Origin of the sequence: Azospirillum sp. TSH64, assembly GCF_003116035.1 — a bacterium.
Lineage (GTDB): Bacteria > Pseudomonadota > Alphaproteobacteria > Azospirillales > Azospirillaceae > Azospirillum.
On record NZ_LGQW01000015.1, the window covers coordinates 1,495,876 to 1,552,301 of the forward strand.

Annotated in this window: 51 protein-coding genes (1 of these 51 running past the window's edge); 15 read left to right on the top strand and 36 right to left on the bottom strand. The window is 68.7% G+C overall.

Annotated features, from left to right (window positions below):
- On the bottom strand, positions 1–2,313 hold a 2,313-nt coding region (locus TSH64_RS08360; RefSeq protein ID WP_109452412.1), incomplete at its 3' end, for a hybrid sensor histidine kinase/response regulator.
- Positions 2,314–2,573: 260 nt separating this feature from the next.
- On the opposite strand from TSH64_RS08360, the gene TSH64_RS08365 reads away from it, so the two are divergent.
- Positions 2,574–2,999 (top strand): TerB family tellurite resistance protein, encoded by a 426-nt coding sequence (locus TSH64_RS08365; protein WP_199237510.1) that lies wholly within the window; start codon positions 2,574–2,576, stop codon positions 2,997–2,999.
- Positions 3,000–3,055: 56 nt separating this feature from the next.
- Here the strand turns inward: TSH64_RS08365 and lysA are convergent, their stop codons facing one another.
- From lysA to argH, 3 genes are read right to left on the bottom strand one after another with little or no spacing between them, the layout of a single operon-like run.
- A complete protein-coding gene (gene lysA, locus TSH64_RS08370; protein ID WP_109452416.1) occupies positions 3,056–4,315 on the bottom strand; it encodes a diaminopimelate decarboxylase in 1,260 nt (419 codons plus the stop codon).
- Positions 4,316–4,347: 32 nt separating this feature from the next.
- Positions 4,348–4,554: a hypothetical protein gene (locus TSH64_RS08375; protein ID WP_109096351.1), complete on the bottom strand. Its 207-nt coding sequence runs from the start codon at positions 4,552–4,554 to the stop codon at positions 4,348–4,350.
- Positions 4,551–5,918, bottom strand: a complete 1,368-nt coding sequence (argH, locus tag TSH64_RS08380) for an argininosuccinate lyase (RefSeq protein WP_199237770.1) — start codon at positions 5,916–5,918, stop codon at positions 4,551–4,553. The genes TSH64_RS08375 and argH overlap by 4 nt, the downstream gene beginning before the upstream one ends.
- Before the next feature lie 170 nt (positions 5,919–6,088).
- Here argH and TSH64_RS08385 point away from each other — a divergent pair, with 170 nt between their 5' ends.
- The gene (locus TSH64_RS08385; RefSeq protein ID WP_247872819.1) at positions 6,089–6,709 is read left to right on the top strand and encodes a TlpA disulfide reductase family protein; all 621 of its coding nucleotides are present in this window, start codon (positions 6,089–6,091) and stop codon (positions 6,707–6,709) included.
- Positions 6,710–6,768: 59 nt separating this feature from the next.
- Positions 6,769–7,524: a cyclic nucleotide-binding domain-containing protein gene (locus tag TSH64_RS08390; protein ID WP_109096354.1), complete on the top strand. Its 756-nt coding sequence runs from the start codon at positions 6,769–6,771 to the stop codon at positions 7,522–7,524.
- A 147-nt stretch (positions 7,525–7,671) separates the two neighbouring features.
- On the opposite strand, the gene TSH64_RS08395 is transcribed toward TSH64_RS08390, so the two are convergent.
- Entirely contained in the window at positions 7,672–8,616 is a 945-nt protein-coding gene (locus TSH64_RS08395) for a LysR family transcriptional regulator (protein ID WP_109096355.1), read from the bottom strand.
- A gap of 121 nt (positions 8,617–8,737) precedes the next feature.
- Between TSH64_RS08395 and TSH64_RS08400 the strand changes: the two genes are divergently transcribed.
- Positions 8,738–9,289: a hypothetical protein gene (locus TSH64_RS08400; protein ID WP_109096356.1), complete on the top strand. Its 552-nt coding sequence runs from the start codon at positions 8,738–8,740 to the stop codon at positions 9,287–9,289.
- The gene (locus TSH64_RS08405) at positions 9,286–10,269 is read left to right on the top strand and encodes an NAD(P)H-quinone oxidoreductase (protein WP_109096357.1); all 984 of its coding nucleotides are present in this window, start codon (positions 9,286–9,288) and stop codon (positions 10,267–10,269) included. The genes TSH64_RS08400 and TSH64_RS08405 overlap by 4 nt, the downstream gene beginning before the upstream one ends.
- Before the next feature lie 64 nt (positions 10,270–10,333).
- Here TSH64_RS08405 and TSH64_RS08410 read toward each other — a convergent pair whose 3' ends face one another.
- From TSH64_RS08410 to hyi, 3 genes are all read right to left on the bottom strand, one after another.
- Complete coding sequence (locus TSH64_RS08410; protein ID WP_109096358.1) at positions 10,334–11,623, bottom strand: glycerate kinase; 1,290 nt, start codon at positions 11,621–11,623, stop codon at positions 10,334–10,336.
- Positions 11,624–11,728: 105 nt separating this feature from the next.
- Positions 11,729–12,613 carry a 2-hydroxy-3-oxopropionate reductase gene (gene glxR / locus TSH64_RS08415; protein WP_109096359.1) on the bottom strand — a complete coding sequence of 295 codons (885 nt, stop codon included), beginning with the start codon at positions 12,611–12,613 and terminating at the stop codon, positions 11,729–11,731.
- A gap of 36 nt (positions 12,614–12,649) precedes the next feature.
- Positions 12,650–13,444: a hydroxypyruvate isomerase gene (gene hyi / locus TSH64_RS08420; protein WP_109096360.1), complete on the bottom strand. Its 795-nt coding sequence runs from the start codon at positions 13,442–13,444 to the stop codon at positions 12,650–12,652.
- Between the two features lie 296 nt (positions 13,445–13,740).
- Here hyi and TSH64_RS08425 point away from each other — a divergent pair, with 296 nt between their 5' ends.
- Positions 13,741–15,786, top strand: coding sequence for an NADPH-dependent 2,4-dienoyl-CoA reductase (locus tag TSH64_RS08425; protein WP_109452418.1), 2,046 nt, complete (start codon positions 13,741–13,743; stop codon positions 15,784–15,786).
- Between the two features lie 27 nt (positions 15,787–15,813).
- Here TSH64_RS08425 and ogt read toward each other — a convergent pair whose 3' ends face one another.
- Positions 15,814–16,350 carry a methylated-DNA--[protein]-cysteine S-methyltransferase gene (gene ogt, locus TSH64_RS08430; RefSeq protein WP_109096361.1) on the bottom strand — a complete coding sequence of 179 codons (537 nt, stop codon included), beginning with the start codon at positions 16,348–16,350 and terminating at the stop codon, positions 15,814–15,816.
- A 360-nt stretch (positions 16,351–16,710) separates the two neighbouring features.
- Here ogt and TSH64_RS08435 point away from each other — a divergent pair, with 360 nt between their 5' ends.
- The 5 genes from TSH64_RS08435 to hydA all read left to right on the top strand — a co-directional run bounded on the left by TSH64_RS08435 (position 16,711) and on the right by hydA (position 22,944).
- A complete protein-coding gene (locus TSH64_RS08435) occupies positions 16,711–18,021 on the top strand; it encodes an NAD(P)-dependent oxidoreductase (protein ID WP_109096362.1) in 1,311 nt (436 codons plus the stop codon).
- A 17-nt stretch (positions 18,022–18,038) separates the two neighbouring features.
- Entirely contained in the window at positions 18,039–19,325 is a 1,287-nt protein-coding gene (gene preA / locus TSH64_RS08440; RefSeq protein WP_109096363.1) for an NAD-dependent dihydropyrimidine dehydrogenase subunit PreA, read from the top strand.
- Positions 19,326–19,364: 39 nt separating this feature from the next.
- Entirely contained in the window at positions 19,365–20,648 is a 1,284-nt protein-coding gene (locus TSH64_RS08445; protein ID WP_109096364.1) for a Zn-dependent hydrolase, read from the top strand.
- A gap of 143 nt (positions 20,649–20,791) precedes the next feature.
- A complete protein-coding gene (locus TSH64_RS08450) occupies positions 20,792–21,487 on the top strand; it encodes a TetR/AcrR family transcriptional regulator (protein WP_109096365.1) in 696 nt (231 codons plus the stop codon).
- A 14-nt stretch (positions 21,488–21,501) separates the two neighbouring features.
- Entirely contained in the window at positions 21,502–22,944 is a 1,443-nt protein-coding gene (hydA, locus tag TSH64_RS08455; RefSeq protein ID WP_109096366.1) for a dihydropyrimidinase, read from the top strand.
- A gap of 48 nt (positions 22,945–22,992) precedes the next feature.
- Here hydA and TSH64_RS08460 read toward each other — a convergent pair whose 3' ends face one another.
- The 8 genes from TSH64_RS08460 to bdcA form a co-directional block, all read right to left on the bottom strand.
- On the bottom strand, positions 22,993–25,566 hold the full coding sequence (locus TSH64_RS08460) for a DUF4347 domain-containing protein (protein ID WP_109096367.1): 2,574 nt from the start codon (positions 25,564–25,566) through the stop codon (positions 22,993–22,995).
- A gap of 389 nt (positions 25,567–25,955) precedes the next feature.
- Complete coding sequence (locus TSH64_RS08465) at positions 25,956–27,239, bottom strand: TRAP transporter large permease (RefSeq protein WP_109096368.1); 1,284 nt, start codon at positions 27,237–27,239, stop codon at positions 25,956–25,958.
- Complete coding sequence (locus TSH64_RS08470) at positions 27,230–27,769, bottom strand: TRAP transporter small permease (protein WP_109096369.1); 540 nt, start codon at positions 27,767–27,769, stop codon at positions 27,230–27,232. Before TSH64_RS08470 ends, TSH64_RS08465 begins: the two co-directional genes overlap by 10 nt.
- A gap of 98 nt (positions 27,770–27,867) precedes the next feature.
- Positions 27,868–28,872: a TRAP transporter substrate-binding protein gene (locus TSH64_RS08475; protein ID WP_098735923.1), complete on the bottom strand. Its 1,005-nt coding sequence runs from the start codon at positions 28,870–28,872 to the stop codon at positions 27,868–27,870.
- 530 nt (positions 28,873–29,402) lie between these two features.
- Positions 29,403–30,041 (bottom strand): TerC family protein, encoded by a 639-nt coding sequence (locus tag TSH64_RS08480; protein ID WP_109096370.1) that lies wholly within the window; start codon positions 30,039–30,041, stop codon positions 29,403–29,405.
- Positions 30,042–30,308: 267 nt separating this feature from the next.
- A complete protein-coding gene (locus TSH64_RS08485; protein WP_109096371.1) occupies positions 30,309–31,379 on the bottom strand; it encodes a Gfo/Idh/MocA family oxidoreductase in 1,071 nt (356 codons plus the stop codon).
- Positions 31,376–32,236 carry a GntR family transcriptional regulator gene (locus TSH64_RS08490; RefSeq protein ID WP_109096372.1) on the bottom strand — a complete coding sequence of 287 codons (861 nt, stop codon included), beginning with the start codon at positions 32,234–32,236 and terminating at the stop codon, positions 31,376–31,378. Before TSH64_RS08490 ends, TSH64_RS08485 begins: the two co-directional genes overlap by 4 nt.
- A gap of 265 nt (positions 32,237–32,501) precedes the next feature.
- Positions 32,502–33,215: an SDR family oxidoreductase gene (gene bdcA, locus TSH64_RS08495; RefSeq protein WP_109096373.1), complete on the bottom strand. Its 714-nt coding sequence runs from the start codon at positions 33,213–33,215 to the stop codon at positions 32,502–32,504.
- Between the two features lie 73 nt (positions 33,216–33,288).
- Here bdcA and TSH64_RS08500 point away from each other — a divergent pair, with 73 nt between their 5' ends.
- Complete coding sequence (locus TSH64_RS08500; RefSeq protein ID WP_109096374.1) at positions 33,289–33,891, top strand: TetR/AcrR family transcriptional regulator; 603 nt, start codon at positions 33,289–33,291, stop codon at positions 33,889–33,891.
- A 33-nt stretch (positions 33,892–33,924) separates the two neighbouring features.
- Here the strand turns inward: TSH64_RS08500 and TSH64_RS08505 are convergent, their stop codons facing one another.
- The 4 genes from TSH64_RS08505 to uxaC all read right to left on the bottom strand — a co-directional run bounded on the left by TSH64_RS08505 (position 33,925) and on the right by uxaC (position 39,013).
- Positions 33,925–34,845, bottom strand: coding sequence for a sugar kinase (locus TSH64_RS08505; RefSeq protein ID WP_109096375.1), 921 nt, complete (start codon positions 34,843–34,845; stop codon positions 33,925–33,927).
- Between the two features lie 43 nt (positions 34,846–34,888).
- The gene (locus tag TSH64_RS08510) at positions 34,889–35,884 is read right to left on the bottom strand and encodes a DMT family transporter (RefSeq protein WP_109096376.1); all 996 of its coding nucleotides are present in this window, start codon (positions 35,882–35,884) and stop codon (positions 34,889–34,891) included.
- A gap of 42 nt (positions 35,885–35,926) precedes the next feature.
- The gene (locus TSH64_RS08515; RefSeq protein ID WP_109096377.1) at positions 35,927–37,450 is read right to left on the bottom strand and encodes an altronate dehydratase family protein; all 1,524 of its coding nucleotides are present in this window, start codon (positions 37,448–37,450) and stop codon (positions 35,927–35,929) included.
- 162 nt (positions 37,451–37,612) lie between these two features.
- The gene (gene uxaC / locus TSH64_RS08520; protein ID WP_109096378.1) at positions 37,613–39,013 is read right to left on the bottom strand and encodes a glucuronate isomerase; all 1,401 of its coding nucleotides are present in this window, start codon (positions 39,011–39,013) and stop codon (positions 37,613–37,615) included.
- Positions 39,014–39,317: 304 nt separating this feature from the next.
- Here uxaC and TSH64_RS08525 point away from each other — a divergent pair, with 304 nt between their 5' ends.
- Positions 39,318–40,100, top strand: a complete 783-nt coding sequence (locus TSH64_RS08525; protein WP_109096379.1) for a GntR family transcriptional regulator — start codon at positions 39,318–39,320, stop codon at positions 40,098–40,100.
- 83 nt (positions 40,101–40,183) lie between these two features.
- Here the strand turns inward: TSH64_RS08525 and TSH64_RS08530 are convergent, their stop codons facing one another.
- From TSH64_RS08530 to kduI, 3 genes are all read right to left on the bottom strand, one after another.
- Positions 40,184–40,567 (bottom strand): cupin domain-containing protein, encoded by a 384-nt coding sequence (locus TSH64_RS08530; protein WP_109096380.1) that lies wholly within the window; start codon positions 40,565–40,567, stop codon positions 40,184–40,186.
- A gap of 70 nt (positions 40,568–40,637) precedes the next feature.
- Positions 40,638–41,396, bottom strand: coding sequence for a 2-dehydro-3-deoxy-D-gluconate 5-dehydrogenase KduD (gene kduD, locus TSH64_RS08535; protein ID WP_109096381.1), 759 nt, complete (start codon positions 41,394–41,396; stop codon positions 40,638–40,640).
- Positions 41,397–41,441: 45 nt separating this feature from the next.
- Complete coding sequence (gene kduI / locus TSH64_RS08540) at positions 41,442–42,278, bottom strand: 5-dehydro-4-deoxy-D-glucuronate isomerase (protein WP_109096382.1); 837 nt, start codon at positions 42,276–42,278, stop codon at positions 41,442–41,444.
- A gap of 236 nt (positions 42,279–42,514) precedes the next feature.
- On the opposite strand from kduI, the gene TSH64_RS08545 reads away from it, so the two are divergent.
- Positions 42,515–42,961 (top strand): methylglyoxal synthase, encoded by a 447-nt coding sequence (locus TSH64_RS08545; protein WP_109096383.1) that lies wholly within the window; start codon positions 42,515–42,517, stop codon positions 42,959–42,961.
- Positions 42,962–42,991: 30 nt separating this feature from the next.
- On the opposite strand, the gene TSH64_RS08550 is transcribed toward TSH64_RS08545, so the two are convergent.
- The 5 genes from TSH64_RS08550 to TSH64_RS08570 form a co-directional block, all read right to left on the bottom strand.
- Entirely contained in the window at positions 42,992–43,723 is a 732-nt protein-coding gene (locus tag TSH64_RS08550) for a GntR family transcriptional regulator (protein WP_247873358.1), read from the bottom strand.
- Positions 43,724–43,915: 192 nt separating this feature from the next.
- Positions 43,916–44,932, bottom strand: coding sequence for an ABC transporter substrate-binding protein (locus tag TSH64_RS08555; protein ID WP_109096384.1), 1,017 nt, complete (start codon positions 44,930–44,932; stop codon positions 43,916–43,918).
- 46 nt (positions 44,933–44,978) lie between these two features.
- Complete coding sequence (locus TSH64_RS08560; RefSeq protein ID WP_109096385.1) at positions 44,979–46,094, bottom strand: ABC transporter permease; 1,116 nt, start codon at positions 46,092–46,094, stop codon at positions 44,979–44,981.
- Positions 46,091–46,963 carry an ABC transporter permease gene (locus TSH64_RS08565; RefSeq protein WP_109096386.1) on the bottom strand — a complete coding sequence of 291 codons (873 nt, stop codon included), beginning with the start codon at positions 46,961–46,963 and terminating at the stop codon, positions 46,091–46,093. The genes TSH64_RS08560 and TSH64_RS08565 overlap by 4 nt, the downstream gene beginning before the upstream one ends.
- Entirely contained in the window at positions 46,953–47,795 is an 843-nt protein-coding gene (locus TSH64_RS08570) for an ABC transporter ATP-binding protein (protein WP_109096387.1), read from the bottom strand. The genes TSH64_RS08565 and TSH64_RS08570 overlap by 11 nt, the downstream gene beginning before the upstream one ends.
- A 356-nt stretch (positions 47,796–48,151) precedes the next feature.
- Between TSH64_RS08570 and TSH64_RS08575 the strand changes: the two genes are divergently transcribed.
- On the top strand, positions 48,152–48,814 hold the full coding sequence (locus TSH64_RS08575) for a MarC family protein (protein ID WP_109051587.1): 663 nt from the start codon (positions 48,152–48,154) through the stop codon (positions 48,812–48,814).
- Positions 48,815–48,817: 3 nt separating this feature from the next.
- On the opposite strand, the gene paaK is transcribed toward TSH64_RS08575, so the two are convergent.
- From paaK to paaE, 7 genes are all read right to left on the bottom strand, one after another.
- Positions 48,818–50,143, bottom strand: a complete 1,326-nt coding sequence (gene paaK, locus TSH64_RS08580; RefSeq protein WP_199237512.1) for a phenylacetate--CoA ligase PaaK — start codon at positions 50,141–50,143, stop codon at positions 48,818–48,820.
- Between the two features lie 61 nt (positions 50,144–50,204).
- A complete protein-coding gene (pcaF, locus tag TSH64_RS08585; protein WP_109096388.1) occupies positions 50,205–51,413 on the bottom strand; it encodes a 3-oxoadipyl-CoA thiolase in 1,209 nt (402 codons plus the stop codon).
- Positions 51,406–51,879: a hydroxyphenylacetyl-CoA thioesterase PaaI gene (gene paaI, locus TSH64_RS08590; RefSeq protein ID WP_109096389.1), complete on the bottom strand. Its 474-nt coding sequence runs from the start codon at positions 51,877–51,879 to the stop codon at positions 51,406–51,408. Before paaI ends, pcaF begins: the two co-directional genes overlap by 8 nt.
- Positions 51,872–53,389: a 3-hydroxyacyl-CoA dehydrogenase PaaH gene (gene paaH, locus TSH64_RS08595; protein ID WP_109096390.1), complete on the bottom strand. Its 1,518-nt coding sequence runs from the start codon at positions 53,387–53,389 to the stop codon at positions 51,872–51,874. The genes paaI and paaH overlap by 8 nt, the downstream gene beginning before the upstream one ends.
- On the bottom strand, positions 53,389–54,180 hold the full coding sequence (gene paaG, locus TSH64_RS08600) for a 2-(1,2-epoxy-1,2-dihydrophenyl)acetyl-CoA isomerase PaaG (RefSeq protein WP_109096391.1): 792 nt from the start codon (positions 54,178–54,180) through the stop codon (positions 53,389–53,391). Before paaG ends, paaH begins: the two co-directional genes overlap by 1 nt.
- Positions 54,177–55,856: a phenylacetic acid degradation protein PaaN gene (paaN, locus tag TSH64_RS08605; protein WP_109096392.1), complete on the bottom strand. Its 1,680-nt coding sequence runs from the start codon at positions 55,854–55,856 to the stop codon at positions 54,177–54,179. Before paaN ends, paaG begins: the two co-directional genes overlap by 4 nt.
- Positions 55,857–55,896: 40 nt before the next feature.
- Positions 55,897–56,426 carry the end of a 1,2-phenylacetyl-CoA epoxidase subunit PaaE gene (gene paaE, locus TSH64_RS08610; protein WP_109096393.1) on the bottom strand. The gene runs 550 nt beyond the window's last position, so the window shows 530 of its 1,080 coding nt (coding positions 551–1,080); its start codon lies off the right edge, out of view; it ends in the stop codon at positions 55,897–55,899.

A 56,426-nucleotide genomic window follows, 5' to 3' on the forward strand; every position in this document is an offset into this window, starting at 1 on the left:
TGCCTGAGCCTGGGCTGCCGTCTCCGCCCGCCGGCCGGCGACGCGGGCAAGCTGCCGGCGCAGGTCGTCGATGGAGAAGGGCTTGGCGATCATCGCCACGTCGGGGCCGAAGCCGGCAGGCGTGCCGACGGCATGGGCGGCAAAGCCGGAGGCCAGCAGAACCGGCAGGCCCGGGCGCATGCGGGCGGTGTGCCGGGCCAGTTCCGTCCCGTCCATGCCCGGCGGCATGACGACGTCGCTGAGCAGCAGATCGAGCTTCTCCGGCCCGTCCAGTACCACCAGCGCTTCGTTGGCGTTGGTCGCCGCGATCACCCGATGGCCCCAGCCGCGCAGCAGCCCGGAGACCATGTCGCGCACGGTCGGGTCGTCGTCCACCAGCAGGATCGACAGCGGTCCGGCCGGCGGCGGGGAAAGCGCAGGCGGCAAGGGCTGGGCCGCAGGCTGTGCGGGGACGGCGGGGGCGATGGCTGGGCGGGTGATGGCCGGGCTGCCGGCGGCGGCCGGCCGGGCCGGCGGTGCCGCTGTCCTGCCCGAAGCCTCCGCCGGCAACAGGCGGTTCGCCGGCAGCCGCACCGTCACCGTGGTGCCGACGCCCAGCGTGCTGCGCAGCGCCAGCGTGCCGCCATGCAGCTCGACCAGCCGCTTGGTCAGCGGCAGGCCCAGCCCGGCGCCCTCCACCCCGCGGTGGTCGGCGCTCTCGACACGGGCGAAGGGTTCCAGCACGCGATCCAGATCCTCGGCCGGGATGCCCAGCCCGGTGTCGGTGATGCGGATCACCGGCGTGCCGTCCTCCAGCAGGGCGGACAGGGTCACCGATCCGCCGGACGGCGTGTATTTCACCCCGTTGGCGATCAGGTTCAACAGGATCTGGCGGATGCGGCGGTCGTCTCCGCGCAAGGCACTCACCGCCGGCGCCACCACCGCCGACAGCAGCACGCCGGCGCGCTCCGCCCGCGGGGTCAACATGCGGACGGCGAAATCCGCCGCGTCCTCCAGGTCGCAGTGCCCCTCCTCGAGGGTCAGCGCCCCGGCTTCCGCCCGCGCATGGTCGAGGATCTCGTTGATCAGCTCCAGCACATGCTGGCCGCTGTCGCGGACATTGGCGGCATATTGCCGGTAGGATGGGGTGCCGACCGGCCCCTCCGCCTCGCGGGCGATCAGGTCGGCGAAGCCGATGACGGCGTTCAGCGGCGTGCGCAGCTCGTGGCTCAGCCCGGCCAGGAACTCGCCCTTGGCCCGGTTGGCGGCCTCGGCGGCCTGCCGGGCGCTCTCCGCCATGTCGCGGGCCTGGTTCAGCGCGGCGGCGAGCCGGGCGCTCTCGTCGCGTTCGGCGCTGGTCCGCTCCACCGCGTTCCGCGCCTCGGCCAAGGCGACCTGCGCCTTGCGCTCGCGGTCGAGATAGCGCATTCCCCAGGCCAGCATCCCGAGGACCGCCAGCAGGCCGACCAGGGTCTCCACCACCGTGTGCAGGGTGCGGGTGCGCCACACGGCCATCGCCTCGTCCCGGTCGATGCCGGCCAGCACCACCAAGCCATAGTCGCGCACGGTCCGGTAGGCGGCGATGCGCAGAACCCCGTCCAGCGGTGACAGCGACAGGTACTGCCCCTCCGGCGCCTCGCGCAGCCGGGACTGGAACAGCGGCGCTGCGGCGACCGTGCGTCCGGCCGAGGCTTCGGGCTCCGGGCGGCGGGCGACCACCTCGCCGTTCGGCCGGTAGACGGCGATCAGCGGATCGAACTCGAAACCCGGAATGCTGTAGAAGTCGGTCAGGTGGTTCACCCGGATCGATACGGATGCCACCCCGACGAAACGCCCCTCGTCATCATGCAGCGGGCGGGAAACCGGAAAGACCAGCGGATAGGCCCCGGTGCGGACCGGCTGCGCCGCGCCGATGTGCAGGCGCGTCCCGCCGCGCAGGGCCTCCAGACCGGTCCGGTCGGCAAAATCGGCGATGCGGTTGGGGAAGCTGGCCGATTCGAGCACGGCGCGGCCGTCGGCGTCGTAAATCCAGATGGCATCGGCGCCCTCGACCTGGGCGGCATATTCGCGCAGACGGGCCCAATGCTTCAGGTCGCGCAGCTTCTCCAGGCCGCGGGCCTCCGCCACCATGGCCGCCGCCTGGTCGAGCGCCACGTCCGCCGTCCGCACCGTGCGGCGGACATGGTCGTCGACCAGCCGGGCCATGTCCTGCACCAGGGCGAAGCGGCGCTGCTGGGTGTCCTGGTAATCGTAATAGACCCTGTGGGCCGCGTTGCCCGCCAATGCGGCCAGCACGACGACCACCACCAGCGCGCCCCGTAGGAAGCGTCCCACAAATCCCCCTTTTGTGTGCCGATGCGCGATGCGGCCCGCCCGAAACTTCACATCCAAACTATCACGAAACCGGGGGAGCGGCTGTGCTATTCGAGCGGGAGGGGGCTTGGGGTTTGCCCCGATGGCCGGACAGTTTCAGGGGGCTTGCGGGACCGGAAACGCCCGCCTCATTCAAAAAAAATCGCGCCGCCCCTCCTCTTGCGCGGCCTGTCCCATGGGCCCAAATGGGCGGGCGTCTGAACCATTGGGGAGGTCGAACGATGGGTCTGTTCGATATGTTCAAGGGCAACGCGCCGCTGGAGATGAATCCGCGCCGTGCGCTGGTGGTGTCGCTGGTCTACTGCATGGGGTCGGATGGCGAGATCGACCCGGAGGAGGTCGGCCATCTGGTTTCCGTCCTCGGCCGCCGCGCCTCGCGGGAGGAGCTGGACGGCTGCCTCAAATATGCGCGCAGCACCCCGCCGGACAGCTTCCTGGCCGAAGTCGCGCCGAAGCTGAACCAGCAGCAGCGGCTGTGCATCCTCTTGAACATGATCGACAGCGCCATGGCCGACGGCGAGGCGGAGCAGGGCGAGCGCGACCTGATCATCCGCTTCCAGCAGGCATTCGGCTTCGACGACGCCACGTTGCGCCCCTATTTCGAGGCACTGACCGCGAAGAACGCCCGGTTCGTGCTGGATGCCTGACGGGGACCGCCCCCTCTCCGATGTGGAGGGGGCGCCAGTCCTTTACAGCCAGTCCCTTACAGCCAATCGGGCACCCGCTCGGCCGCCAGCATCTCCTCCACCGTCGGGCGGGGGCGGATGACGGAGAAGCGGTCGCCGTTGACCAGAACCTCCGGCACCAGCGGCCGGGTGTTGTAGGTCGAGGCCATCACCGCGCCATAGGCGCCGGCCGACAGGAAGGCGACGAGGTCGTCGTCGGCCAGCGGCGGCAGCGGGCGCTGAACGGCGAAGGTGTCGCCGCTCTCGCACACCGGGCCGACCACGTCGTAGGGCTCGGCAGCTGCGTCGGCAGCGGGTTCCGCGACGGGCACGATGCCGTGATAAGCGTCGTACAGCGACGGGCGGATCAGGTCGTTCATCGCCGCGTCGACGATGGCGAAGCGGCGGTGCAGCCCCTGCTTCACATAGATGACGCGGCTGACCAGGATGCCGGCATTGCCGACCAGCGAGCGGCCCGGCTCCAGCGTGATCCGGCAGCCGAGATTGCCGGTGATCGAGCGCACCATCGCGGCATAGTCGGCCAGATCGGGCGGCGCCTCGTTCTTGTAGGTGATGCCGAGCCCGCCGCCGAGATCCAGGCGCTGGATGTCGTGGCCGTCCTCGCGCAGCTGGTGCAGCAGCGCCGCAACCCGCTCGTAGGCCGCCCGGAAGGGGGCGAGGTCGGTCAGCTGCGAGCCGATATGGACGGCGATGGCGACCGGCTTGATGCCCGGCAGGGCCGCCGCGCGGCGGTAGATCTCACGCGCGTGGTCGTAGTCGATGCCGAACTTGTTCTCTTTCTTGCCGGTGGCGATCTTGGCGTGGGTCTTGGCGTCGACGTCCGGGTTGACGCGGAAGGCGATGGGAGCCTCCACGCCCATGGACGAGGCGATCTGGCTCAGCGCCTCCAGCTCCGGCACCGATTCCACGTTGATCTGGTGGATGCCGGCCTCAAGGGCGGCGCGCAGGTCGTCGCGGGTCTTGCCGACGCCGGAGAAGACGATGCGCTCGGGCGGGATGCCGCCGGCCAGCGCGCGCTTCATCTCGCCGACCGACACCACGTCGCCGCCGGCCCCCAGCTTCGCCAGCGTGCGGATGACGGCGAGGTTGGAGTTGGCCTTCAGCGCATAGCAGACGCCGGCATCCTGGCCGGCGAAGGCGCCGGCATAGGCGTTGTAGTGCGACTCCAGCGCCGCGGTGGAATAGAGGTAGAAGGGTGTGCCCACCTCCCGCGCCACATCCTCCAGCGACACGGATTCGGCGTGCAGAACGCCGTTGCGGTAGGCGAAGACGCTCATGGGCGAGCCGTTCGGGGCACCGGTGCGGGCGGTCATGGGAACTGGACTCCGGAACCGGCCGGCTTACCGGGCTTCGGGTCCAGCGAGGGGTTGGGATAGGTGCGGGGGAAGGGATCGACCTGCCCTTCGGGAACCGGGCTGTCGACAGCCTTCGGCTTCTTGCCGCAGCCGGCCAGCGCCAGGGCGCCGGCCAGGGCGAGGACGGTCAGGGAGACGGAGCGGGGAAGACGGCTGTTCACAGGAAACGCTCCCGGGCGGCCTTCACCGCCTCCTGCACGCGGACGGGGGCCGGGCCGCCGAAGCTGGTGCGGCTGTTCAGCGACGCCTCGATGCTCAGCGCCGGATAGACGGCGTCGGTGATGCGCGGCTCGATGGCCTGGAGTTCGGCCAGCGTCAGGTCGGTCAGGCCGACGCGCCGGTCCTCCGCCGCCTTCACGGCGCGGCCGGTGACGTGGTGCGCCTCGCGGAAGGGCATGTCCAGCTCCCGCACCAGCCAGTCGGCGAGGTCGGTGGCGTTCAGGAAGCCGCGGTCGGCCGCCTCGCGCATCGCCGGCACGTTGGGCTGCATGTCGCGCACCATGCCTTCCATGGCGGCGATGCAGAGCGCCAGCGTGTCGTCGGCCTCGAACACCGGCTCCTTGTCTTCCTGCATGTCCTTGGAATAGGCCAGCGGCAGGCCCTTCATGGCGATCAGCAGGCTGTTCAAACTGCCGATGACGCGCCCGGCCTTGGCGCGCACCAGCTCCGCCGCGTCGGGGTTCTTCTTCTGCGGCATGATCGACGAGCCGGTGGTGAAGGCGTCCGACAGCTTGATGAAGCGGAACTGCGCCGAGCACCAGATCACGATCTCCTCGGCGAAGCGCGACAGGTGCATGCCGCAGATCGACGCCGCCGACAGATATTCCAGCGCGAAGTCGCGGTCGGACACCGCGTCCAGCGAATTGGCGGTCGGCCGGTTGAAGCCCAGCGCCTCCGCCGTCATGAAGCGGTCGATGGGGTAGGGCGTGCCGGCCAGCGCCGCCGAGCCGAGCGGGCATTCGTTCAGCCGGCAGCGGGCGTCGCGGAACCGGCTGCGGTCGCGCCCGAACATCTCGACATAGGCCAGCAGGTGATGGGCGAAGCTGATCGGCTGCGCCGCCTGGAGATGGGTGAAGCCCGGCATCACCGTGCCGGTGTGCTGCTCCGCCAGGTCGATCAGCGCGGTCTGCAGCGCGGTCAGGCCGGCGATGGTGCGGTCGATGGCGTCGCGCACCCACAGCTTGAAATCGGTCGCCACCTGGTCGTTGCGCGAGCGGCCGGTGTGCAGGCGCTTGGCCGGTTCGCCGATCAGTTCGGCCAGCCGGGCCTCCACATTCATGTGGATGTCCTCCAGCTCCACCTTGAAGGTGAAGCTGCCGGCGTCAATCTCTGCCTTTACGCGGTCGAGCCCGTCGATGATGGCGTCGGCGTCGGCCTGGGATATGATGCCCTGCTTGGCCAGCATCGCGGCATGGGCCTTCGACCCGGCGATGTCCTGGTCGGCGAGCCGCTTGTCGAAGCCGATGGAGGCGTTGATCTTCTCCATGATGGCGGCGGGACCGCGGGCGAATCGCCCGCCCCACATCTGGCTGGCGGCGGGTGCGGCAGAGCCGGTGGAGGCGCCGGTCGGGGCGGCGGAAGTCGGCGTGGTCTGATCGGCGCTCATGGGGACGGATACCGGGGCATTCGGGTGAAGGGGAGCGAGGAAGCGTGAGTATGCGGACTTTGACGGCGGTCGCAACGGTTTGTGTGTGCATGGCCGGGGCCGGCCTGTGGTGGAGCGCCGGTGCGGCGCCTGCTGCGCCGGAGGTGGTGCGGCTGGGCGCGTCCGACGCGGTCACGCCCGCCGCCTCCACCGGCGCCGACAAGCTGGAGAAGTTCAAGGGGGCGGAGCCCAAGCCGATGCCGCCCTTGTCCTTCGTCGATGCCGAGGGGCGGCGGGTCGATCTGGCCGATTTCAAGGACCGGGTGATCCTGCTGAACCTGTGGGCGACCTGGTGCGGGCCGTGCGTGAAGGAGATGCCGTCGCTCGACCGGCTCCAGGCCCAGCTGGGCGGCGACGCCTTCCAGGTGGTGGCGCTGTCGCTGGACCGCGGCGGGCGGACGGCGGTCGAGCCCTTCTACAAGAAGACGGGGGTGGAGCATCTGACGGTGTTCCTCGATCCGGGTTCGGAGTCGATGAAGGCGCTGTCGCTGCGCGGGCTGCCCACCACCATCCTGGTCGATCCCGAGGGCCGTGAGCTTGGCCGCGTCGAAGGGGCGGTGGAGTGGGATTCGCCGGAGGTCGTCGCCTTCCTGCGCCAGTTCCTGGGCCGTGGCGGCGGCACTGGCGGCGGGCCGGCCCGCGACCATGGCGTGATGAAGACCCGAGGCTGACGATGCGGCGGCCATGGGGTAGAGTGGGGAGATAACCTCCGCCTGTCCCGAGCCGCCCAATGACGCAGTCCGCCTCTTCCGGTCCCAAGCGCTACACCATCGAGCCCGGCATCGTGATGATGTTGCAGGGCGAGCGCGCCGACCGGGCATGGCTGATCGAATCCGGAGAGCTGGAGGTGCTGCTGACCGCCGCGGACGGCAGCGTCCGGCGGCTGGGGGTGGTCGGCAAGGGGGCGGTGGTCGGCGAGATGGCGCTGATCGACGATGGCGAGCGCAGCGCCACCGTGCGGGCGCTGACCGAGGTGACGTGCGTCGAGGTGACGCGGGAGGTGTTCCGCGGCCTGCTGAAGCGCAGCCCGCCGCTGGCGTCCTACCTGTTGCAGAGCCTGATCGCCGCCATCCGCCGCGACTATGGCCTGCCGCCGACCGAGCGGGTCGGCAATGCGGTGGATTTCCGCTCCACCAATTCGTTCCAGAAGGTGGCCGACCGCCGGATGATCCGCGAAGGGCACGTCTTCTTCAGCCCCAACGAGCCGCTGAACGCCGCCTATCTGATCCAGTCCGGCCGTGTCGCGTTCCGCCCCGGCCGGGGCACGCAGGACGAGGAGATCGCCAGCTTCGGGCCGGGCAGCCTGTTCGGCGAGATCTATCTGCTGACCGGCCGCAAGCCCGACGTCACCGCGGTGGCGGTGAGCGGCGGGGTTTGCGAGGTGATCGACAAGCGCAGCTTCGAGGATGCGGTGATGGCGATGCCGCCGATCCTGAAATCGCTGGCGCGGATTTACATCGCGCAGCTGACGAAGAAAGCGCAATAGCGGCAATTCCGTCGAGGACCGCTTTGCCGAGGTCCGGCACTGGACATCCGTCTCAGGTGGCGGACGTCGCCGGACACATGATGCCGACCTCCGTGGAGTCTTACGGTGGCGGCAAGGCCCGATTGTGCGATGCGTGCAAAACCGGGATCAGGAAGTCCAGACCGGTGGCGCACCGATCACCGTACGGATGGCGCTGCTCACCACCCGGAATTTCGCGGAGGGTTGCGCCAAGGCGCGCAGCAGGTGGATGCCCGTATCCGACATATTCCAAGATTCGGCTCCGGATTTGGCCCCGGATTCGGCGTCGAGAGTCAGGCGCAGGAGAGCGCCGGCACGAACGTCGGCCCCGACGACCCAATCCGGCAGAAAAGCAATGCCGATTCCGGAGAGAGCCGCGCCCCGCATCGCCTCGAAGTCGTCGCAGCGGAAGACCACGCCGGCATCCTGCCGATGCCCTGCCGGATGGCCGAGCACGTCCGTCCAGCCGAGCAGATCGGCGCCATGCAGCTTGTCGATCAGCCGGTGACCGGCGAGCGAGGGGCGGTCGGCCGGCGTCCCGTTGCGCGACAGGTAGTCCGGCGAGGCGACGAGGAGCCTTTTCTGTCCGGCGAGACGGGTGGCGATGAGCGTGCTGTCCGCCAGCTCTCCGATGCGGATCACCGCGTCGAGACGTTCGAGGACCGGGTCTGCCAGCCGTTCGGTCAGATCGAGTTCGACGGTCAGCCGGGGATGGTCCTGCATCGCCGCCTCCACCGCCGGGATCACATAGCGCTTGCCGAAGGTGGGAAAGCAGGCGAGGCGGAAGACGCCGGTCACCGTTCCGTCGAAGGCGGCGATCTCCGCGTGGGTGTCGGCCAAATCGTCCAGAAGCCGTTGCGCGCGTTCTAAAAGCCGCTCACCGGCATCGGTCATCGCCAGGGCGCGGGTCGAGCGCACAAAGAGCGGGACGCCGACGCTGTGTTCCAGCGCGTCGATCTGGCGGGCGATGGCGGACGGCGTGAGGCCGCGCCGCCGCGCCGCGTTGGAGAAGCTGCCGCCCCTGACCACATCGACGAAGACCGTCAGATGCTCTGCGAAGCGCGGATCGATCATCTTTGCGTTCCGAGCAAAAAGGTTTCGATGTCTGGCTGCATTCTCGCCCCTGCGGAGGCTGCGTAAGGTCCATTCCAACAGCCGGGCGCCGGAGCCCGACTGAGGTGAAATGGAGAGTACAATGAAAGTCCTGGATCGCATCCTGTCCCAATCCGCCTATTCGGCCGAAATCGACGTGCCGCTGGATCAGGTGGACATCGAGGAATGGCTGTTTTCACTGCCGGAGGCCGAATATCAGCGCTGCTGCGCACCCGACCATATCGCCGCCGGCATCACCACGACCGACGACGGTCGCCGGATGTCGATCAATGTCGAGATGATCGGGACTGGGCTGGTGGTCCAGCATTACGTCGCCGAGGAAGCCGGCCCGGCCTATGTGCGGATGAATTCGATCTCCGACGTCTTCACGGCGAATGGCCGCACGCAGGTCAATGTCGTCTGGGAATTGATGGCCGAAGCCATCGACAATGGCCGGACCCGCTACACCAACCGGGTGACCGCGCATCCCACGGATGTCTTCATGGAGTTTCTGGAGGCGCATCAACTGTCCTACGAAGCCGCCGCCGCCGCCCGTCAAGCCGCCGGTGGCGATCACAACCGGCGCGAGACGCCGCTTTTCGCGGCCAGCATTGCGCGGCGTGCAAAGGTGCGGGCGCTGGAGGGTGTGAAGTGAAGGCGGCGGTCTTCGAGGACTTCGGCCGGGCGGATGTTCTCTGCCTCGCCGAAGTGCCTGTCCCGGAGATCCGGCCGACGGATCTGCTGGTGCGGGTGCGTGCCGCCGGTGTGAACCGGGCCGATCTTCTGCAGCGGCAGGGGGTCTATGGGACGGAGACGTACGGCGACAGCCCGCTTCTCGGCCTCGAACTGGCCGGCGAGGTGGTGGAAGTCGGCGGGGCGGTGACGGGGTTCCGCCGCGGCGACCGGGTGATGGCGATCACCGGCGGCGGTGCCTATGCGGAGGTCGCGCGCGTCGATCAGGCGCTGGCTGTCCACATGCCCGATCATCTCGGCTTCATCGAGGCGGCGGCAGTGATGGAATCCTTCGTCACCGCCTATGAGGTCGTTGGACATCTGGCGGGTCTCGGCACCGGGCAGACCGTACTCGTCCACGCCGCGGCGGGTGGTGTCGGCTCCGCCATGGTGCAGGTCGCCCGCGCCTTGGGGGGCCGTGTCCTGGCGACGGCCGGTGCCGGTCGCCTCGGCGATGTCCTCTCGCTGGGGGCTGAGGCGGCGGTCGACTACCGGTCGGGGGATTTCGAGGCGGAGGCGCGGCGGTTCACGGCAGGCCGGGGGCTCGACGCGGTGGTCGATTTCATCGGCGGCGATACGCTTGCCGCCAACCTGCGCAGCCTGCGGCCGGGCGGGATCCTGGTGCAGGTCGGGCTGATGGGAGGCGGAGGCGATGCGTCAATTCCTCTCGGCCTGCTGCTTCACAACCATCTGCGGCTGGTGGGAACGGTGATGAAGTCACGGCAGCCGGATGAGAAGCGCGCGATGGTTCGGCGCTTTGCCGATCGCATGCTGCCGCTCGTCGCCTCCGGCACCCTGCACGCCGTGGTTTCGCAGGTGTTTCCCCTGGCGCACGTCGTGCAGGCGCACGAGGCGATGGAGCGCGGCGGCGGTTTCGGAAAGATCGTGCTTACAGTGCCTTGAGGTGACCTGCACAGGCGCACCTCTTTCCAGTGTTGGCCTCCGCCAGCCGCCTTTTTGCCGAACGTCAGGTCCGGTCGATGACGATCACCCGGAAATCGTTGACGTTGGTCCGCGTCGGGCCGGTGATGACCAGATCGCCGAGCGCCTTGAAGAAGCTGTAGCCGTCGTTGTTGGCGAGGAAGGCCTTGGCGTCCAGCCCCATCGCCTCGGCCCGTTTCAGCGTGTCGGGGCGCAGGACGGCGCCGGCATTGTCCTCCGTCCCGTCGATGCCGTCGGTGTCGAAGGCCGCCGCCCGGATGCCGGGATGGCCGTCGAGCGCCACCGCCAGCGCCAGCAGGAATTCGACGTTGCGGCCGCCGCGGCCCTGGCCGCGCACCGTCACCGTGGTCTCGCCGCCGGACAGGATCACGGCGGGCACCGGGGCCGGCTGGCCGTGGCGGGCGGCCTGCCGGGCGATGCCGGCATGGACCTTGGCGACCTCGCGCGATTCGCCCTCGATGGCGTCGCCGAGGATGACCGGGGTGTAGCCGCGGTCGCGGGCCAGCGCCGCCGCCGCCTCCAGCGCGTCCTGCGGGGTGGCGATGATGGTGGTCTCGGCGCCGGCAAGCCGCGGGTCGCCGGGCTTCGGCGTCTCGTCCTCGGCAGCCTCCAGGAAGGCGGCCACGGCGGGCGGCGGGGCGATGCCGTATTTCGCCAGGATGGCGCGGGCGTCGGCGAAGCTGGTCGGGTCGGGCACGGTCGGGCCGCTGGCGATCACCGACGGATCGTCGCCCGGCACGTCGGAGACCAGCAGCGAGACGACGCGCGCCGGGTGGGCCATGGCGGCGAGCCGGCCGCCCTTCACCGCCGACAGGTGCTTGCGCACGCAGTTCATCTCGCCGATGTCGGCGCCGCTTTTCAGCAGCGCCTTGGCGACGGCGCGCTTGTCCTCCAGCGTGATGCCGGGGGCCGGCAGCGCCAGCAGGGCGGAGCCGCCACCGGAGATCAGGCAGAGCACGAGGTCGTCGGCGGTCAGCCCCTGCACCATGTCGACGATGCGCCGTGCCGCCTCCTGCCCCGCGGCGTCGGGCACCGGGTGGCTGGCCTGCACCACCTCGATCCGCTCGGTCGGCAAATCGTGGTCGTAGCGGGTGACGACGAGGCCGGTCAGCGGCCCCGGCCAGTGGTCTTCCACCGTCTTCGCCATCGCCGCCGCCGCCTTGCCGGCACCGATGACCACCGTGCGGCCCTTCGGCGGCTGCGGCAGGGCAGCCGGCAGCCGGGTCTCGGCGGTCACCGCGGTGAGCGCCGCCTGGAACAGGTCGTGGAGCAGGGCGTCTGAAGCGGTGGCGGCAGCGGGGGCGGTGGCGGTCATGGTCGCTCGGGCGTCGTGGGTGGCTGGGCGCTTAGAATGCACGCGAATGGTTGGCAGGCCAATGGTTTGGGTGGGGCGCCATCATGTGACGGCGCCCCTGACCCCTCACTTCGACCCGACTTCGTGCCCGGCGAGCAGTTCCAGCGCGCGGAGCATGCCGGAATGGTCCCAGGCCGCCCCGCCCTGCGCGGCGCAGGCGTTGAACAGCTGCTGGCAGCTGGCGGTGTGCGGCAACGACAGGTTCAGCGCCTTGGCGCCGCTCAGCGCCAGGTTCAGATCCTTCTGGTGCAGCTCGATGCGGAAACCGGGGGTGAAGTTGCGGTTGATCATCCGCTCGCCATGGACCTCCAGGATGCGCGAGGAGGCGAAGCCGCCCATCAGCGCCTGACGGACCTTGGCCGGATCGGCCCCGGCCTTGGACGCGAACAGCAGGGCCTCGGCCACCGCCTCGATGGTCAGCGCGACGATGATCTGGTTGGCGACCTTGGTGGTCTGGCCGTCGCCGTTGCCGCCGACCAGCGTGATGTTCTTGCCCATCTTCTCGAACAGCGGCTTGACCGTGTCGAAGGCCTCCTGCGGGCCGCCGACCATGATGGTCAGCGAGGCGGCCTTGGCCCCGACCTCGCCGCCCGACACCGGCGCGTCGAGGTAGGAGCAGCCGAGATCGTTGATGCGCTTGGCGTATTCCTTGGTCTCGATGGGCGAGATCGAGGACATGTCGACCACGATCTTGCCAGCCGACAGGCCGGCGGCGACGCCGTTCTCGCCGAACAGGGCGGCGCCGACATGGGGGGTGTCCGGCACCATGGTGATGATGACCTCGGCCGCCGCTGCGACCTCCGCACCGCTCGGGCAGGGGATGGCGCCCTTATCGGTCAATTCGGCCGGAACCGGCTTGATGTCGTGGACGTAGAGCGTGTGACCGGCGTCCAGCAGATGCCCCGCCATCGGGGTGCCCATGATGCCGAGACCGATGAAACCGACCTTCATGACGATAGTCCTTCTCTTTGAATGGATGAGGGTGCTTCAGGCGTGCGCCGGTTCGGTCCTGTAGGGGGCGAACCAGCCGAGCCCCTCGTCCGTCGTCGTCTTCGGCTTGTATTCGCAGCCGACCCAGCCGCTGTAGCCGATGGCGTCCAGATGCTTGAACAGGAAGGGATAATTGATCTCGCCGGTGCCGGGTTCGAAGCGGCCGGGGTTGTCGGCCAGCTGGACATGGGCGATGCGGGCGAGGTTGGCCTCGATGGTGCGGGCCAGATCGCCTTCCATGATCTGCATGTGGTAGATGTCATACTGCACGAAGAGATTGTCGGAGCCGACCTTGGCGATCAGGTCCAGCGCTTGGCGGGTGCGGGTCAGGTAGAAGCCGGGGATGTCGCGGGTGTTGATCGGCTCGATCAGCAGGCGGATGCCGGCGCCGGCCAGCGCGTCGGCGGCATAGGCGAGGTTGGCGGTCAGCGTGCTTTCGGCGGTGGCGGCGTCGGCGCCTTGCGGCAGGATGCCGACGAGGCAGTTGACTTGGCGGCAGCCCAGCGTGCCGGCATAGTCGATGGCGCGGGCGACGCCGTCGCGGAACTCCTGCACACGGTCGGGCAGGATGGCGATGCCGCGCTCGCCGCCGCCCCAGTTGCCGGCCGGCAGGTTGTGCAGGACCTGGGTCAGCCCATGCTGGCGCAGCTTCTCCGCCAGCGCGTCGGCGGCGAAATCATAGGGAAACAGATACTCGACCCCACGGAAGCCGGCATCGGCCGCCGCGGCGAATCGGTCGAGGAAGGGATGCTCGTTGTAGAGCATCGTCAGGTTGGCGGCGAACTGCACCATGACCGAACTCCCGGTTACGCAAATCGGCCGCCGAGGATGGAGGGGCGGCCCTTGGGTTGGGAGCTTGACCGCCGCGCAGGCCCTTGAGCCAGTTCGCCGAACGGCTTTTTCACACAGCGGAAAGCGGGGTGCGCGAACGATCAGGCCCTGATCGGCCGTCCAGGGGCGTCGGCGGATGCCGCGGAACCTGATTGACGCATACGTCACCCTGAACTAGGATTTGCACTGCCAATCATCAGCCTGCCCAGCGCCGCCAGAAGCGCGGGTTCGATAACCGGAGGACGTGCCCCTTGACCATGCCCGGCTCCCAGCCCTACACGCATCTGCTGGCCCCGCTCGACCTCGGCTTCACGGTGCTGAAGAACCGGGTGCTGATGGGGTCGATGCACACCGGGCTTGAGGACCGGCGCCGCCATTTCCCGCGGCTGGCCGCCTATTTCGCCGAGCGGGCGCGCGGCGGGGTCGGGCTGATGGTGACCGGCGGCTTCTCGCCGAACGTGGAGGGCTGGCTGTCGCCATTCGGCTCCACCCTTGCGCGGCATGGCGCGGCGCGGGCGCACCGGGTCATCACCGACGCGGTGCATGCCGAAGACGGCAAGATCGCGCTGCAGATCCTGCATGCCGGCCGCTATGCCTACAGCCCACTGTCGGTGGCGCCGTCGCGCATCAAGTCGCCGATCACCCCCTTCACCCCGCGCGCCCTGACCGCCAGAGGGGTGGAGCGCCAGATCCGCGCCTATGTCCGCTGCGCCGAGCTGGCGCGCGAGGCCGGCTATGACGGGGTCGAGGTGATGGGGTCGGAAGGCTACCTGATCAACCAGTTCCTGGTGACCCACACCAACCAGCGCACCGACAAGTGGGGCGGGCCTTACGAGAACCGCATGCGCTTCCCGGTGGAGATCGTGTCGCGCATGCGCGAGGCGGTCGGGCGCGACTTCATCATCATCTACCGCCTGTCGATGCTGGACCTGATCCCCGACGGCAGCACATGGGAGGAGGTGGTGCAGCTGGCCCAGGCCATCGAGCGGGCCGGAGCCACCATCATCAACACCGGCATCGGCTGGCACGAGGCGCGGGTGCCGACCATCGCCACCAGCGTGCCGCGCGCCAACTTCGCCTGGGTGACGGGGAAGCTGAAAGAGGCGGTGTCGATCCCGCTCTGCACGACCAACCGCATCAACACGCCGGAGGTCGGCGACGCGGTGATCGGCGACGGGCTGGCCGACATGGTGTCGATGGCGCGGCCCTTCCTGGCCGACCCGGACTTCGTCGCCAAGGCGGCGGCGGGGAGGGCGGAGGCGATCAACACCTGCATCGCCTGCAACCAGGCCTGCCTGGACCACATCTTCTCCGGCAAGACGGCGAGCTGTCTGGTCAACCCGCGCGCCTGCCACGAGACGGAGCTGGTGATCATCCCGGCCACCAAACGCAAGCGCGTCGCCGTGGTTGGTGCCGGACCGGCCGGGCTGGCCTGCGCCACCACCGCGGCGGAGCGCGGGCACGAGGTGCACCTGTTCGACGCGGCGGACGAGGTCGGCGGCCAGTTCAACATGGCGAAGCTGATCCCCGGCAAGGAGGAGTTCCACGAGACGCTGCGCTATTTCCGCCACCGGCTGGCGGAGACGGGTGTGGCGCTGCATCTGGGGCGGCGGGTGGGCGCCGACGCGCTGGCCGGCGGCGGCTTCGACGCGGTGGTGCTGGCGACCGGGGTGGTGCCGCGCGACCCGAAGATCCCGGGCCAGGACCATCCGAAGGTGCTGACCTACATCGACGTGCTGCGCGGCGCCAAGCCGGTCGGCCGCCGCGTTGCCGTGGTGGGAGCCGGCGGCATCGGCTTCGACGTCAGCGAATTCCTGGTCCAGGAGCCGCCGTCGCCCAGCCTGGACCCGGCGCTGTGGCGGGCCGAATGGGGGGTTGCCGATCCCGCCGAGGCTCGCGGCGGTGTCGCCGGCATCCGCCCGCATTTGACGCCGCCGGCCCGCGAGGTCGTGCTGCTCCAGCGCAAGGCGAGCAAGCCCGGCGCGGGCTTGGGCAAGACCACCGGCTGGATCCACCGGGCGCAGCTGAAGATGAAGAACATCCAGGCGCTGTCCGGCGTGAATTACGAGCGCATCGACGACGAGGGGCTGACCGTCAGCTTCGGCGAGAAGCGCGAGCGGGTGCAGACCTTGGCGGTGGACAGCATCGTCCTGTGCACGGGTCAGGAGCCGCTGCGCGAACTGCACGCCCCGCTGGAGGCCGCCAGCATCGCCGTCCACCTGATCGGCGGTGCTGATGTCGCGGCCGAACTGGACGCCAAGCGGGCCATCGCCCAGGGGACGAAGCTGGCGGCGGAGCTGTAGGAGGGGCGGCTCAAGCCTGTTCGGCCGTCATTCCCGCGAAGGGGGATTTACCGCCGTCCCTTCATGGGTCAACAGCCAGCGCTTGCGCTCCACCCCGCCGCCATAGCCGGTCAGCGAGCCATCCGATCCGATCACCCGGTGGCAGGGCACCACGATGCCGACCGGGTTGGCGCCGTTGGCATGTCCCGCCGCCCGCACCGCCGCCGGACGCCCGGCCAGCGCCGCCAGGTCGCGGTAGCTTATGGTCCTGCCGCAGGGAATCCCCCTCAGGGCCGCCCACACCGCGCGCTGGAACGGCGTCCCGCCGGTGCGCACCGGCAGCCGGTCGATGACGGCAAGATCGCCCGCGAAATAGGCATCCATCGCCCGCGTCAACCCGCCCGGATCGCCGGCCGGCCGCAGTTCGTAGCCGCCGGGATGGTGCAGGCGCAGCAGCCGGTGCAGGCGGTCCTCATGGTCGGTCCAGTCGATGGCGCGCAGGGCGCCGTCCCCGTCCGCCACCACGATCAACTCGCCGATGGGCGTCGCGGTGCGGTCGATCAGCAGGCTTGAGAAAGCGGACATCGCGGCATCCCCTATCCCGATTGCACCCTATCTCACTTGCACAGGTGCGCTGCCGAAATTGAAGGCAGCGCCCCGGCGATGCAACCCTTTGATACAGCGCAATTTCCTGTTTCCGCATCCGCGAATTCCCATGCGTTTCTTGCGTGGCGCCGACAAAAGAGGCGCCAAAAGGCTGAGTTGCGTGCAATCCGCATGGCTGGCATGATGAAGTCATGCCTGTCCATACCGTCAGTTTTTGACCGAACAGTCAGCTTTTCCGCCGCCCGTCCTCGTTGGCAGTGCTGGTTGGTTCTCTTGGCACGCGGGTTGCTGATGCTTCGGTAGACACGCCGCTCTGCGACCGAAGGGAAGCCATCCGCCATGACCCTGATCGCTACGCTTGCCACCACCGAAGACCAGTTGGCTTCGCCCTACGCCGACCTGACCCCGGCGATGACGCCGGTGCAGGCGCTGGCCGAGTCGAACCGCTGCCTGTTCTGCTATGACGCGCCCTGCATCAAGGCCTGCCCGACCGGGATCGACATTCCGGCCTTCATCCGCTCCATCGCCACCGGCAACCTGAAGGGCGCCGCGACGACGATCCTGTCGGAGAACATCATGGGCGGCACCTGCGGCCGCGTCTGCCCGACCGAGACGTTGTGCGAGCAGTCTTGCGTCCGCAACCGGGCGGAGGACCGCCCCGTCGCCATCGGCCGGCTGCAACGCCACGCCACCGACCGTCTGATCGACGGCGAGCCGGCCCACCCCTTCGCCCGCGCCGCCGCGACCGGCAAGCGCGTCGCCGTGGTCGGTGCCGGCCCGGCCGGGCTGTCCTGTGCCCACCGCCTCGCCACGCTCGGCCATGAGGTGACGGTGTTCGAGGCGAAGGCGAAGTCCGGCGGCCTCAACGAGTACGGCCTTGCCCCCTACAAGATGGCCGACGATTTCGCCCAGCGCGAGGTCGCCTTCATCCTCGGCGTCGGCGGCATCGCGGTGGAGCATGGCCGCAGGCTGGGCGCCGACCTGTCGCTCGACAGCCTGCGCGCCGACTTCGACGCGGTGTTCCTCGGTGTCGGTCTCGGCGCCAACAACCGCCTCGGCATCCCCGGCGAGGACCGTGCGGGCGTGGAGGACGCGACCGCCTTCATCGAGCGGGTGCGTCAGGCTCCCCCCGGCCAGCCGCCGGCGGTGGGGCGCAGCGTCGTGGTGATCGGCGGTGGCAACACCGCGGTGGACGCCGCGATCCAGGCCAAGCGCCTGGGCGCGGAGGACGTCACCCTGGTCTACCGCCGCGGCCGTGCCCAGATGGGCGCCACCGGCTGGGAGCAGGAGCTGGCCCAGACCGAAGGCGTCGTGCTGAAGACCTTCGCCGCCCCTTCGGCAATCGGCGACACCGACATCACCTTCGAGCGCACCCGCCTGACCGACGGCAAACTGTCCGGCACCGGCGAGACCTTCACCCTCCAGGCCGACATGGTGCTGAAGGCGGTCGGGCAGAAGCTGTCGGCCGAGGCGCTCGGCGGGCTGGAGGTCACCGGCGGCAAGATCGCCATCGACGGCGCCTACCGCACGACGCTTGCCAAGGTCTGGGCCGGCGGCGACTGCGTCGCCACGGGCGAGGATCTGACGGTCCAGTCCGTGCAGGACGGCAAGCTCGCCGCCCTCGCCATCCACAGCCACCTGACCGCCTGAGGAAAGGGAGCCACATCATGGCCGATCTTCGCAGCACCATCGCCGGCATCCGCTCCCCCAACCCCTTCTGGCTGGCGTCTGCCCCGCCGACCGACAAGGCCTACAACGTCGTCCGTGCCTTCAAGGCGGGCTGGGGCGGTGTCGTCTGGAAGACGCTGGGCGAGGATCCGCCGGTGGTCAACGTCTCCAGCCGCTATGGCGCGCATCTCGACACCGACCGCCGGATGATCGGCTTCAACAACATCGAGCTGATCTCCGACCGGCCGCTGGAGGTCAATCTTCAGGAGATCATCGAGGTCAAGCGCGACTGGCCCGACCGCGCCATGGTCGTCTCGCTGATGGCCCGCATCGAGGAGGAGGCCTGGGCCAACCTCGCCCGCCGCATCGCCGAGACGGGAGCGGCCGACGGGCTGGAACTCAACCTCGGCTGCCCGCACGGCATGTGCGAGCGCGGCATGGGCTCCGCCATCGGGCAGGTGCCGGAGATGGTGGAGCAGGTCACCCGCTGGGTGAAGAACGCCGTCAACCTGCCGGTGATCGTCAAGCTGACCCCCAACATCACCAACATCCTGTGGTCGGCCGAGGCGGCCAGGCGCGGCGGCGCTGATGCCGTGTCGCTGATCAACACCGTCAACTCCATCGTCGCGGTCGATCTCGACGCCATGGCGCCGACCCCGGTGGTCGACGGCAAGGGCAGCCATGGCGGCTATTGCGGCCCGGCGGTGAAGCCCATCGCGCTCAACATGGTGGCGGAGATCGCCCGCAACCCGGACACGCGCGGCCTGCCGGTCAGCGGCATCGGCGGCGTCGCCACATGGCGCGACGCGGCGGAGTTCCTGGCGCTGGGCGCCACCAACGTGCAGGTCTGCACCGCCGCCATGACCTACGGCTTCAAGATCGTCGAGGACATGATCGGCGGCCTGTCCAACTGGATGGACGAGAAGGGATACCGGACGCTGGACGAGCTGAGCGGCCGTGCGGTGCGCAACGTCGTCAACTGGAACGACCTGAACATGAACTTCTCGACCAAGGCGGTGATCGACCCCGCCTTGTGCATCGATTGCGGCCGCTGCCACATCGTCTGCGAGGACACCTCGCACCAGGCGATCCGCATCGACCAGGGAGAGGGCCGCCGCGTCTTCACCGTGGTCAACGAGGAGTGCGTCGGCTGCAACCTGTGCAGCCATGTCTGCCCGGTGCCGGACTGCATCACCATGGTGCCGGAGCACACCGACCTGCCCTATGTCACCTGGCCTAACGACGCCCGCAACCCCATGCGCGTCCCCGAAGCCGCCGCTGAATAAAACGCCGCCGAACAAGAACGACGTTCAGGAGAGAGCAACATGTCCACCCCGCAGAATGTCGCCGTGAACGGCTCGCGCCTGTGGCAGAGCCTGATGGACATGGCGCAGATCGGCGCCACGCCCAAGGGCGGCGTGTGCCGGCTGGCGCTGACCGACCTCGACAAACAGGGCCGCGACCTGTTCGTGCGCTGGTGCGAGGAGGCCGGCTGTACGATTTCGGTCGACCGGATGGGCAACATCTTCGCCCGCCGTCCCGGCCGCGACGACAGCCTGCCCCCGGTCATCATGGGCAGCCATCTCGACAGCCAGCCGACCGGCGGCAAATATGACGGCGTCTATGGCGTGCTGGCCGGGCTGGAGGTGGTGCGCAGCCTGAACGACATGAACTACGTCACCGAGGCGCCGGTGGAGGTCGCGGTCTGGACCAACGAGGAGGGGTCGCGCTTCGCCCCCGCCATGGTGTCGTCCGGCGTCTTCGCCGGGGTGTTCGATCTGGACTACGGCCTGTCGCGCGCCGACCTCGACGGCAAGACGATGGGCGAGGAGCTGGCCCGCATCGGCTATGCCGGCGACCGGGAGGTCGGCGGGCGCAAGGTCGGCGCCTATTTCGAGGCCCACATCGAGCAGGGTCCGATCCTGGAGATCGAAGGCAAGACCATCGGCGTCGTCACCGATTGCCAGGGCCAGCGCTGGTACGAGATCACCTTCACCGGCCAGGAGGCCCATGCCGGCCCGACCCCGATGGTCCGCCGCAAGGACGCCCTGCTCGGCGCCGCCCGCGTGGTGGACGCGGTGAACCGCATCGGCATGAAGTACGGCCCGCTCGCCTGCGCCACGGTCGGGCTGATGCAGATCCATCCCAACAGCCGCAACGTCATCCCCGGCCGCGTCTTCTTCACCGTCGATTTCCGCCATCCGGACGACGCCATCCTTGCCGCCATGGACGGCGAGCTGCGCGCCGAGGTGGAGCGCATCGCCGGCGAGATCGGGCTGGAGACCGACTTCCAGCAGATCTGGTACTACGCCCCGATCAAGTTCGACGAGACCTGCGTCGCCGCCGTCCGCAAGGGGGTGGAGCGCACCGGCCACAGCTTCCGCGACATCGTCTCGGGCGCCGGCCACGACGCCTGCTACCTGTCGAAGGTCGCGCCGACGGCGATGGTCTTCATCCCCTGCATCGACGGCATCAGCCACAACGAGGTCGAGGAGACGACCCCGGAATGGTCGACCGCCGGCTGCGAGGTGCTGCTGCACGCGGTGCTCGACCGCGCGAATGCCATGGCGGAAGTGAGCCCTCTCCCCCCCGGGGAGAGGGTTGGGTGAGGGGGACGCATTGCGTGGAGTCGGTGAGCGAACGGAACTTTCCATTCCTTGTTGATCCACGCCGTGCATCCCCCTCACCCTGACCCTCTCCCCGGGGGGGAGAGGGGATTAGCCCCGGCAATGAACGAGTGGTTATCAAAGCGATGGCGCGAACGGCTGCCGACACAGCGGACTCCACCCAGCCCCAGGGACGCATCCGGCGCGAGAACGTCGAACGCATCCTGAAGGCGGCCGAGCGCGTCTTCGCCGAGGCCGGCTTCGCCGGCGCCACCATGGCCGACATCGCCGAGCGGGCCGGCCTGCCCAAGGCCAACCTGCATTACTATTTCGGCACCAAGGACGATCTCTACCGCGCGGTGCTCGACAACATCCTGCGGCTGTGGCTGGCGCCCATCGCCTCCTTCACCCCGGACGCCGATCCGGTGGAGACCCTGACCGCCTATGTCAGCGCCAAGATGGAGGCGTCGCGCACGCGGCCGCATGCTTCCAAGGTCTTCGCCAACGAGATCCTGCATGGCGGCACCCAGGTCGAGCATTTCCTGGCCGAAGACCTGAAAGCGCTGGTCGACGCCAAGGCGGCGGTGATCGACGGCTGGGTCGCCGCCGGCCGCATGGCCCCGGTCGATGCCCGCCAGTTCCTGTTCATGATCTGGGCGGTGACCCAGCATTACGCCGACTTCGACGTGCAGATCCGCAAGGTTCTGGGCCGCCGCACCCTGACCCGCCAGGACTTCGCCGCCATGACGGCGGAGGTGCTGCGGCTGGTCCTGCGCGCCGCCGGCCTGCCGGAGCCTGAAATCGCCGAAACGCCCACCGACTCCGTCCCATCCATTTCCTGAGGGAGCGCCCGAGCATGCCCACCATCCTGATCCGTGGCGGCACCGTCGTCACCGCCGAGCAAACCCGCCGTGCCGACGTCCTCTGCCAGGACGGCCTCATCACCGCGGTGGGCGACGCTCTCGACGTGCCGGCGGGGGCGGAGGTGGTGGATGCCGGCGGCTGCTACGTCATGCCCGGCGGCATCGATCCGCACACCCACATGGAACTGCCCTTCATGGGCACGGTGACGACGGAGGATTTCTTCAGCGGCACCGCCGCCGGCTTCGCCGGGGGGACGACGACGATCATCGACTTCGTCATTCCCAACCCGAAGCAGAGCCTGATGGAGGCCTATCACACCTGGCGCGGCTGGGCGGAGAAGGCGGCCGGCGACTACAGCTTCCACGTCGCCGTGACGTGGTGGGACGAGAGCGTGCGGCAGGACATGGGCACGCTGGTCGCCGACCATGGCGTGAACAGCTTCAAGCATTTCATGGCCTACAAGAACGCCATCATGGCCGACGACGAGACGCTGGTGAACAGCTTCCAGCGCTGCCTGGAGCTGGGCGCCATCCCCACCGTCCATGCCGAAAACGGCGAGCTGGTCTTCCAGCTCCAGAAGAAGCTGCTGGCCCAGGGCCTGACCGGGCCTGAGGCGCACCCGCTCTCCCGCCCGCCGGAGGTCGAGGGCGAGGCCGCCAACCGCGCCATCCAGGTGGCGAAGGTGTTCGGCGTGCCGGTCTACATCGTCCATGTCTCGGCCAAGGAGGCGCTCGCCGCCATCGAGCGCGGCCAGAACGACGGCCAGCGCGTGTTCGGCGAGGTTCTGGCCGGCCATCTGCTGATCGACGACGGGGTCTACCGCAGCCCCGACTGGGATTTCGCCGCCGGCCATGTCATGAGCCCGCCCTTCCGCCCGAAGGAGCATCAGGACGCGCTGTGGCGCGGTCTCCAGGCCGGTCACCTGCACACCACCGCCACCGACCATTGCTGCTTCTGCGCCGAGCAGAAGGCGATGGGCCGCAACGACTTCACCAAGATCCCCAACGGCACGGCGGGCATCGAGGACCGCATGACCGCGCTGTGGACGCACGGGGTCAACACCGGCCGGCTGACGATGAACGAGTTCGTCGCCGTGACCTCCGCCAACGCCGCGAAGATCTTCAACCTCTACCCGCGCAAGGGCTCGGTCAGTGTCGGGGCCGATGCCGATCTGGTGGTGTGGGATCCGAAGGCGACCAAGACCATCTCGGCCAAGACCCAGATGCAGAAGGTCGGCCTGAACATCTTCGAGGGCATGACCGTCACCGGCACCCCGGCCTACACGCTGAGCCAGGGCCGCATCGTCCACGCGCTGGGCGAAAGCCGCGCGGTGCGCGGCGCCGGCCGCTACATCAACCGCCCCGCCTTCCCGCCGGTCTACGAGGCGGTGCAGAAGCGCAACGCGTTGAATGTTCCGGTGGCTGTGGAGCGGTAAGCAAAAGGGCTCCCTCTCCCAAGACGGGAGAGGGAGCCTTTCCTCAAATCACCCCACCGAGCTGGCGAACAGGAAGTTCTCCGCCGTCAGGCTGTTGCGGTCGACACCCATCAGCTTGATCGAGTTGAACGCACCGAGGTCGATGGACAGGTCGGCGCCGTCCTGCGTCGAGTGGGTCAGCACGCTGTTCAGGCTGGTGAAGCCGCTGATGCTGCGGATGTCGATCACATCGCCGCCGGTGCCGGCTTGGAAGTCGCCGATGACGTCCCAGCCGTCGCTGGCATGCTGGACGAAGGTGTCGCGCCCGGCGCCGCCGATCATGTAGTCGTTGCCGGCATTGCCGGTGATGGTGTCGTTGCCGCTGCCGCCGGCCAGATACTCGCCAGCCGAGGTGCCGGTGATGGTCTGGCCCGGCGTGCCGCCGGTCGAGCCGCCGGTGCTGCCGCCGCCCGTGCTGCCGCCAATGGCGGTGAAGGAGAAGTTGGCGGCGGTCAGGCTGCTGCGGGTGACGTTGGCGAGGATGGCGCTGTTGTTGCCGTCGAAATTCACGACGGTGTTGGCACCGTCCTGCACGGTGACGGCCATCACCGACGCGAAGTCCTTGAAGCCGCCCCAGCCCGCGACGTTCAGCACGTCGCCGCCGCTGCCGGCCTGGAAGTCGCCGACATAGTCCCAGCCGTCGCCCGGCTTGAAGACGAAAATGTCGCTGCCGGCGCCGCCGGTCATGTAGTCGTTGCCGGCGTTGCTGATGATGGTGTCGTTGCCGCTGCCGCCGGTGAGATAGTCGCGGCCGTCGGTGCCGGTCAGCGTCTGGCCGCCCGTGCTGCCCGTCCCGCCGCCGGTGTTGCCGCCTCCGGTGTTGCCGCCCCCCGTATCGCCACCGCCGGTCGAGCCGCTCCCCTGGCCCAGCGTGATGGTGTTGCCGGACAGGCTGATGTTGGACGCGGCGAAGCTGCCGGCGATGCGCAGGGTCAGGTCGGAGCCGGCGGTGCCGTCGAGCCCGACATGGACCAGCGTGACGCCGTTCACCGTCTCCGCCTGTACCTTGCCGGCGGTCAGCGTGCTGCCGTTGCCGCTGCCGACCGTCCCCGACAGCGCGGCGCCGACGATGGCGAAGGCGTCGCCGGTCGCCGCACCGGTGATGCTGCCGAAGCCGTTGCCCTGGGCCGCGGTCATCGTCACGGTGTGGCGCTGGCTGCCGGTGAGGGCCAGCGTCTCGACGCTGGTCAGCGTCATGCCGCTGATGTCGATCTTCGGCGAGGCGACGTCGTTGTAATATTCGAGATTGTAGCCGTTGTAGCTGGTCAGGTTGTCCGACCGCAGCTCCAGGGTGTCGGTGCCCGCACCACCGTCGAAGCTGACCGTCCCGGCGTCATACTGGCTGACCACGATGTAGCGGTCGTTGCCGGCATCGCCATAGATCAGGTCGGCCTGGGTCTGGGCGTAGCTGCCCGAGCTGACGATGCCGGCGAGAATGGTGTCGTCGCCGTCGCCGCCATAGACGGTGTCGCGCTCCCAATCGCCCTTCAGCAGGTCGTTGCCGGCATCGCCGTAGATCAGGTCGGCACCGCCGCCGCCGGCCACCGTGTCGTTGCCCAGTTCGCCATGCAGTTGGTCGTTGTCGGCGCGGCCGTACATCAGGTCGTTGCCGCCGCCGCCGAAGACGCTGTCGTTGCCGTCGCCGGCCTCCAGCGTGTCGTTGCCGGCGCCGCCATGCTCGACGTCGTTGCCGCCATGGCCCCAGAACCAGACGGCGGTGTCGCCGGCGGTCAGGCTGTCGGCATATTCGGAGCCGATCCAGCGCTGGATGTTGACGAAGGTGTCGCCCGCCGCCTCGCCGGTGTTGTTGGCGCCGTTGGTCAGGTCGAGCGTCAGGCCGCTGGTGGCGTTCTCGTAGGTGACGATGTTGAAGCCGCTGCCGCCGACATAGTGATCGGCGCCCAGACCGCCATTCATGGTGTCGCCGGCCGACTGGCCCGTATTGCCGCCGCCGACCAGCGTGTCGTTGCCGATGCCGCCGATCAGGCTGTCGTTGCCGGTGCCGCCGACGATGCTGTCGTTGCCGGCCAGCCCGTTGATGGTGTTGCCGCTGTTGTCGCCGATCAGCGTGTCGTTGCCGCTGGTGGCGGTGCCGCTGTAGCCGAGCCGGTGCGGCCAGGCCTCGGCACCGGCGAACGGGCGGGCCGCCAGGATCGGGCCGGTCACCACGTCGAGGTCCCAGGAGGCACCCTGGTCGGCATGACCCACCGGGTGGCTGGCGGCGGCGACGCGGGCACCGGTGACGGCGGCCAGACGCTCGACGAAGCGGCGGCCGTTGCCGCCGGCGCCGACGTCGCAGGCATGGATCAGGATCTCGCAGCCGGTCGCATCGGGCCAGCGGCGGTCGAACAGGGCGCTGGTGTCGAGCGGCGTCGCTCCCAGCTTCACAACACCGGGCGCGCCATGGGCGATCAGGTGGACCGCCGCCGGGCCTGCCTCGCGGGCGGCCTCCAGGGCGTCGGCCAGCAGGCCCAGGGCGTCCTCGTCCGCGGCGACCCGGACCACCGTCACGTCCGGCGCGTGCCGGCCGATCAGCGCATCGATGTCGGCCAGAGCGGCGTCGGCAAGAATGATCCCGTGCATGAAAACCCCTTTCTGGGGAATTGTTGGAAGTCGTTTGCGCGTTCTGTGATGTACGGGATCATGTCCACCAAACAACGTCCAATAAGCCCATCATTCCTTGGGAAGCATCCACTCCGGCCGGGCGATCTGTTTTCTCCGTCATAGCGAAAGCGGTGCGGTCTCTTCCGATTTCGACGCCATCCGGCCGGTCGGGCTTGTTGCGGCGGCTTGCCACTCTTTTTCCAGATTGGGGGGGTATTACTCGAAAACTACCCCCAATTCGGGGGTGGGCCGGCGCGGCTGGGCGGGGAAAGCGCACAAAAAACAGGGCCATCGGGAAAACCCGATGGCCCAGTCCAGGAGAGAAGTCGTTCAGGGGTGCGGGAGCGCCGCCTGTTTCCCGGTCCGCCTCAGTGCATCAGCATGCGCGGCAGCCACAGCGAGAAGGCCGGGACATAGGTGACCAGCAGCAGCGCCACGAACAGCGCCCCGTAGAAGGGCGTGATGGAGCGCATCACCTCGCCCACCGACACGCCGCCGATGGCGCAGCCGATGAACTGGGTGGTGCCGACCGGCGGGGTGTTCAGGCCCAGCGCGCAGTTGATCAGCATGACGATGCCGAACTGAACCGGATCCATGCCGTACTGCATGGCGATCGGCAGGAAGATCGGCGTGCAGATCAGGATGGTGCTGGCCATGTCCATGAAGGTGCCCAGCAGGAACAGGATGATGTTGATCAGCAGGAAGATCATCAGCGGGTTGGTCGACACGCCGGCCAGCAGCTCGCCGGTCATGTCCGCCACCTCGTAGAGACCCATGAGGTACTGGAACATGGTCGACACGCCGATCAGCAGCAGCACCACGCCGGTGGTCTTCACCGTCTTGGCGGCGGCGGCCAGGAACTTCTCCCAGCTCAGCGTGCGGTAGACGAAGGTGGTCAGCAGCAGCGCGTAGATCACGGCCACCGAGGCCGACTCGGTCGCGGTGAACACGCCGGTGGTGATGCCGGCCAGGATGATGACGACGATCAGCAGGCCCGGCGCCGCGGCGGCGAAGGAATGCGCCAGGATGTCCCAGCCGGGGAAGGTCCCCTTGGGATAGCCGCGCTTCACCGCGACGTAATAGGCGGCACCCAGGTTGCAGACCATCAGCAGCAGCGCCGGCATCAGGCCCGCGGCGATCAGCGCGCCGATGGACGCCTTTCCGCCGGCGGCCAGCGCATAGATGATCATGTTGTGGCTGGTCGGCATCAGCGCGCCGACCAGCGCTGCGTGGGTGGTGACGTTGACCGCGTAATCGGCGTGGTAGCCTTCCCGCTTCATCATCGGGATCATCACGGCGCCCATGGCCGACACGTCGGCGACCGGCGATCCGGCGACGCCGCCGAACAGCGTGCAGGCCACCACGTTGGACATGCCGAGCCCGCCGCGGATGTGGCCGACCATGCTCTTGGCCGCGGTGACGATCTTGTCGGCGACGCCGCCGTGCAGCATCAGTTCGCCGGAGAAGACGAAGAAGGGAATGGCGAGGAACGAGAAGACGTTCATGCCCGACATCATCTGCTGGAAGACCACCGCGACCGGCAGGCCTTCATAGAGGATGGTGCAGAGCGCCGACAGGCCGATGGCGAAGGCGACCGGAATGCCGAGGATGAGGAAGCCGAAGAAGGTGATTGAAAGGATGGTCAGTTCCATGACGGCTTGACCTCCTCGCCGCGCACGATGGCGACGATATGCTCGATGGAGAAGAGAACGATCAGCACGCCCGACAGCACCAGCGGCACGTAGCGCACGGCTTCGGAGACATGCAAGTTCGGGATGGTGTAGGAGGCGACCGAGCTGCCCAGGATCCAGCCGTTGTAGGCCATGCAGGCGCCGAAGATGCCGACCAGGGCGTAGATCAGCACGTCCATCTTGCGGCGTGCGCTGTCCGACAGCATCACCAGCAGCGATTCCAGCCCGATATGGCCGGCATCGCGGACGCCGACGGCGGCGCCGATCAGCGTGACGTAGAGCACCAGCACGATGGCCAGGCTTTCCGCCCAGGTCGGCGAGCTGTTCAGCACATAGCGGCCGAACACCTGATAGAAGACGACGCACACGATCATCATCAGGCCGATGATGGCGACATACATGCCGGTTTTGGCCAGCGCCGCGTTCATGCGGGTCAACCAGCCGGCCGCATGCGGCGGGCTGACGTCCATTGCTTGCAGCTCGATATCCATGCTGCGGCTCCCCACTCCTGAGACCCCGGCGGTGCGCGGTCCGTCCCGGACGGGACGAAGCCGCGCGCCGCCTTGTTCTTGGCGTTACAGAAAGGTCGTTACTTGGTTTCCTGGACGCGCTGGACGAGGCTCTGCAGCTTCGGCGTGTTCGCGAACTGGGTGTAGACCGGCTTCATGGCGTCGATGAATTCCTGCTTGTTCGGAACCTCGACGATCTGGGCGCCGGCCTGGGTCACGATCTCCTTGGACTTCAGCTCACGCTCGTCCCACAGCTTGCGCATGTAGGGCACGGAGTCCTTGGCGGCCTTGCGGACCGTGGCCTGATCGTCCTTCGACAGGCGGTCCCAGGCGACCTTGGAGAAGACCAGCACTTCCGGCGCCATCGCGTGTTCGGTCAGGGTGAAGTACTTGGCCGCCTCGAAGTGGCGGGAGGATTCGTAGGACGGGTAGTTGTTCTCGGCGGCATCGACGATGCCGGTCTTCAGCGCGGTGTAGACCTCGCCGAAGGGCATCGGCGTGGCGTTGGCGCCCAGCGCCTGGATCATGGCGACGAACAGGTCGGACTGCTGGACGCGGATCTTGGCGCCCTTCATGTCGGCCAGAGTCTTGTAAGGCTTGGCGGCCGAATACATGCTGCGCGAGCCGCTGTCGTAGAAGGCCAGGCCGATCATGCCCTGGCTTTCCATCGCCGCCAGGATTTCGTCGCCGATCGGGCCGTCCAGCACGCGGCGCATGTGGCCGGTGTCGCGGAAGATGAAGGGCAGCGCGGTGACCATCGTCTCCGGCACCACGTTGTTCAGCGGCGCCACGTTGATGCGCATCATCTCCAGCGCACCGATCTTCAGCTGCTCGATGGTGTCCTTTTCGGTGCCGAGCGCGCCGTTCGGGAACACCTTGATGCCGAGCTTGCCGTTGCTGCGCTCAGCCACCAGCTTGCCGACATAGCGGACCGCCTCGACGGTCGGGTAGTCGGTCGGGTGGATGTCGGCGGACCGGAAGTCGCGCGCGTCGGCCGGCGCAGACAGCATCGGGGTGGCCAGGATGCCGCAGACGGCACAGGCGGCCAGCAGCGCGGTGCGGACCGAAGTCAGCGAAAACTTCATAGGTTCTCCTCCTGATGGTGGGGACGAAGCCTGTTGCGGCCCGTCCTTTCTTGTTCTGGCGTTGCCCGTTGGCCTGAAGGCGACGGGCCGCCCTGCACACTCGACTGCACGTACCGTGGACCGGTGACAGACGAAGCATGGAAGGCGGGGCTTGCGGCGGCCGGATTTCGCAGCGCTGCGACAGCGCGGCGCGCGACCGGGCACCATGCATGGCCGACACCGGCCCTGCCCCCCATCCTCCTTCAGCCCCCCGGCTAACCTTGCGCCGCCCCCTGTTCACTGTACTTAGGATATTAGTATATCAATCTGCGCGCAACCCTGAAAGTTCAAAGCGGCAACAACCGTTCGGACTTTATTGCGATCAGGATTGCGGGGAGAGGGACAAAGTGACTGGCGGGGCGGGTTTCGGCCAGACCACGGATCGCCGCAGGGGGGCGGGTGCGACATTCGGCCCCAGTGTCCGCCGCAGCCAGCCCCCCAGTCATTCGGATGCGGCGCCGGACGCCGTCGGTCCTTTAAAACTAGGCCGGTCAGGCGTGACCGTTCACCAGGGGCCACACCTCCAGGGCGCCGCGATAGATCATGTGCAGGGCGACATAGAGGATGATGGCGAGGCCGACATAGGCCAGCCAGCGGTGCTTGTGCAGGATGCGGGCGATGAAGCTGGCGGCGAGGCCCATCAGGGCGATCGACAGGGTCAGGCCGATGACCAGCACCCCCAGATGCTCGCGCGCCGCACCGGCGACGGCCAGCACATTGTCGAGCGACATCGACACGTCGGCGACGACGATCTGCCAGACCGCCTGACCCAGCGTCTTGCGCGGGCCGGACGCCGTGGCGTCATCGTTCTCCAGCGACTCGACCGCCTCGTCCTCCTCATTGGACTGGCGCAGCTCGCGCCACATCTTCCAGCAGACCCACAGCAGCAGCACGCCGCCGGCCAGCAGCAGCCCGATGATCTGGAGAAGCTGGGTGGTGACGGCGGCGAAGCCGATGCGCAGCACGGTGGCGGCCAGGATGCCGATCAGGATCGCCTTGCCGCGCTGGTCCTTCGGCAGGCCGGCGGCGGCCAGACCGATGACGATGGCGTTGTCGCCGGCCAGCACCAGATCGATCATGATGACCTGGAGCAGCGCGAACAGCGCGTCGGTGGTGAAGAGTTCCGTCATTTGGGCACGAGTCCTCGCATCACGATCAGTGTGGGAGGAGTGGCCGCACGGGGTCTTCCGATGACCGGCCGGGCCGCGCCGATGGCGTCGGACGGGAAGCGCCGGTCAAGGGCAAAAGGCGCGGGCCGCTCCTGATGTTCCCAGTCCGACATCGCAACCGGTGAAGGTTGCCAGAGGGGCCCGGCCTGGTTCTGGCGCTTTACGCCAAAGCTGTGGATTGCGCAAGGCCGTGCTTGCGGCCGGTGGGCGTTCCGGTTGGACTGCCGATCAGGGCGTGCCGACCTCCACGCTCGCGGCACGGCCCGATGCTTCAAGCCCGGACGCCTCCAGCATCGCCTCGATCAGCCGGTGGACCTTCAGCGCCTCGCGCCCGTCCACCCGCGGCCGGCGTCCTTCGTCCAGCGCGTCGAGGAAGTCGGACAGCACCGCGCGGTGATGCTGGTGGGAGAAGGCCATCGGGTCGGCGCCGCCGCCCAGCGTGGCGCCGTCCGCCCCCGCGGTTATGCGCTCGCCATCGACCAGCTGCACCTCCAGCCGGTCGCCGGCCAGAACGGCGGAGCCCCCGGTCCCGGCGATCTCGATCCGCTCCGGATAGCCCGGATGGACGGCGGTGGTGGCGTTCACGGTCGCAAGCATGCCGTTGCCGTAGCGCAGGGCGGTGGCGACCACATCCTCCGTGTCCATGCCCACACTTGGGTCCGATTTGCGCAGGACGCTGGTGGCGGCGAATCCGGCAACTTGATCCGGCAGGCCGACGAGGCCGACGAAGGCGTCCAGCGTGTGGATCGCCTGGGTCAGCAGCACGCCGCCGCCGTCGCGCGCCTTCATGCCGCGGCCGGGCTGGGCGTAATAGGCGTTGTCGCGCCACCAGCGCACCGAGACCGCCGCGGTCAGCGGCCGGCCCAGCGTGCCGTCGCGCATCAGTGCCGCCAGCCGCTCGACCGAGGCGCGGAAGCGGTGCTGCAACACCACGCCCAGCGTCAGCCCGGCTCCCTCCATGGCGGAGACCACCGCCCGCGCGCCCTCCGGCGTCGCGTCCAGCGGCTTTTCCAGCAGCACATGCTTGCCGGCGGCGGCACAGCGCGCCACCAGAGCGGCATGGCTGTCGGGAGGGGTCAGCAGCAGGACGGCCGACAGCGCCGGGTCCTCCAGCAGGGTTTCCAGCCGGTCGACCACCGGCAGGCCGTGGTGGGCGGCGAAGGCGGCGCGGCGGTCGGCCGACGGGCTGAAGCAGCCCGCCACCTCCACCCGGCCGGCCAGGTCGATCAGGCTCTGCGCGTGCGGCGCCGACGCCATGCCGAGGCCGACGACACCGATGCGGCGACGGGAACCGGTCATCGAAGCGCTCCGTCCAGGGCGGTCGCGGCAGCGATGTCGGCGGTCAGGCTGCCGGAGAAATAGAGCGGGGCGGCGTTGCGCACGTCGTCCACCGTGATCTGCAGATTGTCCAGATGGCGCACCAGGCTCTGTTCGGCCCGGTCGGGATCGTGGCCGGCGATGGCCTCGACGATGGCCTCATGCTCGGCGATGACCGTGCGCATGCGGCCGGGGACCGGCAGGGTCAGGCGGCGGCAGCGGTCGAGCTGGACCTTGGCCTGCTGGATGATGCCCCAGAAGCCGGGATATCCCGCCATCTCGGTGATCTGGGCATGGAAGGCTTCGTCGGCCTGATGGAAGCCGTCGGCGTCGCCCACCGCATCGACCTCGCGCTGGTGCTCCAGGCAGGCGCGCAAGGCGGCGATCTGGCTGCGGCTGGCGCGTTCGGCGGCGAAGCGTACGGTCGCCCGCTCCAGCACCTTGCGGATCACGCCGGCTTCCGGCAGGGCGCCCAGCGGGATGCGGGCGACGAAGGTGCCGGATTGCGGGAAGATCTCGATCAGCCCCTCGTCGGCCAGCCGCAGCACCGCCTCGCGCACCGGCGTGCGGCTGACGCCATAGGCCTCGGCGATCTGCTTTTCGGCGATGGGCTCGCCCGGCTTGCGTTTCAGCGACACGATTTCCGCCCGCAGGTCGCGGTGGATGGCGTCGGCGGCGGTCGGACCGCGCCGCATGTCCCGGCGCGCCGGCGGGCGGACCAGCAGCGCGGCGGCCTTGGCCGGCATGACCGGCGTGGCGGGTGGCGTTGTCGACGGCATGGTCGATGGCGGTGTCGCCGCGATGGAACCGGTTTTGGCCGGCGGGTTGCCCGTTGGCATGGCGTCCAGCCTCCTCAGAAGCGCATGCCTCAGAATACTAATATATTAGCTAGCGCGGCAAGCGATTTCGCTCATCCCCCGTTCGGATCCGGGTGTGACAAAGGCGCCCCCATTCCCGTCATGGCTGTGGGGCAACATGGCTGTGAGACGTTGGGGAGCGGAGCAGGATTGCAGAAGGAAACGTCCCGGCCGTCCTCTCCCGCGAAGGCGGGGGATAACGGCCGGGACGGGCGGGCCCGTTCTCGATGGCAATCGAACCCGTCGGTCAGGCGCCGAAGCCGCCGTCGATGGTCTGGAACGAGCCGGTGATCATCGCGGCATGCGGGCCGGCGACATAGGCGGTCAGTTCGGCGACCTCGTCGGCGTCGATGTGGCGCTTGATCGCCATGAAGCTGTGCATGGCGGGCGCCATCGGACCGTCGGCCGGGTTCATGTCGCTGTGGGTCGGACCCGGCTGGATGGCGTTCACGGTGATGCCGCGGTCGCCGAAATCGCGGGCGAGGCCGCGCACCATGCCCTGGACCGCCGCCTTGGTCAGGGCGTAGGCGGCCCCGCCGGCAAACGGCATGCGGTCGCCGTTGACCGAGCCGATGACGATGATGCGTCCGCCGTCGTTCATCTGCCGGGCCGCCTCGACCGCCGCGTGGTAGGGCGCGCGGACATTGATGTCGATCATCCGGTCGACCGCGTCGGGATCGAAGGTCAGCGGATCGCCGAGGATCGCCGTGCCGGCATTGACCACCAGCACGTCCAGCGCGCCGCGACCGGCCACCGTGGCGATCAGGGCGTCGCGGTCGGCGCTGTCGGTCTGGATGGCCTCCGCGCCGGTTTCGGCGGCAAGCGCCTCGGCGGCGTCCTTCGACCCGGCATAGGTGAAGGCGACCGCGCCGCCGGCCTTGGCGAAGCGGCGGACGATGGCCTTGCCGATGCCGCGGCTGCCGCCGAGGACCAGGATCTTGCGGCCGGTGAACTCACCCATGATGTGCTCCTTGAGAAAATGTAGTGAGCGCTATATAAATCCAGGCGGGGGATTTCCGCAAGGAGAAAATATAGTGGTCGCTACAGAAAACTCCGGAGCCCGTGGACGGCGGCGGTCCTTCGATGTGGACGAGGCGGTCGAGACGGCGATGAGGCTGTTCCACGCCCGCGGTTACGACGCCGTGGGCGTCGCCGAGCTGGGAGCCGAATTGGGAATCAAGCCGCCGAGCTTCTATGCCGCCTTCGGCAGCAAGGCGGGGCTGTTCGAGCGGGCGCTTCGGCGCTATGCGGCGGGGGAGGCCAACATCTTCGCCCGGGCGCAGGCCGAGGGCGGCAGTATGGCCGAGGTGATCGAGCAGACGCTGCTGCTGGCGGCGCGGCTCTATCCGAAGCGTGATGGGGTGGCGGGCTGTCTGGTGCTGGACGGGGCGCGCAACAGTGCCGACCCGGAAGCGGCAGCGCTGGCCGAGACGATGAGAAAGGCCGGCGTGGCGGCGATCCGCGACTTCATCGCCGCGGAGGCACCGGACCGGGCCGACGCGCTGGCGGACTTCGTCGCCATCACGATGAAGGGAATGTCGGCGGCGGCGCGCGACGGCATGGGCGAGGAGGCGCTTACCGTCGTCGCCCGGATGGCGGGCCGCGCCTTCCGCCGCGAACTGGCGGCGGAAGGGTGATGTGTCGGCTTGAAGCCGACAGAAAACCGCGAATCAGGCCGGCATGGCGTCGCGCGGGATGATGGCGCCGCGGTGCTGGATGACGGCGGCGGCCAGCTTGTGGGCGGCGCGGGCGGCGTCGGCCGGACCCTCGCCGCGCAGGCGGGATGCCAGATAACCGGCGCTGAAGCTGTCGCCGGCCGCCGTGGTGTCGACCACCGTGGCGACCTTCTGCGCCAGCACCTCGACCGCCTCGCCATTCTCGATCACCACGCAGCCGGGCTGTTCCAGCTTCAGGACGATCTCGGTGACGCCGGCCTTGCGGACGCGGGCCAGCACGGCGTCGGCATCGGCGTCGCCATAGAGGTCGCGCAGGTCGGTGACGCCGGGCAGCGCGATGTCTGTCAGTGCCAGCATGCGGTCGAAGGCGGCCCGCGCGGTGTCGAGGTCCGGCCACAGGCGCGGACGCCAGTTGGTGTCGAAGGCGACCTTGCCGCCCTGCGCGCGGACCCGCTCCAGCACCTCGAACAGGCGCTCGCGGCCTTGCTCGCCCAGGATGGCGATGCTGATGCCGGACAGATAGACGATGCCGTAGCCTTCAAGCGCCTTGGACAGTTCCGGCGTCTGGGGCAGGGCGAACAGCTCGCGCGCCGGGGCATTGTCGCGCCAGTAGAGGAAGCGGCGCTCGCCGCTGGCATCGGTCTCGATCAGGTAGAGGCCGGGCAGGCGGTTCGGCACGCGCAGGACATGGCCGGTGCCGACGCCTTCCGCCGCCCAGGCCGCCACCATGTCGTCGCTGATGCTGTCGTCGCCGAGCGCGGTGACATAGTCGACCGGCGTGCCCAGACGCGCCAGATAGACCGCGGTGTTCAGCGTGTCGCCGCCGAACCCCATGGTCAGCGACCCGTCCGGCCGCCGGAACATCTCGATCATGCATTCGCCGAGTGCGGCGACGCGGTTGGGCGTGTCGGTCATGCTTCTTCTCCGCAAGCCGGGGAGCGCCCCGGCAAATCCCATTTCAGGCAACAGAACGGCGTTCCCGCGCCCGCATCCGCTCGCGGTGCGCGGTGTAGAGTCCGCTGGCGATGATCACGCCGGTGCCGACGAAGGTCCAATGGTCGGGCACCGCGCCGAAGACGAGGAACCCCAGCGCCGTGGACCAGATCAGCTGTACGTAGGTGAAGGGCGCCAGCACCGATGCCTCGCCCTGGCGGTAGGCCAGGATCAGCAGCCATTGCGCCGCCGTGTAGACCAGCCCGATGAAGACCCCCAGCAGCATCTCCCACGGCGTCGGCCATGCCGCATGCAGCGGCAGCAGCGCCGTCAGGGCGATCAGGCCGGTGAGCGCGCTCCACACCATGGTGGTCAGCGGGTTCTCCTGCACCGTCATCTTGCGCGTCGCCACCAGCCCCAGCGCCCAGCTGAAGGCGGTCAGGATCGGCAGCAGCGAGGCCGGTTGGAACCCCTCCGCCCCTGGCCGGATGACGATGATGACGCCGGCCAGCCCGACCAGCAGCGCCGCCCAGCGGCGGACGCCGACCGTCTCGGCCAGCAGCAGGATCGACAGCACGGTGACGAAGACGGGAGAGACGAAGCTGATCGCCGCGGCCTCGGCCAGCGGCAGATGCTGCATCGCCATGATGAAGAACAGCGCCGAGCCCAGCATGCCCAGCCCGCGCACCACCTGAAGCCCCGGCCGCGTCGTCTTCAGCACGCTCAGCGAACCGCCGCGGAGCGCCAGCGGCATCACCAATGCTGTGAAGACGACATAGCGCATCCAGGCGATCTCGGCCGGCGGCAGGGTCCGGCCGAGATATTTCGCCGTGGCGTCGGAGCAGGACAGGCAGGCCACCCCCAGCACCACCAGCAGGATCGCCCGCATCGGCTCCGTGCCCTTGGACCCGGATCCAGCCTGCGGATTGACGGTAGGCTGGATCGGGGTCTGCGGCGCGTTCACCGGCGAGGGTCCGGCATCGCTGCGGGGGCCGGGGAGAGGGGTGGAACTGTCGGGCATGGCGCCGGCTCGTCATCGGTCATGGTTAAGGGGGCGGACCCCTTACATAACCGCTCCCATCTGCCAAGGAGCAAATTCGTCGGCACCGACGCCGAGTTCCTCGCTCTTGGTCTTGCGGCCCGACGCGGTGTCGAGCACCAGCTGGAAGATCGCGCGGCCGACCTCCTCGATGGAGGCGTCGCCGGTGGCGATGGCGCCGCAGTCGATGTCCATGTCGTCCGGCATGCGGCGGAACAAAGTGCTGTTGGTCGCCAGCTTCAGGCTGGGCGTCGGCTTGCAGCCGAACACCGAGCCGCGGCCGGTGGTGAAGCACAGCACGTTGGCGCCGCCCGCCACCTGTCCGGTCGCCGACACCGGATCGTAGCCGGGCGTGTCCATGAAGACGAAGCCCTTGTCGGTGATCGGCTCGGCATAGCGGTAGACGGCGGTCATCGGGGTGGTGCCGCCCTTGGCGACCGCGCCCAGCGACTTCTCCAGGATGGTGGTCAGGCCGCCCTTCTTGTTGCCGGGCGACGGGTTGTTGTTCATCTCGCCGCCGGTGCGGCTGGTGTACTCCTCCCACCAGCCGATGCGCTCGACCAGCGCCTCGCCGACCTCGCGGCGGACGGCGCGGCGGGTCAGCAGATGCTCGGCGCCGTAGACCTCCGGCGTCTCGCTCAGGACGGCGGTGCCGCCGTTGCGGACCAGCAGGTCGACGGCATAGCCCAGCGCCGGGTTGGCGGTGATGCCCGAATAGCCGTCGGAGCCGCCGCATTGCAGCGCCAGCGTCAGGTGGCTGGCCGGCAGGGTCTGGCGGGTAACGTCGTTGATCTCCGGCAGCAGCGCCTCGATCCGGCGGATGCCCTCGCGGGCCGCTGCGGCGGTGCCGCCCATATCCTGGATGCCGATGGGGATGACGCGGGCGCCCTCCTCCAGGCCGGTGGCCTCCATCAGCTTGTCGATCTGGTTCACCTCGCAGCCGAGGCCGAGCAGGATCACCGCGGCGAAGTTCGGGTGGCGGGCATAGCCGGCGATGGTCCGGCGCAGCGTGTCCATCACCTCGCCGCTGCCGGCCATGCCGCAGCCGTAGCCGTGGGTGAGCGCCACGACGCCGTCGATGTTGGGATAGGCGGCGAGTGCTGCCCCGCGGAAATGGTCGGCGATCATCCTTGCTGCGGTGGCGGAGCAGTTCACCGAGGTCAGCACGCCGATGTAGTTGCGGGTGGCGACGCGGCCGTCCGGGCGGACGATGCCCTGGAAGGTGGCGCGCTCGGCCTCCGGGATCGGTTCGACCGGGTGGACATCGGCGCCGAAGGCATAGTCGCGCTCGAAATCGCTGCCCATGCCCATGTTGTGGACGTGGACATGGTCGCCCGGCTGGATCGCCGCGGTGGCGAAGCCGATGACCTGATTGTACTTGCGCACCGGCTCGCCCAGCGCGATGGCGCGCACCGCGACCTTGTGCCCGGCCGGCACCGGCCCGGTGGTCGCGACTTCGGTGCCGGGCAGAGTGGTGCCGGGCTCCAGGTCGGCGCCGGCGACGACGACGTTGTCGGCGGGGTGCAGGCGGATGGTCAGCGATGCCATGGGAAGATGTCCTTGAGGCGCGAAGGGGACTTGATATTCCCTCTCCCCCCCGGGGAGAGGGTTAGGGTGAGGGGGAAGCGCGGCGGGACCTTTGGGAAAATCCTGCGGTGCATCCCCCTCACCCCGACCCTCTCCCCGGGGGGGGAGAGGGGGATTGGGCCGTTACAGCTTGTAGGCGTTCTTGGCGAGGCGGTAGGCGAGGTCGACGGCCAGGTCCGCGGCCTCGTCCTCTTCCATCCGGTGCTCGGCGACCAGACGGGCGAGGAAGCTGCAATCGACGCGGCGCGACACGTCGTGGCGGGCCGGGATCGAGCAGAAGGCGCGGGTGTCGTCGTTGAAGCCGACCGTGTTGTAGAAGCCGGCGGTCTCCGTGATCATCTCGCGGTAGCGGCGCATGCCCTCGGGGCTGTCGTGGAACCACCAGGCCGGGCCGACGCGCAGCGCCGGATAATGGCCGGCCAGCGGCGCCAGCTCGCGGGAATAGCTGTCCTCATCCAGCGTGAACAGGATGATGGTCAGGTCGCGCTCGTTGCCGAAGCGGTCGAGCAGCGGCTTCAGCGCCCGCACATACTCGGTGCCGCTCGGGATGTCGGCGCCCTTGTCGCGGCCGAAGCGCTGGAACACCACGTCGTTGTGATTGCGGAAGGAGCCGGGGTGGATCTGCATGACCAGACCGTCCTCCAGGCTCATCCGCGCCATTTCGGTCAGCATCTGGGCGCGGAACAGCTCGGACTCCTCGGCCGTCGCACCGCCGCGGCGGACGATGTCGAACAGCTTTTCCGCTTCCGCAGGAGCCAGGTCGGCGGTCGCCGCCGTCGGGTGGCCGTGGTCGGTCGAGGTGGCGCCGAAGCTCTTGAAATACTGGCGACGGTCGGCCAGAGCGGCGAGATAGCCGTCCCAGGTCGCGGTGTCCTTGCCGGTGATGCGGGCCAGTTCGGCGAGGTTGTCGCGGAAGCCCTCGAACTCCGGATCGACGACCGGATCCGGACGGAAGGCGGTGATGACCCGGCCCTTCCAGCCGCTCTCGCGGATCGCCTTGTGGTGGACCAGCGGGTCGAGCGGCGATTCGGTGGTCGCCAGCACTTCGAGGTTGAAGCGCTCGAACAGGGCGCGCGGACGGTATTCCGGCTTGCGCAGGCACTCTTCGATCTGGTCGTAGATGCGGTCGGCGCTGGCGGCACTCAGGCGCTCGGTGACGCCGAACACCGTCTCGAAGGCGTGCGTCAGCCACATCGAGGTCGGGGTGCCGCGGAACAGGTGCCAGTTGCTGGCGAGCAGGCGCCAGATGGCGCGCGAATCGGTCGAGGTCTCCCCGCCGTCCTTGCGCGGAACGCCCAGCTGCTCCAGCGGAATTCCCTGGCTGTAGAGCATGCGGAATGCATAATGGTCGGGCTTGACGAACAGGCTCGCCGGATCGGGGAACGCCTCATTCTGCGCGAACCAGGACGGATCGGTGTGGCCGTGCGGGCTGACGATCGGCAGGGCGGCGACTTCGCCGTACAGGCGGCGCGCGATGGCACGTTGCGTCGGGTCGCTCGGAAAAAGACGGTCGGGGTGAAGCATCGGAAGCCTCTACGCTGCAAGAGAAGGGCAAAAGCAGGGTGGGGAAAAGGCGGGGTCCGTGCGGGGGACCGTCCCTACCGGCTGGTCGTATAATATTAATATATCAGATCTGATTGCAAGCCCAATCGTTCCGCCGATGGGGCTTCGGAGCCGGTGAAGGCTGCGCCCAGTCGCCGCACCCGGCCTATAAGGAAAACCGGCGATGGGTTTGACGTTGACGAAGAGGGGCAGGTAGATTGCTGGGGATGAGGAACATCTCGCGGGTGGCGGACCGCCGCCCCACGACATCTGTATGTTTGCCGGAATGGAGCCATCGGTGAAGAAGGTCGCGACGACAGAAGATGAAGGCGGCCTGACCTCCGCAGCCGTGCGCCGCAGCGCGGCCCCGGCCCCGGCGGTGCGCCCGCCGCGCCGCGCCGCCACCGTCGCATCGCGCATCTACCGCGACCTGCGCGGCGAGATCGTCTCGCTGAAGCGCAAGCCCGGCGACGCCATCGCCGAGAAGCAGATCGCCGAGTCCTATGGCGTCAGCCGCACGCCGGTGCGCGAGGCGGTGCTGAAGCTGGCCGACGAGGGGCTGATCGAGATTTTCCCGCAGTCCGGCACCTTCGTGTCGCGCATCCCGCTGGACGCCCTGCCGGAAGCCTTCGCCATCCGCAAGGCGCTGGAGGAGGCGACGGTGCGCTATGCGGCGGCGCGTGCCAGCCGCAGCCAGATCGCGGCATTGCGCGCCAATCTGGAATTGCAGCGCGAGATGCAGGAAACCGCCAATTACGAAGGCTTCCATCAGGCCGACGAGGCGTTCCATGCGCTGATCGCGGAGATCGCCGGCTATCCCGGCTTCTGGACGCTGATCCAGCAGACCAAGGTGCAGATCGACCGCTACCGCCTGCTGACCCTGCCGGTGCGCGGCCGCATCGCCGAGGTGATCGCCGAGCACACGGCCATCCTCGACGCGATGGCGGCGAACGACCCCGCCGCCGCCATCAAGGCGCTGGACGACCATCTGGACGATCTGCAGATATCGGTCGCCGACATCCGCCGCGACTACCCGCGCTATTTCACGGCGCCGGGCGACCCAATTTGAAAAGGCCGATCTGAGGGGGCCGATTTGAAAGGGCCGGGGCGCCGGGCCGGTTTGAAAACCGGCCTGCGCCCTGATCGGGGGAGTTACTTTGCGTCGGTTTCGGCAGCGTAGGCCACCGGCTCACCCAGGAAATCCTCGCGGATCGGCGTGAAGATGTCGAGCAGCACGCCCGGCTCCAGCGCCACCACGCCATGCAGGACGTTGGACGGCACCATATAGCCGTCGCCGGTGTTCAGCCGCTTGGTGCGGCCGTCGATGGTGACGTCAAAGGAGCCCTTCTCCACCACGGCGCACTGGACATGGGGATGGCGATGCTGCGCGCCGATGGCGCCGGCCTCGAACTCCACCCGCACCATCATCATCGTGTCGTTGTAGCCGAGGATCTTGCGGCGCACGCCGTCGCCCAGATCCTGCCACGGGATGTCGCCCGCGGTCAGGAACACATCGGTCGCCGTTGCGGTGGTCATCGTCCGGTTTCCTCCCCCAATGGAAAAGCCCTCCTCCGCCCGTGAGGGGCGGGGAGGGCTGCTTTTGCGGTCAGCGCGCCAGCCAGCCGCCGTCGACCGGCAGGATGGTGCCGTGGATGTAGTCGGCGGCATCCGAGGCCAGGAACACCGCCGGGCCGCCGATGTCGGACGGCACGCTCCAGCGGCCGGCCGGGATGCGGCCGAGGATCTCGGCGCTGCGGTTCTCGTCGGCGCGCAGAGCCGCGGTGTTGTTGGTGGCGACATAGCCCGGCGCGATGGCATTCACGTTGATGCCCTTGCCGGCCCATTCGCAGGCGAGAAGCTTGGTGATGCCGGCGACGCCGCTCTTGGAGGCGGTGTAGGACGGCACGCGGATGCCGCCCTGGAAGGACAGCATCGAGGCGATGTTGATGATCTTGCCCTTGCGGCCGGCACCGATGGCATAGCGGCCGAAGGCCTGGCAGAGGAAGAACACCGTCTTGATGTTGAGGTTCATCACGGCGTCCCAGTCGGCCTCGCTGAAGTCGACGGCGTCGGCGCGGCGGATCATGCCGGCGTTGTTGACGAGGATGTCCAGCCCGCCGAGCGTGGCGACCGTCTGCTCCACCAGCCCCTGCACCGGGGCGATGGAGGTCAGGTCGGCGTGGATGCCGAGGAACTTGCGGCCGGTCGCCTCGACCAGACCCTTGGTCTCGTCCAGCGACACCACGTCGACGGCGGCGATGTCGGCGCCGGCCTCGGCCATCGCCACGGCGATGCCCTGGCCGATGCCGGTGTTGGCGCCGGTGACCAGCGCCACCTTGCCGGTCAGGTCGAACGAAATGCTCATGGTCGGTTCCCGTTCTTATGAGTTGGTTTCAAATCGGCGGGCGCGTCAGCGCAGGCGGTCCATGGCGACGAAGTCCATGTCCGTGAAGTCCTGGTTGTCGCCGCCCATCGCCCAGATGAAGGTGTAGTTGCGGGTGCCGACGCCGGAATGGATCGACCAGGGCGGCGAGATCACCGCCTGCTCGTTGGCGACCACGATGTGGCGGGTCTGCTCCGGCTCGCCCATCAGGTGGACGACGCGCGCCTCTTCCGGCAGGTCGAAGTAGAAATAGACCTCGCAGCGCCGGTCATGGGTGTGGCACGGCATCGTGTTCCACATGTTGTTCGGCTTCAGCACCGTCATGCCCAGCACCAGCTGCGCGGTGCGGACCACGTCCGGGTGGATCATCTGGTAGATGGTGCGCTCGTTCGACTGGGCCGGGTCGCCGAGATGCACGGCCTTGGCCTGGCCGATCGAGATCTTCATCGTCTCGAACCGGGCATGGGCGGGCGTGCTGTTCAGGTAGAACTTGGCCGGCTCGCGGCGGTCCAGGCTTTCAAAGACGACGTCCTTGCTGCCCATCGCGACATAGAGCGCGTCGCGCGGCGCCAGCTCATAGACGGCGCCGTCGACGGTGACGCGGCCGGCACCGCCGACATTGACCACGCCCAGCTCGCGCCGGTCGAGGAAGTTGGGCGAGCCGATCTCCTTGGAGGAGTCCAGCTTCAGCGGGCCGGCGACCGGCATGGCGCCGCCGACGACGAAACGGTCGATGTGGCTGTAGGTGAAGACGGTCTCGTCCGCCTCGAACAGGGTCGGGACCAGGAAATGGTCGCGCAGCGTCTCGGTGTCGAAGCCGCGGACCGCGTCGGGATGGGAGGCATGCCGGACGGAGATTTTCATGGGAAGGGTCCTTTTAAAATCTGTGCAGCCGGCGTCCCGGCGGGTCTGGCGCCATCATACTAATATACTAGTAAGCCGGGCAAGCTCTAATGATGGAGTGCCGGACATTTCAGGCGGCGGAGGGTGCGACAAAGTCGCTGGTCCGACGGGGGAGTGCGGTAGGGTCGGAGGGGCCGCGTTGCGTCGGCCTCAAAGGTAATATATTAGTGAACGGTCTTCGCCCGGAGTGTCCAGTCATGTCCAGTCAGCAGCCCCGCAAGCGCATCGCCCTCGTCGCCCATGACGCCCGCAAGGCGGACCTCATCGCCTGGATCGGCGCCAACATCGAAGCATTGGACGGCCACGCCTTCTGGGCGACCGGCACCACCGGGCAGAAGGTGCGCGCCGCCCATCCCGGCCTGGACATCACCCCGCTGAAGAGCGGCCCGCTGGGCGGCGACCAGCAGATCGGCGCGATGATCGCGGAAGGGCGGATCGACCTGCTGGTCTTCTTCGTCGATCCGATGACCGCCCAGCCGCACGATGTCGATGTGAAGGCGCTGACCCGGCTGGCGACGCTCTACAACATCCCGATGGCCTGCAACGAGGCCACCGCCGACATGATCGTCTCCTCCGCCCATTTCGCCAGCGGCTATGCCCCGCGCGCCGCCAGCTTCACGGCCTATGAGACGCGCAAGCTGTGAGCGCGTCCCGCCCGCTCATTCCGTGAAATCTCATTCCGTGAAATATTGCGGATAGCTCCGCCGGACCTCGGCGATGCCAAGTTGCAGGTCGGTCAGATGGTGGCGCAGCTCGCCCACCGCGCGGTCGGGGTCGCGGGCGGCGACGGCCTCGACGATGGCGCCGTGTTCGGCCAGCGCCTTGTCCATCCGGCCGGCCGCCGGCAGGGTCAAATGGCGGTAGCGGTCGACCTGCCGCTTCACCTGCTGGGTCACCGCCCAGAAGCCGGGATAGCCGGAGATCTCCGCCAGCAGGGCATGGAATGCCTCGTCGGCCTCGTGGAAGCCGTCGAAATTGCCGGACTCCTTCATCTCGCGCTGGAGTTCCAGATTGGCGCGCAGCCGCGCCACCTGGCTGCCGCTCGCCTGTTCGGCGGCGTAGCGCACGGTGGCCTCCTCCAGCGCGCGGCGGATGGCGATGGCCTCCGGCAGGCCGCTGATGGGAATGCGGGCGACGAAGGTGCCGGACTGCGGGAACACCTCCACCAGACCCTCGTCGGCCAGCTTCAGCATCGCCTCGCGCACCGGCGTGCGGCTGACGCCATAGGTTTCCGCCACCTCCTTCTCGATCACCGGCTCGCCCGGCTTGCGCCGCAGCGAGACGATGTCGTCGCGCAGGTCGCGGTAGATGGTGCCCGAGACCGTGGCGCCGCGGTGGGCAGGCCTTGCGGTGGCACTGGCGGGCCGGCGGCGGCGGCGGCGCACCGGTGCGGCCACGGCCACCATGTTCGTATCGCCCGCGTTGGAATCCATAATCGTCCCATTCATGTCGTCGGCGGTCATGCCTTCGACCGCAGCCACTAATATATCGCTGCGTTTCCGCGGGCGGGAAGCTTTTTGCCGCGGAAATTCGGGGATGGTAACGGGGTGGGGGGAGTGGCGGCGCAGGCAGCACCCACTCCCCCGCGATCGGTGCTCTTACAGCTTCGCCGCCGCGTCGAACACCGCATGGCTGTAGGCGCCTTCCGGCTTCTTCGAGATCACCGGGGCCGACGCGCCCGACATCAGGATGCCGACGGTGCGGTCGAAATCGGCCGGGTCGAGATAGCCGGTGCCCTTGGCGCCGCCCTCGATCAGCTTGGCGACCTCCTGCATCATGGTGGTCTGGTGTTCCTCGGTCTGGGCGCCGGTGGTGTCGTTCTCCAGCACGATCTTCACCGCCTCGGCCTGGTTCTTGGCGGCGTACTCCCAGCCCTTGGCCGAGGCCTTTACGAATTTCGCCAGCTTCTCGACGATCTTCGGGTCGGACAGCGACTTCTCGGTGGCGTAGAGGCCGTCCTCCAGCGTCGCGACGCCCTGCTCCTGATACTTGAAGACGGTCAGCTCGTCGGCCTTCATGCCGGCTTCGATCAGCTGCCAATATTCGTTGTAGGTCATGGTGGAGATGCAGGCCGCCTGCTTCTGCAACAGAGGATCGACGTTGAAGCCCTGCTTCAGCACCTTCACGTCCGGGCTGGAGCCGGAGGTGGAGTAGCCCAGCTTGCTCATCCAGGCCAAAAACGGATATTCGTTGCCGGAGAACCAGACGCCCAGCGTGTTGCCCTTGAAGTCCTTCGGATCCTTGATGTTGGCGTCCTTGCGGCAGGTCAGCATCATGCCGGACTTCTGGAACATCTGGGCGATGTTGACCAGCGGCACGCCCTTCTCGCGGCTGGCCAGCGCCGACGGCATCCAGTCGACGATCACGTCGGCACCGCCGGCGGCGATGACCTGGGTCGGGTTGATGTCGGGGCCGCCAGCCTTGATCGTCACGTCCAGCCCGGCGTCCTTGTAGAAGCCCTTGGCCGCGGCGACGTAATAGCCGGCGAACTGGGCCTGGGTGACCCATTTCAGCTGGAGCGTCAGCGCATCGGCGGCGGCGGCCGGCGCCCCCCAGCCGGCGAGGCCGGTGAGCGCGGTTGCGGCGAGCAGGACGGCGGAGGCAAGGGTCTTCATCGCGTTCGATCCTCTTCTGGCTGGGTTTTGTTTTGGCTTGAGGCGGTCAGCGTTTGCGGAAGGACGGGTGCCAGGCGGTGACATGCCGCTCCGCCAGTGCCAGCGCACCGTAGAGCAGCGATCCGGTCAGGGCGGCGACGGCGATCGTCGCCCAGACCACATCCAAGTTCATCCGGGCGACCTGGGTGGAGATGCGGAAGCCCATCCCCACCACCGGCGTCCCGAAGAACTCGGCGACGATGGCCCCGATCAGAGCCAGGGTTGAGTTGATCTTCAGTCCGTTGAACAAAAAGGGCAAGGCGCAGGGAAGCCGCAGCATCGCCAGCGTGCGCCAGTAGCCGGCACCATAGGAGCGCATCAGGTCGAGCTGGATGCGATCCGCGCTCTGCAAGCCGGCCAAAGTGTTGATCAGCATGGGGAAGACGGTCATCACCACGATGACGGCGGCCTTGGACTGCCAGTCGAAACCGAACCACATCACCATGATGGGCGCGATGCCCACCACCGGCACGGCGCTGGCCAGATTGCCGAGCGGCAGCAGCCCGCGCGCCAGGAAGGGCACCCGGTCGGCCAGGATCGCCACGAGGAATCCGGCGCCGCAGCCGATCAGATAGCCGCGCAGGACCGAAATCAGCACCGTCTGGCGGAAATCGTCCCACAAATCGGCGGCGTTGGCGGCGAAGGCGGTTGCCACGAGGCTCGGCGGCGGCAACAGGATGGTCGGCACCTGGAAGCCGCGGGTCAGGATCTCCCACAGCATGACCAGCGCCAGCCCGAACAAGGCGGGGCCGGCCAGCCGCACCGGCCCGGCGATGCCCGCCAGCAGAGCCAGCACCCGCCAGAGCAGCAGTGTGGCGCCGGCCACATAGATCCACAGCCCACCGGCCTGGGCGAGGGCGTTGCCCTGGTTCAGCAGGAGCAGCGGGGCGGCATAGGCGGCGGCGACTCCGGCCAGCAGGAGCAGGGCCTCGCCCAGTGCCGAGCCGGGCAGGCGGCGGGCGAGGATCGTCGCGACGGTCAGGGCGAAGAGGGCCAGGGCCACGGGAAGCTGCGGCAGATAAAGGGCGGCACCGTCCTGTGCGGCGAAGGGCAGCAGCGGGGCGGCCAGCATCACCAGCGGCCACGGTGCCATGATGGGGCGGGGCATGGTGGAGCGGCTCATCGTGCTCCTCCCCGGCCGCCCGGCACCAGCGCCCGTTCGGCGAGGCCGACGACGGCGACCAGCGTGACACTCAGCACTGCCGCCATCACCAGCGCGCTCCAGATCTGCACGGTCTGGCCGTAATAGGAGCCGGACAACAATCGGGCGCCCAATCCCGCCTGCCCGCCGGTCGGCAACTCGGCGACGATGGCGCCGACGACGCTGGCGGCGACCGCGATCTTCAGGCTGGTGAACAAATAGGGCAGCGAGGCCGGCAGGCGCAGCAGGCGGAAGGTTTGGGCGGTGCCGGCGCTGTAGGTCCGCATCAGGTCCAGCGTCAGCGGATCGGCGGAGCGCAGCCCCTTCACCATGCCGATGGTGATCGGGAAGAAGCACAGATACATGGCGATGATCGCCTTGGGCAGCAGGCCGGTGAAGCCCAGATTGCCGAGGATCACCACGATCATCGGCGCAATCGCCAGGATCGGCACGGTCTGCGAGGCGATGACCCAGGGCAACAGGCTGGATTCCAGCGTGCGTGCCTGGACGATGCCGGCCGCCAGCGCCACCCCCAGAACCACCCCCATGCCGAAGCCGGCCAGGGCGGCCCCGGCGGTGACGCCGGTGTGGTAGAGCAGGTTGCGGATGCTGGTCACCGGATAGCCGGTCAGGGACGTGTAGAGATCGAGTGCCACCTGATCCGGCGTCGGCAGGATCGGGCGCTTCATCGCCAGCGTGGCGCGGATCAGGTCGGCGGTGGTCCAGTCGTGGCCGGCGCGGTTCAGCGCGTCGGTCGCCATCGGCGCGTTCAGCCAGACGGCACCTGCGTACCACAGTACCAGCACCGCCAGCGCCATCACGGCGACGGGGAGGGAGCCCTTAATCGTCATAGCTGTGGCCCTCCATCAGCCCTTCGCGGACGCGGTGGGCGATGCGCTGGAACTCCGGGCTTTCGCGGATGTCGAGCGTGCGCTCGCGCGGCAGGTCGCGGTCACAGTCGATGACATCGAGGATGCGGCCGGGGCGCGGGCTCATCACCACGATGCGGGTGGAGAGGAACACCGCCTCGGCGATGGAGTGGGTGACGAAGATGCAGGTCTTGCGGGTGCCGAGCCACAGGCGGGTTAGCTGCAAATTCAGATGGTCGCGGGTGATCTCGTCGAGCGCGCCGAACGGCTCGTCCATCAAAAGCAGGTCGGGGTTGAAGGCGAGGGCGCGGGCGATGGACACCCGCTGCTGCATGCCGCCGGACAGCTGCCAGGGGAATTTGCGCTCGAAGCCGGACAGCCCGACGAGGTCGAGCTGCTCGCGGGCGCGCTGCTGCCGGTCTGCCCTGGGAAGCCCCATGATCTCCAGCGGCAGCATGACGTTGCGTTCCACCGTCCGCCACGGGTAGAGCGCCGGGGCCTGGAAGACGTAACCGTAGGCGCGCTTCAGCCGTGCCTGTTCCGGCGTCATGCCGTTGACCGTGACCTCGCCGGAGGTCGGCTGTTCGAGGTCGGCGACCACCCGCATCAGGGTCGTCTTGCCGCAGCCGCTGGGGCCGATCAGCGAGATGAAGTCGCCCTTGGATATCGACAGGCTGACGTCGCTCAGCGCGTAGACCGGATGGTCGGCAGCCTGATAGGTCAGGGTCAGGTTGCGGACATCGACGATGGTGCGCGGCGCCGCGTCTGCGGCCGGCGGAACCAGAGTGAGCGGTGCGGGCTGGGCGGCTGGCACGGCGTTCGTCCCTTCGCGTTGTCGTCTCTCGGCGGGGACGAGAGCAAGAAGCGAGCCAGAGGGGGACGGGATTGAGTATTCAGCGGGTAGGGCTTTGTTTTCACGAAGAGAAAACTTGTCTATCCAGACAGGAACTGACGGTGTGGACAGTGTTCGGGCAGGTGTGTTTTTCGCAAGGCGCACAATTTTCGGGCTGAGGCTGTGTGGGTGGTGAATTTTCGGGCAGGGATGAAGATGTCCCCCTCTCCCCAGGGGGGAGAGGGGATTAAGGGGCGGGAGAGGGAAACAACGCCACCCTTGCCAGTCCTGCCCCGTCCCCGCTAACTGTTCAAACGGCCGACAAACCCCTGGATGCCATGCTCGACAGTTTCCTGCTCGCCTTCACCGCCCTGTTCTCCATCGTCAATCCGCTGGCGATGGCGCTGATCTTCAGCCAGGTGACGGCGGACAGCAGTCCGCGCGACCGGGCGCGGCTGGCCGGGCTGGTCAGCCTCTATTCGGCCATCGTCATGCTGACCGCGCTGTGGGCGGGTGCCTATGTGCTGAACTTCTTCGGCGTGTCGATGGCGGCGCTGCGGATCGCCGGCGGCTTCGTGGTGGCTGAACGCGCCTGGGCGCTGCTGACCGCACCGGAACGCCACGAGGCGCGTAAGCAGGAACAGGCCGCACCCACCGGCGACAACGACCGGCTGGCGGAGTCGGCCTTCTTCCCGATGACGATCCCCTTCACCACCGGGCCGGGCACCATCTCGGTCGCCATCGCGCTGGGCTCCACCCGTCCGACGCGCGGGGCCGGCGGGCTGATGGAGTTCTTCCTGGGCATGTCGGGGGCGGCGCTGGCGATTGCCGCGCTGATCTGGCTGTCCTACCGCTCCGCCGACCGCATCGTCGCCTTCCTGGGTCCGACGCGGGTGCGGGTGCTGACGCGGCTGTTCGCCTTCCTGCTGTTCTGCGTCGGCGTCCAGATCCTGCTGACCGGCGTTCTGGACGCCTTCCCGCTGCTGTCGCAGAAGGGCTGAGCCTCAGCTTTTGGGCCGCAGATCCTGCACTCGCTTGGCCTTGCCGATGGACCTGGCGATGCCGCCGGGTTCGACCACCTCGACGCGGGTGCTGATGCCGATCAGCGACTTGATCGAGTGCTGGAGATGCCTGGCATGGCCGTCCCATTCCGACGGGTGGATGTCGTCATGCATCTCCACACGGACGGCGAGGTTGTCCATATGGCCGTCGCGGCTGACCACCAGCTCATAATGCGGGGCCAGCGCCGGGATCTTGCAGATCAGCTCCTCGACCTGGGTCGGGAAGACGTTCACGCCGCGGATGATGAGCATGTCGTCGGACCGGCCGGTGATCTTGTCCATCCGCCGCATGCCGCGCGAAGTCGGCGGCAGCAGCCGGGTCAGGTCGCGGGTGCGGTAGCGGATGACCGGCATGCCCTGCTTGGTGAGCGTGGTGAAGACCAGCTCGCCGTAGGAGCCGTCCGGCAGAACCTCGCCTGATTCGGGATCGATGATCTCGGGATAGAAATGATCCTCCCAGATCACCGGGCCGTCCTTGGTCTCGACGCATTCGGACGCCACGCCCGGCCCCATCACCTCCGACAGGCCGTAGATGTCCACCGCATGGATGTTGAAGGTGCGCTCGATCTCCTCGCGCAAGGCACCGGTCCAGGGCTCGGCGCCGAAGATGCCGACGCGCAGGCTGGTGCCGCGCGGGTCGATGCCCTGGCGGCGCATCTCGTCGGCGATGTTCAGCATGTAGGACGGCGTGACCATGATGATGGTCGGCTTGAAGTCCTGGATCAGCTGGACCTGCTTCTCGGTCTGGCCGCCCGACATCGGCACCACGGCGCAGCCCAGCCGCTCCGCCCCGTAATGGGCGCCGAGGCCGCCGGTGAACAGGCCGTAGCCGTAGGCGATGTGCACGATGTCGTTGCGCGTGCCGCCGGCCGCGCGGATGGAGCGGGCGACGACCTCCGACCAGACGTCGATGTCGCCCTTGGTGTAGCCGACCACTGTCGGCCGTCCGGTGGTGCCGCTGGAGGCATGGACGCGGACGATGTCCTCCATCGGCACGGCGAACATGCCATAGGGGTAGGCGCGGCGCAGATCGTCCTTCACGGTGAAGGGGAAGAGCGCCAAATCCTTCAATTCCTTGAAGTCGTCGGGATGGACGCCCTTCGCCTCGCACTTGGCTCGGAAGGACGCGACGTTGGCATAAGAGTGACGCAGCGACCATGCCAGCCGCTCCGTCTGCATCGCGACGATCTCGTCGCGGCTGGCGAACTCGTAGCGGTCCATGCCGGCTTTCGCGCCCTCGGTAACGCCGGTATCGGTCATGATGGACATGGTGCGCTTCTCCCTTCGTACTGATGCCCGGCGCTTGACGGCCGGTGTTGCCGGTTTTCGTTCAGACCCGCTCCACCATCATGGCGATGCCCTGGCCGACGCCGATGCACATGGTGCAGAGCGCGCGGGTCGCCTTGCGGTCCTCCAGCTCCATCACCGCGCTGGCGACCAGCCGGGTGCCGCTGGCGCCGAGCGGATGGCCGAGCGCGATGGCGCCGCCATTCGGGTTCACATGCTCGGCATCGTCGGGCAGGCCCAGCAGGCGCAGCACCGCGAGGCCCTGTGCGGCGAAGGCCTCGTTCAGCTCGATCACGTCGACGTCGCCGATGGAGAGGCCGAGGCGGGCCAGCAGCTTCTGCGTCGCCGGGGCCGGGCCGATGCCCATCACGCGCGGCGCCACGCCGGCCACCGCGGTGCCGACGACACGGGCGCGCGGGGTCAGGCCATAGCGCTTCACCGCGTCGGCCGACGCCACGATCACCGCGGCGGCGCCGTCATTGACGCCGGACGCATTGCCGGCGGTGACGCTGCCGCCCTCCTTGCGGAAGGGGGTTGAGAGCTTGGCCAGCGCTTCCAGCGTGGTGTCGGGGCGCAGATGCTCGTCGGCGGAGATTATCGTCGGCTCGCCCTTGCGGCGGGGGATGGCGACCGGGACGATCTCGCGGGCGAGGCGGCCGGATTCCTGGGCACGGCCGGCGCGCTGCTGGCTGCGGACGGCGAAGGCGTCCTGGTCGGCGCGGGAGATGGCGTAGTCGGCGGCGACGTTCTCCGCCGTCTCCGGCATGCTGTCGATGCCGAACCTTGCCTTCATCAACGGATTGACGAAACGCCAGCCGATGGTGGTGTCGAAGATCTCGGCCTGCCGGGAGAAGGCGCTGTCGGACTTGCCCATGACGAAGGGCGCGCGGGTCATGCTCTCGACGCCACCGGCGACGATCAGGTCCGCCTCGCCCGCCTTGATGGCGCGGGCGGCCATGCCGATGCTGTCCATCCCGGAGCCGCAGAGGCGGTTGACCGTGGTCCCGGGCACCGTCTCGGGCAATCCCGCCAGCAGCGCCGCCATGCGGGCGACGTTGCGGTTGTCCTCGCCGGCCTGGTTGGCGCAGCCGAGGATCACGTCGTCGACGGCGGACCATTCGACGCCGGGGTTGCGCTCCATCAGCGCCTTCAGCGGCACCGCGGCGAGGTCGTCCGGGCGCACCGGGGCCAGCCCGCCGCCGTAGCGGCCGAAGGGGGTGCGGACGGCGTCGCAGAGGAAGGCTTCACGCATGGGAGGCTCCGGGAACGGGGATCACGCTGCCGGCGAGGCGCGCCGACTGGCCGCGGAACAGGCCGACGATTGTGCCGTCCTGGCTGGTGACGGTGACGTCGTAGACGCCGGAACGGCCGCGCTTGTGCACTTCGCGGCATTCGGCGGTCAGCAGGTCGCCCAGCTTGGCCGGGGCGGGGAAGGTGATGGAGCAGCCCGCCGCCACCGTCACCTCGTTCGCCGCGTTGCAGGCATAGGCGAAGGCGGTGTCGGCCAGCGTGAAGGTCATGCCGCCATGGCCGATGTCGTGGCCGTTCACCATGTCCTTGCGCACGGTCATGCTCATGCGGGCATAGCCGGGGGCGATCTCCAGCAGTTCGATGCCGTGGGCCTGGGCGCAATGGTCGCGCTCGTACATGCCGCGGCCGACCGCTTCGGCCAATTTCTGAAGATCGGCGGATTGGGGGTCGGTGTGGGACTCAGCCATGGAAGCGGTTTCCTCCGGAAATCCTGCGGCGCAACAGCGCCGACGCGCGGTAGCGGTCCTCGCCGTAGGTGCGGGCCAGGGCGTCGAGAACGGCCAGCACATGGGGCAGGCCGATGCGGTCGGCCCAGGCCAGCGGGCCCAGCGGGTAGTTCACGCCCTTGGTCATCGCGATGTCGATGTCGGCGGCGCTGGCGACGCCCTGCATCGCCGCGTCGGCCGCCTCGCTGGCGAGCATGGCGACGGTGCGCATCACCACCAGACCGGGGGCGTCGTCGATCACCGACACCGCCTTGCCCAGCGCCTGGAACAGCCCGGCGGCGACGGCGAGCGCGTCCGCCGGCGTGCCGTCGGCGGGGGCCAGCGCCACGCGGGTGGCCTTGGCGTAGTCCAGCGCCAGATCGAACAGCACCAAGGGCGCGAGCCCGTCGTCGGCGGCGCGGGCGGTGGCGGTGCGGCCGTCGGTGAGTGCCAGCGTGACGCCGTCCACCAGCATCAAACCGGAGCCGGAAGTCTCTTCGACGGAGATGCCGGTCTCGCGCAGAAGCCCGACCAGCGAAGCGGCGGGGCCGAGGTCGCCTTGCACCAGCACGCGGTCAGGTCTCACGCCCGGTTCGGCGTTGCGCGGCACCGGCCTGGCGGCGCCGGGGCTGTGGTCGTAGAAGCCGCGGCCGGTCTTGCGGCCGAGACGCCCGGCCTCGACCAGCTCCTGCTGGATCAGCGAGGGCTGGAAGCGCGGGTCGCCGAAATAGGCGGCGTGGACCGAGCGGGTGACGGCGAAGTTCACGTCATGGCCGATCAAATCCATCAGCTCGAACGGCCCCATGCGGAAGCCGCCGGCCTCGCGCATCACGGCGTCGATGGTGGCGGGATCGGCGGCCTGCTCCTGCAACAGCCGCAGCCCTTCGGCGTAGAAGGGGCGGGCGACCCGGTTGACGATGAAGCCGGGGGTGGAGCGGCAGCGCACCGGGCTCTTGTCCCAGGCCTTCGCCGTGTCGAACAGCGTGCCCAGCACCGCCGCATCGGTGGCGAGGCCGCTGACGATCTCCACCAGCGCCATCAAGGGGGCGGGGTTGAAGAAATGCAGGCCCGCCAGCCGCTCCGGCCGTTGCACCCCGGCGCCGATGGCGGTGACCGACAGTGACGAGGTGTTGGTGGCGAGGATGGCGCTTTCGCCGACGATGCCCTCAAGCTCGGCGAACAGGCGGCGCTTGACGTCGAGATCCTCGACGATGGCCTCCACCACCAGGCCGGCGGGGGCGAGGTCGGACAGGCCGTCCACCGCACGCAGCCGGCTGACCGTGGCGTCGCGTTCCGCCGCGGTGCGCTTGCCCTTCTCGACCAGCAAGGTCAGCGCCTTGGCGATGGACCCGACGGCGGCCTGGGCCGCGCCGGGGCGGGCATCGACCAGCAGGACCGGGTGGCCGGCCTGCGCCGCGACCTGGGCGATGCCCTGGCCCATGGCGCCGGCCCCGACCACCGCGACGGTGACGGAGGGTTCGAGCGCCGCCATCACCGCCCCTCGAATTTCGGCACACGCTTGCCCACGAAGGCGGCGACGCCCTCGCGATAGTCCCGGGTGCGGCCGGCTTCGCGCTGGAGGTCGCGTTCCAGGTCGAGCTGGCTGTCCAGGTCGTTGTCCAGCGAGACGTTCAGCGCCCGCTTGATCAGCGCAAGGCCGTGTGTCGGCTGGGTGGCGAGCTGGCGGGCGAGCGCTCCGGCCTCCTCCGCCAGTTTGTCGTCATCGACCGCCTTCCAGATCATGCCCCAGGCTGCCGCCTGTTCGGCCGAAACCTTGTCGCCCAGCATGGCGAGGCCCATGGCGCGGGCGTGGCCGACCAGACGCGGCAGGGTCCAGGTCCCGCCGCTGTCGGGGATCAGCCCGATCTTGCAGAAGGCCTGGATGAAGCTGGCCGACCGCGCCGCCAGCACGATGTCGCAGGCGAGCGCGATGTTGGCGCCGGCCCCGGCGGCGACGCCATTGACAGCACAGATCACCGGCATCGGCAGCTCGCGGAGCGTGCGGACCAGCGGGTTGTAGTTGGTCTCGATGGACGCGCCGAGGTCCGGCGCCTCCTGGCCCGGAGCGACGGCGCGGTCGGACAGATCCTGCCCGGCGCAGAAGCCGCGGCCGGCCCCGGTCAGCAGCAGGCAGCGGACGGTCTTGTCCTCGCGCACGGCGGCCAGCGCGCCGCGCAGTTCCTCATGCATTGCCGCGGTGAAGCTGTTCAGCCGGTCCGGCCGGTTCAGCGTGACGGTGGCGACTCCATCGGCGATGTCGAGAAGGATCGTTTTCTCGCTCATTGCGCAGTCTCCAGAACCGGGACGCGGCTCTGCACCACGCGGAAGCGGTTGGCGACGAAGGCGAGGTCGCACAGCGCGGCATTGGCCGCCGGGTTGGCGCCGGTGCCGTGGAAGTCGCTGAAGGCCGCCGACTGGTTGACGAAGACGCCGCCGGTCAAATTGACCGACAGGGCGACGCCGGCCTCGACGAACAGGTCGGTCGCCTGCTCGATCAGCTGCGGGTCGGTGCTGTAGAGGCCGGTGGTCAGCGCCCCCTTGGTCCGGGTCAGGCGGGCGGCGCGCTCCAGGCTGTCGGCGGTGCTGTCGGTCTTCACGATGATGGAGATCGGGCCGAACAGCTCATGGCCGTACTTGTCCTCGTCGGCCGCATCCATGGTCAGGATCAGCGGCGTGCGGATGCGGGCGTCCGGGAACTTCGGATGGGAAATGGCGCGCGACGGCAGCACGACGGTGCCGAGCGTGGCGGCCTCGTCGATGCGGGCGAGCGTTGCGTCGGACTGGATGGCGCCCAGCACCTCCACCGCGCGTTCCGGGTCGGAGAGGAACTTGTCGACGCCGCCGGCCAGCGCGGAAACCACCTGATCGAAGCTCATGCGGTCGGCACCGGCCTGGATGCCGTCCTTGGGCACGAAGATGACCTGGGTCGTCGTGCACATCTGGCCCGAATAGAGGCTGAGCGTGAAGGCGAGGTTGCGCACCATGCCCTTGGGGTCGTCGGTGCCGTCGATGACCACACTGTTGACGCCGGCCTTCTCGGTATAGACCTGGGCGTGGCGGGCGTTCTGCTCCAGCCAGTCTCCGAAACCGGTCGAGCCGGTGTAGTCGATCACCGCCACCTCCGGCCGCAGCGCCAGATCCTTGGCGATTGTGTCGCCGATGGCGAGCGTGACGAGGTTGGGGTCGAGCCCGCACTCCACCAGCACCTCGCGCGCGATCCTGACGGTGATGGCGAGCGGCAGGATGGCGGTCGGGCCGGGCTTCACGATCACCGCGTTGCCGGTGACGAGGCTGGCGAACAGGCCGGGATAGCCGTTCCAGGTCGGGAAGGTGGCGCAGCCGATGACCAGCCCGACGCCGCGACCGACCACCTCGAAGCGCTTGTCCATCACCAGCGGCGGGTTCTTGCCCTGCGGCTTCTCCCAGCGCGCCGCCGGGGCTTGGTCGCTCATCGCCTTCCAGCCATAGGCGACGGCCTCCAGCCCGCGGTCCTGGGCATGGGGAGCGCCGGCCTGGAAGGCCATCATGAAGGCCTGCCCGGTGGTGTGCATCACCGCGTTGGCGATCTCGAAGCTGCGGGCGTTCAGCCTTTTCAGGATTTCCAGGCAGACGCCGGCCCGGCCATTCGGACCCGCCTTGCGCCAGCCCGGCATCGCCGCCTTGGCGGCAGTCACCAGCGCCTCGACGTCCGACACCGGATAGCTGATGCCGAGGTCGAAGCCGAAGGGCGAGCGCTCGCCCCCCGCCGTTGCGGTCACGCCCGGCTGGTCCAGCTCGAAGGGCTTGTCGCGGTAGGCCGCGAAGGCCGCCTCGCCATCCGCCGCCGCCGTCTCGCCATAGGCGCGCGGGCTCGGCATTTCGGGGAAGGCCGACCAGTAGGCGCGGCTGCGGCAGGCCTCGACGGCCTTCTGCAACGTCGCCTCGTGCGTCTCGAACAAGCTCTGCGGGGTGGTGGTCATGGCGGGGCGTTTCCTTTTTCTCGTTGTTGGCTGTCTTTGCTCAGGCGGCGTCGAAGTCGATGACGACCCGTTCGGTCAGCGGGCGCGACTGGCAGGTCAGGACATAGCCGGCCTCGACCTCCCACGGCTCCAGCGAGTAGTTCTCGGCCATCTCGACCTTGCCTTCGCGGACCTTGGCGCGGCAGGTGCAGCAGACGCCGGACTTGCAGGAATAGGGCAGGTCGGCGCCATGCCGGTGTGCGGCCTCCAGGATGCTCTCGCCATCATAGGGCAGGGTGAATTCCTTGCGCTTGCCGTCCTGAAGAACGGCGATGGTGGCGGCATCGGTGGGGCTGTCGGTTGGCGCCTTTTTCGCCGCGGGTCGCGCGGCGGTCGTGGTGCCGAACAGCTCGACATGGATGTTGGCAGGCGGCGTGCCGCAGGCGGCAAGGGTGTCGCGCACCTCCTCCACCATCGGCTGGGGGCCGCAGAGGAAGGCGGCGTCGATGTCCTCAGCCTTGAGCGGGCCGGCGCAGAGTTCGCGCACCAGACCGGCGCCGATGCGCCCGCCCAGCAGCCCGGCCTCTTCCG

Coding starts and splice junctions, on each gene's coding strand:
- pcaF (WP_109096388.1), bottom strand. CDS start 51,413: ATGCGTGAAGCCTTCCTCTGCGACGCCGTCCGCACCCCCTTCGGCCGC.
- hyi (WP_109096360.1), bottom strand. CDS start 13,444: ATGGTGCAGTTCGCCGCCAACCTGACGATGCTCTACAACGAGCATCCC.
- TSH64_RS08560 (WP_109096385.1), bottom strand. CDS start 46,094: ATGAGCCGCTCCACCATGCCCCGCCCCATCATGGCACCGTGGCCGCTG.
- TSH64_RS08410 (WP_109096358.1), bottom strand. CDS start 11,623: ATGACCGCCACCGCCCCCGCTGCCGCCACCGCTTCAGACGCCCTGCTC.
- ogt (WP_109096361.1), bottom strand. CDS start 16,350: ATGTCCGCTTTCTCAAGCCTGCTGATCGACCGCACCGCGACGCCCATC.
- argH (WP_199237770.1), bottom strand. CDS start 5,918: ATGTGGGGCGGGCGATTCGCCCGCGGTCCCGCCGCCATCATGGAGAAG.
- TSH64_RS08365 (WP_199237510.1), top strand. CDS start 2,574: ATGGGTCTGTTCGATATGTTCAAGGGCAACGCGCCGCTGGAGATGAAT.
- TSH64_RS08390 (WP_109096354.1), top strand. CDS start 6,769: ATGACGCAGTCCGCCTCTTCCGGTCCCAAGCGCTACACCATCGAGCCC.
- TSH64_RS08555 (WP_109096384.1), bottom strand. CDS start 44,932: ATGAAGACCCTTGCCTCCGCCGTCCTGCTCGCCGCAACCGCGCTCACC.
- TSH64_RS08460 (WP_109096367.1), bottom strand. CDS start 25,566: ATGCACGGGATCATTCTTGCCGACGCCGCTCTGGCCGACATCGATGCG.
- uxaC (WP_109096378.1), bottom strand. CDS start 39,013: ATGCTTCACCCCGACCGTCTTTTTCCGAGCGACCCGACGCAACGTGCC.
- TSH64_RS08550 (WP_247873358.1), bottom strand. CDS start 43,723: ATGGTGGCCGTGGCCGCACCGGTGCGCCGCCGCCGCCGCCGGCCCGCC.
- TSH64_RS08475 (WP_098735923.1), bottom strand. CDS start 28,872: ATGAAGTTTTCGCTGACTTCGGTCCGCACCGCGCTGCTGGCCGCCTGT.
- TSH64_RS08490 (WP_109096372.1), bottom strand. CDS start 32,236: ATGCCAACGGGCAACCCGCCGGCCAAAACCGGTTCCATCGCGGCGACA.
- TSH64_RS08480 (WP_109096370.1), bottom strand. CDS start 30,041: ATGACGGAACTCTTCACCACCGACGCGCTGTTCGCGCTGCTCCAGGTC.
- TSH64_RS08450 (WP_109096365.1), top strand. CDS start 20,792: ATGGCGCGAACGGCTGCCGACACAGCGGACTCCACCCAGCCCCAGGGA.
- glxR (WP_109096359.1), bottom strand. CDS start 12,613: ATGAAGGTCGGTTTCATCGGTCTCGGCATCATGGGCACCCCGATGGCG.
- TSH64_RS08525 (WP_109096379.1), top strand. CDS start 39,318: ATGGAGCCATCGGTGAAGAAGGTCGCGACGACAGAAGATGAAGGCGGC.
- TSH64_RS08515 (WP_109096377.1), bottom strand. CDS start 37,450: ATGGCATCGCTGACCATCCGCCTGCACCCCGCCGACAACGTCGTCGTC.
- kduI (WP_109096382.1), bottom strand. CDS start 42,278: ATGAAAATCTCCGTCCGGCATGCCTCCCATCCCGACGCGGTCCGCGGC.
- TSH64_RS08565 (WP_109096386.1), bottom strand. CDS start 46,963: ATGACGATTAAGGGCTCCCTCCCCGTCGCCGTGATGGCGCTGGCGGTG.
- paaK (WP_199237512.1), bottom strand. CDS start 50,143: ATGTCCATCATGACCGATACCGGCGTTACCGAGGGCGCGAAAGCCGGC.
- TSH64_RS08435 (WP_109096362.1), top strand. CDS start 16,711: ATGACCCTGATCGCTACGCTTGCCACCACCGAAGACCAGTTGGCTTCG.
- TSH64_RS08425 (WP_109452418.1), top strand. CDS start 13,741: ATGCCCGGCTCCCAGCCCTACACGCATCTGCTGGCCCCGCTCGACCTC.
- lysA (WP_109452416.1), bottom strand. CDS start 4,315: ATGAGCGTCTTCGCCTACCGCAACGGCGTTCTGCACGCCGAATCCGTG.
- TSH64_RS08400 (WP_109096356.1), top strand. CDS start 8,738: ATGAAAGTCCTGGATCGCATCCTGTCCCAATCCGCCTATTCGGCCGAA.
- TSH64_RS08445 (WP_109096364.1), top strand. CDS start 19,365: ATGTCCACCCCGCAGAATGTCGCCGTGAACGGCTCGCGCCTGTGGCAG.
- kduD (WP_109096381.1), bottom strand. CDS start 41,396: ATGAGCATTTCGTTCGACCTGACCGGCAAGGTGGCGCTGGTCACCGGC.
- TSH64_RS08470 (WP_109096369.1), bottom strand. CDS start 27,769: ATGGATATCGAGCTGCAAGCAATGGACGTCAGCCCGCCGCATGCGGCC.
- TSH64_RS08395 (WP_109096355.1), bottom strand. CDS start 8,616: ATGATCGATCCGCGCTTCGCAGAGCATCTGACGGTCTTCGTCGATGTG.
- TSH64_RS08545 (WP_109096383.1), top strand. CDS start 42,515: ATGTCCAGTCAGCAGCCCCGCAAGCGCATCGCCCTCGTCGCCCATGAC.
- preA (WP_109096363.1), top strand. CDS start 18,039: ATGGCCGATCTTCGCAGCACCATCGCCGGCATCCGCTCCCCCAACCCC.
- TSH64_RS08465 (WP_109096368.1), bottom strand. CDS start 27,239: ATGGAACTGACCATCCTTTCAATCACCTTCTTCGGCTTCCTCATCCTC.
- TSH64_RS08505 (WP_109096375.1), bottom strand. CDS start 34,845: ATGACCGACACGCCCAACCGCGTCGCCGCACTCGGCGAATGCATGATC.
- paaH (WP_109096390.1), bottom strand. CDS start 53,389: ATGGCGGCGCTCGAACCCTCCGTCACCGTCGCGGTGGTCGGGGCCGGC.
- TSH64_RS08485 (WP_109096371.1), bottom strand. CDS start 31,379: ATGACCGGTTCCCGTCGCCGCATCGGTGTCGTCGGCCTCGGCATGGCG.
- hydA (WP_109096366.1), top strand. CDS start 21,502: ATGCCCACCATCCTGATCCGTGGCGGCACCGTCGTCACCGCCGAGCAA.
- paaG (WP_109096391.1), bottom strand. CDS start 54,180: ATGAGCGAGAAAACGATCCTTCTCGACATCGCCGATGGAGTCGCCACC.
- TSH64_RS08575 (WP_109051587.1), top strand. CDS start 48,152: ATGCTCGACAGTTTCCTGCTCGCCTTCACCGCCCTGTTCTCCATCGTC.
- paaN (WP_109096392.1), bottom strand. CDS start 55,856: ATGACCACCACCCCGCAGAGCTTGTTCGAGACGCACGAGGCGACGTTG.
- TSH64_RS08530 (WP_109096380.1), bottom strand. CDS start 40,567: ATGACCACCGCAACGGCGACCGATGTGTTCCTGACCGCGGGCGACATC.
- bdcA (WP_109096373.1), bottom strand. CDS start 33,215: ATGGGTGAGTTCACCGGCCGCAAGATCCTGGTCCTCGGCGGCAGCCGC.
- TSH64_RS08385 (WP_247872819.1), top strand. CDS start 6,089: ATGGCCGGGGCCGGCCTGTGGTGGAGCGCCGGTGCGGCGCCTGCTGCG.
- paaI (WP_109096389.1), bottom strand. CDS start 51,879: ATGGCTGAGTCCCACACCGACCCCCAATCCGCCGATCTTCAGAAATTG.
- TSH64_RS08510 (WP_109096376.1), bottom strand. CDS start 35,884: ATGCCCGACAGTTCCACCCCTCTCCCCGGCCCCCGCAGCGATGCCGGA.